Origin of the sequence: Pseudundibacterium arcticum (assembly GCF_042646465.1) — a bacterium.
In the GTDB taxonomy this organism is placed as follows: Bacteria; Pseudomonadota; Gammaproteobacteria; order Burkholderiales; family Burkholderiaceae_D; genus Undibacterium_A; species Undibacterium_A arcticum.
In genome coordinates this window covers 57672-115342 of sequence record NZ_JBHRTP010000072.1, presented here as the reverse complement: position 1 = coordinate 115342, position 57671 = coordinate 57672, and the positions used below count along the sequence as shown (strand labels likewise).

Below are 57671 nucleotides of genomic sequence, written 5' to 3'. Positions count from 1 at the left end.
CAGCGATGTTGCCGAGGCATTTGCCCGCGCTGTTGATTACGATGGAGCAAAGTCAGTCTTCAATATCAGTTCGGGCGTTGGCACCAGTCTCAACGAATTGATAGATATCCTTGAGCGGGTTCTCGGTCACGAGGTGGTTCGTCATTACCGGCCCGGTCGACCTTTTGATGTGCCGGTAAGCGTTCTGGACAATTCTTTGGCGCGGCAGGAATTGCGATGGGTGCCGCAGGTCACGCTGGAGGAAGGGATCGTAAAAACGGTCGACTGGATGCGCAAGGTATCAAATAAATGACCAAAGCGGCAGGGGATGCCAGCCTCAATCAAGCGATGGCCGAACGCGACGGGCAGATCGCTGCCCCGCAAAAATCAATTAGTTGGCGAATTACGTCGCCATTGAGTATCGTCGGACACCCGATCCAACGTGTCCGCCTTGCAGAATTGGTTATGCCTGTCATCAAGCGTCGCGGCGGGTTGAAAAACACATTTATAAAAGCAATCCATTCATGATTCATGTCGTTGCGAGGTCAAAGGAGCATGGTGACGCTTTTATGCGCAGCCATCCAACACTCGCGGCCGAGATAACAATTTGGACGGGGCAACGCTCGTATTTCGAGCTCCTTAACGATCTGATTCAAATGAACGCACAACCATATGTTTGCGTAGTGCACGACGATGTCTTACTTTGTGCTGACTTCGGATCCAGCATAAAAAATCTCGTTCATCAATTGGATCGAGATTGGCCAAACTGGGGGCTTGCAGGGAACGCCGCGCTGCTTTCGATGCGCGTGGGATACTCCGCGACTGATGTCGTGCGCTATGTTAGCGATCCTCACGGCGGCCCCAACCTCGCTGGATATATTCTGCCGGCACAGAGCATTGACGGAAACGTTATGCTCCTCAACCTGCGCGCTATGCGCGAAGCGCGGATTAATCTCCCATCGTTCGATGGCTTTCAGCTGTACGACATCATTTTAAGCATCGAGACCATTGCGGCAGGACTCGGAGTCTACGCGGCACCCCAACTCGCCTGCTGGCACGGTAGCAAAGGAAATCAGGGCGAATTCGACCGAGAGAAGTCTACTGACGCGTTCAATGAGTACCTGCTGATTCGATTGAGAAACAGAAGCATTAATACACTAAATGGACCGATTAGTATCCAGTTGGGAAAAGCGAACCCGCTAGCGCGAGCAGGCATCGATCTCGATATGGACAGTCTGCGCACCGCAACGCGCGGTCGATATAAGAAGAAGGTAGCAATAGTCACTCGCACCCAGTTCGCACGCCTTAGCCTGCTAAGTCATACACTAGATTCAGTCGGTGCATTTATTGCAGCTGCGGGCTCAAGTACAGAATTTCGTAGTTATGTTGTCACCGACAACGATTTAATTGCGCCGGAATGGGTTAGTCGTCGTTCGACGGTACTGCGAGCCGACTTGCAGCATGGCGGAGACTCTCGGTATCAATTAGTACGCTTTGCAGCGGAAAACATCGAGGCCGAGTATTTCTGGTTCGTGGATGATGACGACTGGATACTACCTAATGAGGCAGAGCGATTGGGCTTAGTCGTAAGTGCGTCGTCACGATCAAGCATCATTTTCGTGGACTGCCAGCGTTTCGACGAGAAGCCTTTCCCTTCTAAAGCCGCCGAGGATGTATCGAGCTATCGCTCGGTAGAAGGCCACTACTTTGGCGCGAAGCACTTCCTAGCCTCACTTTCCGGTCAGAATCACACGCCTTTTTGTGGTGTACTTTTAGACCGCTCCGTCTTGCTAGCTATCCCGCCACGCATTTACGATACGGTTACGTATTTTGAAGACTACATGACGACGCTCCATGCGCTTCTTGTCCAAAATTGTTTCCCTATCGTGATCGATAAGCTGTTCGTTGGAATGTCGCTTCGGGAATCCGGTAACACAGCGAACGAGACAGACCGGTCAATTTGGAACAAATCTATGAGCGAATTGGTATTCCATCTGGTTAACTCACCAGAATCATCGCACATGCTTTCCCTTCCCTCAAATGCACAGATTGAGGCGGAGGTGTCTTCGCTCAGGGCGCACCTCGCCGAACGCGACGGGCAGATCGCCGACATCAACCAAGCTGTGGTCGAACGTGAAGGGCAAATCGCCAGCCTCAATCAAGCCGTGGCTGGACGGGATGACCAGATTGCTGCTTTGCATAGCTCAATTGCTGCTTTGCATAGCTCAAATAGTTGGCGGATAACTAAACCCCTACGGTTCGTATCTCGCCTGTTTAATGGGAAAGGTAAGAAATGAGCTGTTTCAGAACAAGAGGGTTGAAGCGGCTAGTCACGCTAAAGCGCGTTCATCCGCATTCAACACAGGACCTAGATGAGATTTCAAATGGTTTCGATCGGGATGCGCATCCCAAACTGAACCCAAACGTGGCTGAGCGCGCCGGACAGATCGCTGCTCTGTACAAATCAACCAGTTGGCGGGTGACCCGCCCGCTGCGCGACGTTGGCCGCATCTGGCGGAAGATTAGAGATGTGCGAGTTGTGGTAGCCCGACTGCTTCAGCACGTACCTTTGTCGGTGCTGGCGAAGAGCGTGCTAAGAGTTCTGCGCAATGAGGGCTTGAGGGGATTGAAGGCGCGGGTCCGCCAGCAACATTATCTGGCAACTCAAGCGCTGGCGATCGACGCACCGGACACGTTCGACGGCGCCGAGCTTGTAGGGCCGCTGCCTTCAGCCGAAGTAGCTCGTTCACTGGAAATCGACTATAGCGTTTCCGTGCCCTTTAGTTTCGCTGAAATACCAAGTTTTAAGTGTGGCAAGGTCGCGGCGATCATTCACCTTTATTACGAAGACCTCGCTAGCGAATTTCGATCTTACCTCAGCAACGTACCGGTCGATCTCGACGTCTATATTTCCACGACTGACGCTTTCAAGGCGACTGCCATCGAATGCGCCTTTGCTGGATGGAATAAGGGCAGTGTCGAAGTCCGCGTCGTCCCGAACCGCGGCCGCGACATCGCACCGAAACTTGTTTCGTTCAGCGACGTCTACGGCCGATACGACTATGTCCTCCACATGCATGGAAAACGATCCGATCATGCGAACGTTCTATCGCCATGGAGGCACTTCCTCTTGGAGAGCTTGCTTGGAACGCCGCAAGTGGTGACAAGCGTTCTCTATGCGTTCGAGCAAAACCCGAATCTCGGGATGATCGCGGCTCAGCATTTTGAACCGATGCGTCACTGGATGATCTGGGGGGGCAATTTCCCGACTGCACAAAAACTCGCGGCAAAAATGGGGTTCACGCTGAACGAGCGCGATCCCCTGGATTTCCCGTCTGGCTCCATGTTCTGGGCTCGAACTTTAGCTCTAAAGCCCTTGCTCGATATAGCACTGAAGACCGAAGATTTCGATGCCGAATCGAACCAGATCGATGCGACACTCGCGCATGCTATTGAGCGAATATTCTTCCATGCTTGTGAACACGAGGGCTTCGACTGGATCAAAATTGCTCGCCCCGAACTGTATGAGCACACGCCGAAGATTATCGATGTTCCGCGCAGGGCGGATTTATCGACCTTCTTCAGTCGCTACATCTTCCGATTGCTCGATCCTCGCGGCGTGAAACCCCGTTCCGTCATGCCGAATGTGATCAGCAAGGCGGCGCCCCAGCTGCTTAACCATATTAGAAGCCGCGCACTGGGCATGCATATCAAGGTCAGCCCCGACACACGCGTAGCGATCGGTCTTGTGACCTATAACAACAGTGAAGACGAACTGGCTGGTTCGATTGCTGCTGCGGAAATCTCTTTAAAATCAGCCGGTCTCAGCACTGGAGGCGCGCTTTTCCTAATCGACAATGGAGCAAGCACAAAAAACCAAATCCTCGAAACGGGCTTCATTACCCGTTTGGAGTCCCGCGGCAATCTCGGTTTCGGAGGCGGACACAACACCCTAATGCGTGCTGCCTTTGAGGCAGGCTGCGAGATTTACATCGCAATCAATCCTGACGGCTTGCTGCATCCCGGCGCGGTGGAGGCTTTGGTTCAGACCGTCCAAGCGGCGCATGGGAAAGCGCTTGTGGAGGCATTGCAATTCCCGGTCGAACATCCCAAGCCATACGACACGCAGACGCTTGACACGCCGTGGGTATCGGGCGCTTGTGTCGCCATTTCAAGACAGGCGTTCGATGATTTGGGTGGGTTCGATGAAGACTTCTTCATGTATTGCGAAGATGTCGATCTTTCGTGGCGCGCACGCGCTCATGGTTATGCACTGAAGACGTGTCCGCGTGCGCTCTTCCTGCATGCCGTCACTAATAGGGAAATGACGCAGGCAACATTGCAGATGATCTTCGAGTCCGGCATCACATTGGCGCGCAAGTGGGGGTCGCTCGAATTCGAGAATTGGCTAAAGGGTGAGCTAACGGCACGGGGTATGCCAATCCCGTGCCTTTTTCCAAAGATTGTTCCCGAAGAGTGGCGCCATTTTGCTGACTTCTCTCATCAATTCAGTTTCGCGCAGACGCGCTGGTAATTCATGATAAAGAATCAAGTTGACTGCATCGTCCGGTTCCACGACGCAAAACGCCTTTACGAGTTGGAGCGATGCATTTTCTCTTTAGTGGGACAGAAGCACCGACCGCTACACATCATCATTGCGGTTCAGCGCTTTACCGACGCGCAGATAGCCGATACACGGGCCGCGCTGGTGCCCCTTCTGAGCCTGCCTAACCCGCCGGCGGTCACCATCAGAAACTGGGAGAGCGCCAGCCCAAATGACGCACGGACAGAACTTCTGAACATGGGGTTGGCGGCTGCCACCGGGCAGTATGTATCTTTCTTGGACTATGACGATGTTCTGTATCCGGAGGCATATGTCATCCTGATAGAGAGACTAAAGGTGTCCGGCAATGCAATTGCATTCGCAACAGTCCGCGTCGTCAATGCCGAGGTGTTTCCGGAGTTCATTCACGTGGCAGGACAAAAGGGCGAGCACTTTGTGGGAGAGGATCTGAGAGATCTGTTTCGGGGCAATTTCTGCCCGATCCACTCCTATCTCATCGACCGATCCATTGTTTCGCCCGACATTTTGTCATTCGACACCGCGATTACCTGGGAAGAGGATTACGATCTTTTGCTTAAAATTTGCGCCGCCTATCCCTCCGATTTCGCGAACGTGAAGAAGCCGATAGGCGACTATTATTACAAGAACGATGGAAGTAACTCGGTTCCGACGAACGGGATGCTGAGCGAAGAGCGCGCGCTTGAGTACAAGCGCATTCAGGCTTTTATTGAGGGTCGAAGAAGAACGACGTTGGTCGCCCCCGAGGTGCAGAAGCAATTGGGCATGCGCACGATCTCACGTTCCCTAACCATCCGCGACGCGTTAAGCGGCGGCAGTTGGGCGAAGTGGATTACACGATTTGCGTGGTGCAGGGAAAGGCGCAACGACACGGAATGATCATTCCATTCCAATGTATTGCAACGCCGCCCCAAGGAAGCGGTTGCGTGATTCAGTAATTTATGTCGCGGCAGTTCCCAGGTTTTTACCGAGTTTCCCAAGCTATTATCAGTACTGCCTGACCTACTCGCTCTAATTGGTCCGATAAGAACGTAGTCTCTGCCTTGGAGAGTCCGGAATGACACAATTGATGATGGCGACAGTCTGCATATTCGGATTTTTTTGACCCTTTGGTTAATTATGAATATTTCTGAGCGGTAAGTAGTTTTCAAACATCCGGCCTGTATAGCTGCATTGCAGACGCCACATCTAGCGCATTCATAGGACGATAATTGCAATCTTCGTTTTACTCCGAAGCAGGCGAAGGCTCCCTGACATGTGGCGTTGCCATGTGCACTTACAACGGTATTCAGTATCTGGCGCAGCAGTTAACCAGCCTGCTGATGCAGAACAGAATGCCCGATCAGGTGACTATTTTTGACGATTGTTCAGACGACGGGACATGGGAATACTTGCAGACTTGGGTGGCGGGTGTGTCTATACCCGTTGCCTTGCACCGAAACGTTACAAGGCAAGGCGTCGTAAAGAATTTTGAGTCCGCTACGCGCACACTCAATACGGATGTAATTTTTTTATGCGATCAAGATGATGTCTGGCTTGACAGCAAAATCGATCTAATTCTGAAGGTGTTTGAGTCCGACCCTAATGTTTTCCTAGTACATACTGACGCGCAGCTAATCGATGAAGGCGCCAATGACTTGGGAGTCTCGCTTTTTAATGCACTCGGGTTGACTCAAAGCGAGCGCAGGCGGATTCAGACAGGGGATGCATTTTCTGTCCTTTGTCGGCGAAATCTGGTGACTGGCGCAACCGCGGCTTTTCGTCGCGAACTTTTACACTTGGCGTTGCCATTTCCAAATTGTTGGTTGCATGATGAATGGCTTGCAATTCTAGCCGCTGCGACAGGGCGAGTGGTCATATTGGACGCGCCGACAATCCAATATCGACAACACGCCCGGAACGTCGTGGGCGTGGCTGTGCCGAGCTTTAAGCATAATATGCAACGATTTTTTCGCCTCTTCCGATTGTCGCCAGGAGATTTTCAGACCAAAAGTGTTGAGCGTGCGACAGTATTGCTGGAACGATTGCGGATACTGCCTACCGTACCTCCGGAATATATGACGGTAATGAACGAGGCGGTATCCCATGCGCGTTTTCGTTCCTCCTTGCCACTTAACCCGATTTGGCGACTTTGGGCTGTATTGTGTGAGTCGCGCACCGGACGCTATCGACAGTTCTCAAGGGGATATCGAGGCGTGTTACGCGACGTCCTGAACCGTTAGCCTCTGGTGCACATATGAAGACTATCCGGTTTAAAGTTCGGGATCGCATTTTGAGGCTTCGATATGCGCATTAGTTGTTCCGTCGTCTGCTACAACAATGCGCCGACACAAATTGCCCAGGTATTGCAAAGTGTCGCCACATCGTCGATCGCGGTGTTCGTGTATGTAATCGACAATTCCCACGATGATCGATTGGCAGCTGTCGCAAAAGAATTCGGTGCGGTCTATATCCATCTACCGCATAATCCAGGTTTTGGTGCTGCTCATAATGTGGCGATCCGGGGCGCCTTGGAAAATGGATCGACATATCATTTGGTGTTGAATCCCGATATCCATTTTTCGGCCGACGTTATACAGACCCTAGTCGATTATATGGAGCAGCATAGTGATGTTGGCTTGGTGATGCCCGGCATACGTTATCCAGATGGGAGGCAACAGCATTTATGCAAATTGTTGCCCAATCCTGGTGATCTTTTGATGCGGCGATTTGTCCCGGCCCTATACCGCCGCAGTGGCAGACTCGCGCGCTACGAATTGCACGCAAGCGGTTACGACAAAATAATGGAAGTTCCCTCGCTATCGGGTTGTTTTATGCTATTGCGAACAAGAATATTGGGCGAAACGGCGGGTTTTGATGAGCGTTTCTTTATGTATCTGGAAGACCTGGATTTATCGAGACGCATTGGGCAAGTCGCCAGAGTCGTGTTTTTCCCCTACGTTACTGTTGTGCATGACTATGCCAAAGGCTCTTATAAGAGTTCGAGGCTATTGTTTTATCACATAAAATCAGCGATATTGTATTTTAATAAATGGGGCTGGTTTTCGGATGTTGAGAGAGATGCAATAAATAAATCGACACTAAAAAAGATATCTCATCAAGAATGACAAAATCAATTCTCGACTCCTGATTTTTTCGATGTTGATGCCATAAATTTATTTGTATCACCTAAAAATTCCAATAGAGATCTATGTTTTCCTTCCTCGTTTCCTTTGTTGTTTCGGCATTGTTGTCACTGCTTTTTATTAAACAAGATAAATTGCATGGACCGGCATTGGATTCGGATTTGACGGGCGTACAAAAGGTACACGGGCACGCGGTGCCGCGAATCGGTGGGCTGGCGATTTTCTTGTCCGTGGTTGTTACGGGGGCGGGGACGATCTGGCGTGAACCGTTTATAGGTAAGCCGATCGTATTTTTACTGCTTTGTTCATCAGTGGCGTTCGCTGGCGGCATTGTTGAAGACTATACAAAGCGCGTTAGTCCCTGGCGTCGATTGGTTTTGACCATGATTGCCGCCGTGTTGGGCTATTTCTTTTTGGATGCGCGGATAGGTCGTATTGACTGGATTTTTTCCGAGTGGCCGTTGAAGTACGTCTGGATCATGTTGCCGTTTACGGTGCTTTGTGTATCCGGGATAGTGAATGCAATCAACCTGATCGACGGCTTTAACGGTTTGGCCAGCGTCGTGACAATTTGTATGCTGCTATCACTTGGCTACGTGGCGTTTCAGGTGGGCGATATGTTCGTATTAATCGCCGCTTTAATTGTGGCGGGCGCGACGGCAGGTTTTTTGATATGGAACTACCCCGCCGGGTTGATTTTTTTAGGGGACGGTGGCGCTTACTTTTTAGGCTTTGTGCTGGGAGAGTTGGCGATATTAATCGTCATGCGCAATCCGCAGGTGTCAACCTGGTATGCCGCCTTACTTTTGATTTATCCAGCGTTTGAGACGATCTTTTCAATTTATCGGCGCGTATTCCTGCGCGGCAAACCGGCAGGCATGCCGGATGGAATACATTTGCACAGTCTGATATTTCGCCGAATAGTGCAGTGGACAGTCGGCAAGAGAGATGCGCGAGCCCTGACACGTCGCAATTCATTAACTTCGCCATATTTATGGTTATTTTCGTTAATGGCGGTGATTCCGGCAACGCTATTTTGGCGCCAGACGTGGATCTTGATTCTGTTTTGCTTGATGTTTATTATTAGTTATGTATGGCTCTACGCCAGAATAGTAAAATTTAAATCGCCTCGTTGGATGGTATTAGGTAAAAAAAAGTAATATAACTTTATAATATCTAGATGGTTTGAATAAATGTTGTATTTCGACAATTAAAAAGAGGAGTCTCACTATGAACTTAACCGGTCTGTCTGTTTCCGAATTGCGCGCCTTGCAGGAACAGGTCAAACAGGAAATCAAAAAACGCGAGCATGAAGATGTAGCCAAGGCACGCGAGCAGATTTTGGCGATTGCACAAAGTGTCGGCCTTCCGCTTAAAGATTTGCTTGGTGGCAATCTGCGGGCCAAGAAGGTCGGCACCGTTGCTGTTCGCTATCGACACCCGTCCGACGCATCATTGCAATGGACCGGTCGTGGGCGCCACCCAGTATGGGTGAGGGATTGGGTTGCTTCCGGGAAATCGTTGGATGCATTGCGCGTATAAGCACGGATTCTCACAATCGCACCTGTAATTTTCTCGGCAGAATCTCGGCATGTTGCGTCACGTCTTCCATCACCTGGCGGCTTTCAGCCGGCAAACATTGATTCAGACAAGTGCGGACAAGTTGATTTAGGCGTCCGCACGGCTCAACCACATTAAAAATGTTAAATCTCTCAAAAAACATCTTCAAAGCGTACGACATCCGCGGCATCGTCGGCCAAACCCTGGATGCCGACATCGCACGCCAGATTGGTCATGCCTTCGGTTCCGCAGTCCGCGCCAAAGGCGAGCAGACGGTTGTGATCGGCCGCGATGGCCGCCTGTCCGGTCCCGAGTTGAGCGCGGCGTTGGCGCAGGGCCTGCAAGCTGCCGGCGTCGATGTGATCGATCTGGGGGTGGTGGTGACGCCGATGGTGTATTTCGGCACCGAGGTACTGGCGGCCAAGTCCGGCGTGATGGTGACCGGCAGCCACAACCCGCCCGATTACAACGGCTTCAAGATGGTGCTGGCAGGGGAGGCGATTTATGGCGATGCGATCCTGGCCTTGTATGACGCCATTCAAGGCAATGCATTGAGTCATGGCGCGGGCGCTTACTCGACGCATGACATCAAGGCAAGCTACCTGCAGCGCATCGTCGGCGGTATCAAGTTGGCGCGGCCGATGAAGATTGCTATCGATTGCGGGAATGGTGTGGCCGGGGCTTTTGCCGGAGAGTTGTACCGGGCACTGGGTTGCGAAGTGACCGAGCTGTTTTGCGAGGTCGACGGGACGTTTCCGAACCATCATCCCGATCCGGCGCACATCGAGAATTTGCAGGACCTGATTGTCTGTCTGCAGCAAAATGATGTCGAAATCGGCCTGGCTTTCGATGGCGATGGCGATCGTCTGGGTGTGGTTACCAAGGACGGACAGGTGATCTATCCCGACCGGCAGCTGATGCTGTTTGCACAGGACGTGCTGACGCGCCATCCGGGGCGCGAGATCCTGTACGACGTCAAATGCACTGCGCATCTGGCGCCGTGGATTAAATCACACGGCGGGGTCCCGCTGATGTGGAAGACCGGGCATTCGCTGGTCAAGGCCAAGATGCGTGAAACCGGTGCACCGCTGGGCGGCGAGATGAGCGGCCATATTTTCTTCAAGGACCGCTGGTATGGTTTCGATGACGGCCTGTATGCCGGCGCCCGGCTGCTGGAATTGCTGAGCCGTCATGCCGATCCGTCGGCGATCCTGAATGCGCTGCCGCAATCGATCAGTACGCCTGAATTGCAGCTGAAGCTGGCCGAGGGCGAAAACTTTGCGCTGATCGACCAATTGCAGCGCGAGGCGAGCTTCGCGGGAGCGGATCAGATCATCAAGATCGACGGTTTGCGGGTCGAATACCCTGACGGCTTTGGGCTCGCGCGGTCGTCGAATACGACCCCGGTGGTGGTGATGCGTTTCGAGGCAGACTCGCAGCAGGCGTTGGACCGGATCCAGGCCGAATTCAAACGGGTGATCGTGGCGGCCAAGCCGGATGCAAGCTTGCCTTATTGATTATTTTGGGCGGGGCTGTTAATTTTTCGTCTCCTTCATTATCCGTTCGGGCTGAAAAGCGCTCCCTTCGATACGCTCCCTTCGATACGCTTCGCTACTCAGGGCGAACGGACCTACTCAGGGCGAACGGACCTACTCAGGGCGAACGGATCTACACAGGGCGGGCGGATCTTAGTGCGAACGACTCTTGGAGAAATTGTCGACTCTTTGGGCAGGGCTGTTAATTTTTCATCTCCTTTACTATCCGTTCGGGCTGAGTGGCCGCAAAGCGGCGTATCGAAGCCTGCCTTGGGGTGAAGAACGCTCCCTTCGATACGCTTCGCTACTCAGGGCGAACGGACCTACTCAGAGCGAGCGGATCTACACAGGGCGGGCGGATCTACTCAGGGCGAACGGAGCTCAGCGCGAACGGCTCTTGGAGAAATGATCGACTCTGTCACTTCTGGTAAATCCGCTTGCATAAATGTTTGAATAAATTTGAATAATCGTTTGAATATTCTGATCGTTCGCGTCTCTTCGATGGGCGACGTCGTGCATAACATGCCGATGGTTGCCGACATCCTGCGCCATCATCCGGATGCCAATATCGACTGGGTGGTCGAGGAGGGCTATACCAGCCTGGTGCGGTTGAATCTCGGCGTGCGCCGGGTGATTCCGTTTGCGCTGCGACGCTGGCGCAAGTCCTTGTGGTCGCCCGCTACGCGCGCAGAAATGCGCGCTTTTTATGCGTCGCTGCAGGAGGACGCCTACGATTATGTATTCGATACCCAGGGCTTGTTCAAGACCGGACTGGTGATGCGGCTGGCACGCCTGGCGCCAGGTGGCAAACGGATCGGGCTCGGCAATGCGACCGCAGGGTCGGGTTACGAAGCGATCTCGCGCATCTTTCATTCGGTCAGTGTACCGGTCGGCCTGCACGCACATGCAGTTACGCGCGCACGTTTGCTGGGCGTGGCCGCATTCGGCTATCCGATCGACAGCGCGGTAGATTTTGCGATGCAGCCACCTGCAGAACGGTACTCCTGGCTGCCGGAGATCCCGTACGCGGTATTTTTTCATGGCACCGCGCGCGCGTCGAAGCAGTGGCGCTCCGCCGACTGGGTGCAGGTCGCCCTGATGCTGGCGGACTACGGTTTACCGGTCCTGCTGCCATGGGGCAGCCAGCAGGAGCTGCAGCAGGCACAGGCGCTGGCGGCGCAGATGCCGAACGCCCGCGTGTTGCCGAAGTTATCGATGATGGAAGCAGTAACGCTGGCCCAGCGCGCCGCTCTGGTAGTCGGCGTCGATACCGGTTTGACCCACATTGCGGCGGCCTATAGCCGGCCGACAATAGAACTGTATTGCGACTCGCCGCGCTGGAAAACCCAGGGCGACTGGTCCGATAAAATTATCAATTTGGGGGATGTCGGTAACCGCCCGGACCTGGTTGAGGTAAAGGCGGCCGTCACGCGCTTGCTCGGGCAGAACGGTGCATAATTGCGCACCCAAGTAGCAATGCCACCGCCACCCGCAAGGCGGCAGCAAGAACGCAGCAAGTAGCAGGGCAGTCGCATGAAGATCAGCATGAATATTGGTGCTGCCGAGTTGAGTTCCCTGCCCCTTGCAGGGGGAGGGTTAGGGGGCTGTCGATGAATGATTCATGTTACCTATCGACCATCCTACCCCCATCCCAACCTTCCCCCTGCAAGGGGGAAGGGGCGAGAAACCTTAACCAGCCACGATCTTCATACAATCGCCCTGCAGCAAGTACCTTCCGGAACCGGCAATGACACAGCAAATCATAGAAATCGATCACAGCGATTGGCAATTCGAGCATGCTGATCCGGCCTGGATCGCGGCGCTGGAAGCGGGCAAGGTACTGTACTTTCCGCATCTTGCGTTCCGGTTGCAGGCGGATGAACTGCAGTTTCTGAATCCTGATATCCGTGATCCCAAGGTCCGCAACATCAGCCTCGACGCGCACGGTCAGCTGAAGGGCGCGCTGGGCGACGCCGCAAGGCAGGTGGCAATGACCGCCATGATCGGTCGTTTCCGCACGCAGGCACAGTCACTGATCCGTTCGCTGGTGCCGCGGTATACCGACGCATTGCGCCTGGCGCCGACCAGTTACCGTCCGGCGCAAGTCGAATCACGGGCGCAATCCTGGCGCGCCGACGACCGTCGCCTGCACGTTGACGCGTTTCCGTCGCGGCCCAATTATGGCGAACGGATCCTGCGCGTGTTCGCCAACGTCAATCCCGAAGGCGTGCCGCGCGTGTGGCGCGTCGGTGAACCTTTCGAGCAAATGGCGCGGCACTTCCTGCCGCGCACGAAAGCCTATTCCCGCTGGCAGGCCAAGGCGCTGCACAGCTTGCATGTGACTAAATCGCTGCGCAGCGAATACGATCACCTGATGCTGCAGCTGCATGACGCAATGAAGGCCGATCCCGATTATCAACGCGAGGCGCCGCAGGTAACGATGCCGTTCGCTGCCGGCAGCGTGTGGGTCTGTTTTTCCGATCAGGCTTTGCATGCGGTGATGTCAGGCCAGTACATGCTGGAGCAGACCTTGCATCTGCCCGCGGCGGCGCAATACGACACCGACGCCAGCCCGTTGGCGATCCTGACGCGCCTGACCGGCCGCGCGTTGGTCTGAGGTGGCATCGATCGTGTGACCCTAGATACGGTAGTTGGACAGGTGCGAGTGTGCGCTTTTCCGGCTTTCTGGCTAGACGCGACGACGCGGCAGACTCCATTCTGCAAGGAGGAGCAACGACGCCAGGGAGCCGGAATGCCGGCCACCGGAAAAGTGTGCAATCGCACCTGTAGCGCTCTCACCTAAATGGTGAGCTGTTTAATAGTGAAAATTTTCAATGAATTCATGCGTTTATCGAAGTCAATAAGCGGTCAACTGCCGTTTCTAGGATTATGCCTGTATTCGCTGGCGTGGTGGCTGGCGTTGCCACTGGTGCTGGCGCGCCTGTGGTGGCGCGGGCGCAAGGAGCCCGGTTACCGGCAGCATCTGGCCGAGCGCCTGGGTTTCTATGGCAATCCACGCTTTGCGCAGCCGGCGCGACCGTTGATCTGGCTGCATGCGGTCTCGGTCGGCGAGACGCGCGCCGCCGAGCCACTGGTCGATGCGCTGCTGGCCGACTACCCCGATCACAACATCCTGCTCACCCATATGACGCCGACCGGGCGCGCCACCGGCCGCACGCTGTTCGCACGGCACGCGCCGCGGCTGCAACAAAGTTATTTGCCGTATGACACCGGCTGGCTGGTAGCACGGTTTATCCGGCATTTTGCGCCGCACATCTGCATCCTGATGGAAACCGAAGTGTGGCCGAATCTGGTGGCGCAATGCCGGCGACATGGCGTGCCTGTGGTGCTCGCGAACGCGCGCTTGTCGGCCCGTTCGCTGGCCAAGGGGCAGCGGCTGTCGCTCCTGATGCAGGGCGCAGCGCGCGGATTCTCGTGCGTCGCGGCGCAAACGGTGGCCGATGCCGACCGCTTGCGGCAATTCGGTGCGAACAATGTTCAGGTCACCGGGAGCATCAAGTTTGATGTCACGCCACCGAGCGCGATGCTGGAACGCGGCGCGGCATTGCGCGCAGCGATCGGTGCGCGCCCGGTACTGCTGTGTGCCGTCACGCGGGATGGCGAAGAGGCGCTGATTCTGGACGCGTTGGCCGCACACGATCTGCGAGAGTCGCTCATTGTGATCGTGCCGCGTCATCCACAGCGTTTTGACGACGTGGCGCGCCTGGTCGAGCAACGCGGCCTGACCTTGCAGCGTCGCTCGGCGCTGGACCACGCCGCACAAGTGCCGGCCAAGGTGCGGGTGTTGCTTGGCGATTCGATGGGTGAAATGTATGCCTACTACGCGGCATCAGACGTCGCTTTCATCGGCGGCAGTCTGCTGCCGCTGGGCGGGCAGAATTTGATCGAGGCCTGCGCACTGGGCATTCCGGTACTGATCGGTCCGCACACCTTCAATTTTGCCGTGATCAGCGCGGACGCGATCGACGCGGGGGCCGCGGTGCGGGTGTCGGACGCGGTCGACATGCTGCGTCAGGCTGCCGATCTGCTGCGTGACCAGGCGCGGCGAAGTGCGATGGGACGCAATGCGCAGTCGTTCGCGCTGCAGCACCGGGGCGCCACGGCGCGCACCATGGCGTTGCTGCGACCATTGCTGGCCCGGACGGATGCGTAGGTGCGGTGGATATACTCCGTTGTATTCAATGCGCTTGCGTAAAGGGCGTCTCCATTAAGGCCGTTGTCGGGGGGAGACGTCCATACCATCTGTATAAATTGGTTTGTCGTCAATGAGTCAAATTTGCAGACAACCCAAGCCGAGCACTTGCCGCAAGCAAACGCTTGTCACGCGTCCATAGCGACGCGCCGGGTGAAAGCCGCATAGCGGCCAACAAGTGGGCGTCGATATAACCAATTCCGGTACCGAAAAGTGCATGCTGGGCGATGAATCGCATAACTTCCTCATCGGTGGCAACACAGGCTTGCGGCAAGTCTTGCAAGGCACCCAGGACCATATCGCGATTCTGCAAGCTGCCCAGTGCCAGTTCGCCCGTCACAAACCGATGAGACAACACTTGGCCCGCGTTCAAAAGTCTCGTTAATTCAGCGTCACCATGGCGCAAATGGTCTATCCATACCGACGTATCAACCAGAATCACTATAGTTCCGACTGGCGCCGCGGCACGTCGTCAAGCAAAGGTTCCGAGCCGCCCAGTAAGGCCAATCGTTTGGCGCTCTCGCGCTGGATTAATGCCTTGAGAGCTTCGCGCACCAAAGCAGTCTTTTCCATCTGGCCGGTAAGAGCCTGGGCCTTTTCAAGCAATTCGTCATCAAGTGCAAGGGTGGTGCGCATATCGCTCTCCGTTAATTTATGCACTCAATATAGCATCAAATGATGCCTAAATAAATGTATAGAAACGAGGGCGGTGCACGGCTCTCGGCCATGCCTTTTAGATAAGGGAGGGATTTCGGCCCATATGCGTAGTCACACCCATTTTGAAAGAAAGCCCAAGCGGAGAGCTCCTCAACGTGGGTTCGAATCACAAAAACGCCAGATTTTCAACGCGATACCTTAGCGCCTAGGAGCCTCTCGGACTTTGGGAATCGAAGCGAGAAATTCGCTGAGCGAGGGCAGATTTTGCCGCTTCTGCAGCGTCAATAGCGAGCTACTGAGAGCTCCTGACCAAAAAAGCGGTGACACTGAACCGTTCAGAGTGTTTGTAGCCGATTCTCCGGGGGCGCCAGCCCTAAGTCCGACAGTCTCCTAGACTCACGATTCAGCGGCTTTTTTGCAGGGGCTGGCGTCGTGCCGTGTTACTGCAGCAGTGTATTTACCTGCACCACATCTTGCTCTTTCAAGGTGCCGGCCGCCGACTTGAGGCGCAAGCCGTTCATGATCGTGTCGTAGCGTGCCTTGGCTAGCGCCTGGCGAGTCGAATATAGCTGCTGCTGCGCATTCAGCACGTCGATATTGATGCGCACGCCGACTTGATAGCCGAGCTTGTTGGAATCAAGCGACGACTGGCTGGAGATTTCCGCCGCTTCCAGTGCCTTCACTTGCGACAGACCACTGCTGACGCCGAGGTAGGATTGACGCGCACTCTGTATCGCGCTGCGACGCACGCTTTCCAGATCGTTGCGGGCCTTGTCCTCCAGCGCGATCGACTGGCGCACCTTGCTGGTGACCGCGAACCCCGAAAACAGCGGGATGCTCCATTGCACGCCGATCGAATTGGTATTGGTCGTGACATTGTTGGCGCTGAAGGTGGTTGGCTGGTTGCTATGATTGCGGGACGCCACCAGATCCAGCGTGGGCAGGTGGCCGGCGCGGCTTTTTGAAATATCGCGTTTCGCGATTTCGAGTGCGAGCTGCTGTCCGATTACGCCGTAATTTTGCTGCTCGGCGCTGCTGACCCAGGGTTCGATCTGGGCCGGTTCCGGCAAATTCAATGTCAGGCCGGGACGCAGGCTGGCGAGCGATGTTGTTGGTTTGCCGACGATTTGTTCCAGCGTGGTGCGCTTGATTTCCAGATCGTTTTCGGCGGCAAATTCCTGCGCTACCGCCAGATCGTAACGTGATTGCGCTTCATTGGTGTCGGTGATGGTCGAGGTGCCGACTTCGAAATTGCGCTTGGCCGAGGCCAGCTGTTCAGAAATTGCTATCTTTTGCGCCTGCACGAAGGTCAATACGTCCTGCGCCGTCAGCACATCGAAATAGGCCTGACCCATGCGGACAATCAGGTCCTGCTGGGCCTGCGCGAATTGCGCTTCGCTGGCGGCCACCGACAGTTTGCTTTGTTCGTATTGTTGCCAGTTGGCCCAGCGGAACAGCGGCTGCGTCAGCGCCAGCGTGTAGCTACTGGAGTTGAAACTACCGGCGTTTTCTACTTCATTGCGGCTGTAATCGCCGGACACCCCGATATTTGGCAACAGGCCGGCACGCGCTTGCGGCATCGCTTCCTGTCCGGCGGACAAGGCGGCGCGAGCGCTGGCGTATACCGGATCGTTGGCCAGCGCATCCTTATAGGTTTGCAGCAGATCGGTCGCTTGTGCGTCCAGTGACAAAAAGGCACTGGCAATCAGGGAAGCGATCAGGATATTGCGCATGTAGTTCTCCGGGGGAGTCGGATCAAAGGTGGATAAAGTAAGCGATCAGGATGCGATGGCCTGGCACAACAACGCTCAATAAGTCGGCATGCTGCTGTCGACTTGCTGCGCCCAGGCGTGTACGCCGCCGGTCAGGTTGATGGCCTGCGTAAAGCCGTGCCGCTCAAGAAAATTGGCGACCTGCATGCTGCGCCCGCCGTGGTGGCAGATGCAGACGATCTGGGCGTCGTCGTCCAGTTCATTGATCCGTGCCGGCACTGTTTGCATTGGCATCAGCATCGCACCTTCGATATGGCAGGTTTCAAACTCCCATGGTTCGCGCACATCGAGTAGGACAGGTTTGCTGCGGGACGGATCGGCCTGGCAATCGGCGATCCAGGCGGCCAGTTCGCGGGCGGTCAGATGTTGCATTGCGGTCTCAGAACGTAAAGTGAGAAGGGACGCTGGCTTCACGCAGCGGTGTCACACAGGTTTCAAACAGCGTGACGGTGTCGTAGGCGGTCTCCGATACGCGTGTGATCAGACGCGCCGTCATCATCGGCGCTTCGCCGATGATCGTGACGATGCGGCCGCCGACCTTCAGTTGCTTGTAAAACGCGTCCGGCAAATACGGCAATGCGCCCGAGATGGCGATCACGTCGTATTGCGCGTTGCCGCTGGCTGGCCATCCTTGGGCGCCGTTGCCGGCGACCACCTCCACATTGTCAACACGGTTGCTGGCCAGGTTGTGCTGGGCCAGCGCCTTCAATTCAGGTGCGATTTCGACCGTCGTCACATGCCGTCCCTTGTATGCCAGCAGCGCCGCCATGTAACCGGAGCCGGCGCCGATTTCGAGCACCTGCTCATGCTTCTTGACCGCCAGCTCCTGCAGGATGCGCGCCTCCAACTTCGGGGTAAACATATTTTCGCCGCCCGGCAGCGGGATTTCGGTATCCATGAAGGCCAGGCTCTTATAAGCGGGGGGCACGAACAGTTCACGCTTGACGATTAGCAGCAAGTCGAGCACATCCTGGTCCAGCACGTCCCAAGGTCGGATTTGCTGTTCAATCATATTGAAGCGGGCTAGTTCGATAGTCATGTTGGGAGCTCTACGGCGGAAAAATTGGAATCTGGCATTTTATCGTTGAATTGCACTTAGATTTTATTGATATGGCAACGGATTTGGCAAAAAATGCGACAGCCTGCGGAAACTTGGAGCTAAAGCTTCAAAAGGCGGGGATAAAGTGCATCTCTATTAATTGGTTTGTCGTCCCAGCGAACGCTGGGACCCGTGCGAGGAGTCCTCGCACCTTATATTGCGCCAAGCAGCATCTTGCCCTTCGTTTAGCCTAAAACGGCGTGGTTCTTGTTCATATCAAACGCTAACGGTGCGTGACGAAAGACGCTGGGTTCCAGCGTCCGCTGGAACGACTCGGATTTTGAATTGATAGAGGCGCCCTCAATTCCGTCCTCGTCAGTTTGGCAGTCTTGTCCGGTTCCCGTGCGACCTTCGGGTTACCTGCGCCCCTGAAATCAGGCGCCGACCTCGTCGTTCAACACTCCGTGCAGGCAAAGGTCGATAAAACTGTTCAGGTAGTCCTTGGGCGAGATAGGCTCGATCTGGCAGGCGCCGAAGGAATGCTTCCACATCATCAGCATGATTATCGGCGCCACGATCACCTTGGTCAGATTCTGTATCTCGAGTTGGCGAAATTCGCCGCGTTCGATGCCACGCTGCAGCAGGCGGCCGATCATCGCATTGCCGCGCGAAATGACTTCGTCATGGTAAAACTTCGCCAGTTCGGGAAAATTACCGGATTCGGCCAGGATCAGCTTGGTGATGCCGGACAATGTGGTGTCGCCAACCCGTTCCCACCAGCCCAGCACGATGTCGCGAAACAGGTCGATGCTGTTGCCTTCAAAGCTGTCGATCATCGCTTCGGCCTCGCCCAGCACCGGTAGTATGTTCTCCCGTACCACCGCCTTGAACAATTCTTCCTTGTTGGCGAAATACAGGTACAAGGTGCCCTTCGAGACACCGGCGCGTTTGGCGACGTCTTCCAGCCGGGTCACCGCGAAACCCCGTTCGACGAACAGGTCGAGCGCGGCTGCCAGCAATTCTTGCGGCCGCGCTTCCTTGCGCCGCTCCCAGCGCGGCTTATTGAATGGACAGAGCATGGACATGGGTCAAATCGAATAACTTACTTGTGAGTCAGTAATGTAGTCTGCAAACTGGGCATCGTCAAGACGGACGCCTGTCACCGCAGGCGATTGCATGAAGATCGTTGCAGGCTAGGGCTTCTCGCCCCTTCCCCCTTGCAGGGGGAAGGTTGGGATGGGGGGTAGGACGGTCGATCGGCAACATGCGCCATTCATCAACGGCACTACCCGCACTTGCAGTGCGCATATCCGCTTGCAGGCGGATATCGCTTCCAACCCGGCAGCACCAATGTTCATGCGGCTCTTCGTGCGATTGCCCTGACCGGCCTGGCGACCTTATGGCGATCCCTGCCCAAGCATGACCGCCATCACATCCTCGACCGTAATGCTGTCGACCCAAGCGTCGGGTCTGGACACGTGGATGATCGTGCTATTGGCTTGGTCAATCGGGACCCATTCCAGACTGGTCAGCCGCATCAAGGCGACGACCGGGACATGCACCGCATTGGCCAGATGCATGACTGCGGTTTCGACCGAGATAATCAGATCGCACAAGCTCAGGATTGCCGGCAACTGGAAAAAATTGTCGACCGCGCTAAACAGATGTGCGTGCTCGATCGGATTCTGATCAAACAACCGCTGCGCCCGACCCATCTGTTCCGGTACGACATTGATCACGAAATAACTGTCGCGCCACCGGTCTTGCCGGCGCATGGCCTGGATCAGGGCCAATACCCGTTCCAGCGGCCAGTTGCGTTCGACCGACTTGGAAAACGCGTTGACAAAAAAAATCTTCCGGCCTTGCCGGTCGGCGCGGTCGATCGGGAACTGCCACTGCATCAGTTGATCGCGCGCATAGTCGCGCCACCGCTCGGGAATATCGACGAACGGAAAGCGGGCAGCCGCGGCAATCTGCAGCCCGAACAATAGCTCGAACCAGCCGGCATAAATATCGCTGATATGTTCTTTGCCGTCAGCCTTGGCGCCATAGTCGGGAATCCTGGCGTCGAGCTTGCGGTATGCCAGATGCTTGTGAATATCGAGCAACCTGGCGCGCTTGGTCTGGCCGGCGACGAAGCCTTGCGGACTGATCTTGCGCGCCAGTCCCGCATAGAAATTGCGCCGCAACAGGCCTAGCGAGATGACGATGGGATAGGCCTGTTGCTGCGCCTCGCGCATCGATTGCTTCAGGAGCGCCGGGCTGTACGTCTGGTTGTATACCTTGGCGATCGCGGGGCATTCTGCCAGCCAGTCGTATAGCGAATAGCTTTTCAGATGCTCCCAGTCGGCCGGGCGTGCGGTACGGCGCAGCTCGTCGACCCAAAGATGAATCCGGATATGCGGGTAGGCGTCCGCAAATGCGCGAAAGCAGTTTTGCAGGTAAGTGAAATCGCCCAGCGCGAGATGGGCAATGAACAGGATCTTGTCCGATTTTTGCAGTAACTCGTGGGGGACCAATGAAGACCTCATGCGGGACTTGGGCAGTAAATGGTATGGTTCACGTTGGTGCGCCGGATGGTTCATTGGAGCACGGCATAAAGTGGCAAAAACCGCGCGGCGCAAACGGCACGGCGACAAACTGAACGAAATTGCAGCATGCTTCAGGAAGGCTGGCACAGCCCCGAATATTTGTTCAGGATATATCTTGCATACCACCGCATGCCGTCGGCGAGCTGGCCGCGCCGGATCAGGAATTGTGCGTGCATATGCATTTCCTTGTAGTTCTTCGGTTGATCCAGCGGCAGGTCGGACCACGGTGACAAGGACTGGTATTTCAGGAACAGTTGTTTCGAGTAGTGTGGATTCCAGTCATGCCATGGCTTCAGACGGCCGGTGAAGTGCACGAACACGGCGTCCGGCGGTATCGCCATGCTGGCCTGATTTTCTTTCAATACATTGACCAGGTTATATTGATAATTCCATTTGCCATCAATGAACTTGACTCGTCCATCCAGCACGATATTGAGCGCGTCCTGGTCCGGAAAGGTGAATGTTTTGTCACTGGTCAGCATCTGGGTGATCGTCAGTGCGGTCACCTTGTTTGCAATCCAGTTTTGGATATTGATGTAGAGCACGCCGGAATTGAAATATTTATCGTGACGTAGTTCCAGCGTTGCGCACTGTGTCCTGGAGGTCTCGACGCTGTTGTCATGCACCAGCGCGACGATCGCATCGCTGATATCCATCGTCATCAATTCGGACAAACTACCAACGCAAAGAATATCCGAGTCGAGATACAGCAGCTTGTCGATATTGCCGAGCTTATTGAGTTCCGCCGGGATCAGCAGCCGGGTAAATATCGCCGGTGAATAATGCACCAGTCGCGGGAAATCGCTGAATTCATCGAACACGGAAGGGTCGATGATGTGAATCAGGATCTTGGTCCGGTATTGCAGTTCCAGTTGATGTATCCGACGCCGGCTGTCGTGCGTGACTTCAGACGAAAACACATGGAACACGAAATCGATATCAGGATTGTGCTCCAGGATGGACGTGATGGTGACGCCCATGCCGCGGAAATAGTGTGCGTCGACGCCGAACGCAATATGGAACGGCGCGGCGCTGGCCATGGTGTCAGCGCTGTGCATGATCGGCTTCAATGGTCTCTGGCAAGGCTGCGACCACTTGCGATACCGTGATCGATCGCACCCATTCGCGGCGATTGGCGGTCGTGATGACGGTACTGTGTTCCTGGTCGATCGGCGCCCATTCCGGATTTTTCTGGCGCATGAGCGCGATCACAGGAATGTGTACGGCGTTGGCCAGATGCATTACCGCGGTTTCAACCGATATCACCAGGTCGCACTTGCTCAGGATCGCAGGTAACTGGAAAAAATTGTCTTGCGCACTGAACAGCTGCACGCGATCGAGCGCATGTGCTTTGAAGAATTGTTTGGCATTCTCCATTTGTTCCGGCACCGCGTTCACGATAAAGCAGCTGTCGCTCCAGCCATTCTGCTGTTTGAGCGCGAGCACCAGCTCGACCACGCGTTCCAGCGGCCAGCAACGTTTCCCGGTTTTGGCAAACGGGTTGATGAAGACCAGCTTGCCGGCGGCACGGCTGGCCGAATCAAATTGCCAGTCGGTCAACTGCTGCTGCGCGTATTGATTCCATTGCGCCGGAATCTGCACGAACGGAAAGCGTGCCGATGCCGCCAGGTCGACGCCGAACAGGCGCCGAAACCACCCGGTATAGACGGCACTGATATGTTGACCGGGCAGCGACGTCGCATCGATATCGAGACCGGCATTGAGCTTGCGAAAAGCCAGTCGGCGTTGAAATGCGAAGAAATGAGTCCGCCGCCGCATGCCTGCGACAAAACCGTGGGGGCATATTTCCCTCGCCAGAGCGGCATACAGCGGCGGTCTCAGCGTCGACAGAGAGACCACCAATGGGTATCGCTGCTGCTGGGCGCTGCGGATCGATTGCTTGAACAGCGTCGGGCTGTAGGTCTCTTGATAAATCCGGGCGACGAACGGGCAAGCGGCCAGCCAGTCGTACAGCGCGTATTTTCGCAAATGCTCCCACTTTGCAGGCTGTGAAGTGCGGCGCACTTCATCGACCCAGATGTGAATCTGGATGTGCGGATACGCTTCGGCAAACGCCTTGAAGCAATTCTGCAGATAGGTGAAATCGCCCAATGCAAGATGCGCAATGAATAAAATCTTGTCTGATTTTTTGAGAAGCTCGGGCGGGACTAATTGTGGTGGCATAGTGTCGCGTCAGAAAAACGTAGTCGATTGCATGAAATAGGTGGGCCAAACGATGGCGCTCCATTACCGGGACTACAGCACCGGTGCGAGCGCTTCCCTGGAAAACTGCAGATGATACAGATTCGCGTATATCCCCTTCATTTGCAGCAACTCATCGTGGGTGCCGATTTCGACAATGCGGCCGCCCGAGAGCACGACGATGCGGCTGGCGCGTTCGATGGTCGATAGCCGGTGCGCAATGACGAACGTGGTTCGGCCCTGCATCAATTGATCCAGCGCGGCCTGCACTGCGCGTTCCGATTCAGTATCCAACGCCGATGTCGCCTCGTCCAGGATCAGCAGTGGCGCATTCTTGTAGATGGCCCGGGCGATGGCCAGCCGCTGGCGCTGGCCGCCGGACAGGCGTGAACCGTTGTCGCCGATGCCGGTTTCATACCCTTGCGGCAGCTGGTCGATCATGTCGCCCAGGTGGGCCGCCTTGGCCGCCGCAATGATCCGGCTGCGGTCGGGGGATGGATCGCCGTACGCGATATTCGCCGCTACCGTGTCGTCGAACAGCACAACGTGCTGGCTGACCATCGCAATCTGGCTGCGCAGGCTGGTGAGTGCGATGTCGTCGATCGGCTGACCGTCCAACAAGATCCGCCCACTGCTGGCCGAATAAAAACCGGGTACCAGATTGACCAGCGTCGACTTGCCGCCGCCGGACATGCCGACGAAGGCGATCGTTTCGCCCGGTTTGACGTGCAGATTGATGCCGCTGAGCGCCAGTTGCTGGTGGCCACGATAGGAAAACGCCACATCGATAAAGTCGATCTGCCCCTTCGACCGCCCGCTGAGCACCATACCGTTGGTGCGCTCGGCAGGTGCATCGATCAGGTTGAAGACCGCCTCGGCGGCAGCCATGCCGCGCTGCAGGGGACCGTTGACTTCGGCCAGTTGTTTTAACGGCGTCAGCAATAGCAGCATAGCCGTAGTGAAGGCGACAAAGGCGCCGACAGTGAGCTGACCGTGGCTCGATTGCACCAGCGCCATGACGACCACGATCGACAGCGCAAATGAAGTGAGCAGATGCGTGATGGGCACGGTCGCGGCAAAGGTGCACGTCATGCGCATGGTGTAGCGGCGCAGACTTTCGGCGCGTTGTTCGAGCCGGCGCTTTTCGTAGTTCTCGCCCCCGAAGATTTTGATGACCTGCTGCGCCCGCGTGGTTTCTTCGATCACCTGCGTCAACTGGCCATTGATTACCAGCGACTGCTGATTCAGTTTTTTCAGGCGCTTGCCGGTCAGATTGACCACCGCCGCGATGATGGGCATCAGGATCAGGGTGACGATGGTCAATCTCCAGTTCATGCTGAACAGTACGGCCAACAGGCCCAGCACCGTCAGGCTCGAGCGCACGATCGAGGTAAATACCTTGGTAATCATCTCGACGATTTGCTGCACTTCGAACATCGTCGTATTGATCAAGCGGCCAACCGGGTTGGCGGCGTAGAAACCGATCGGCGCTTCCAGCATGCGGTTGAACATCAGGCGACGCAACTCATTGAGCAGCCGGGTCGACACCCAGCTCATCGTGTACGTGCTGCTGAAGGTGGACGCGCCGCGCACTGCGAACAGACCGACCAGCACGGCCGGTACCATCCAGTACGAAAATGTCGGGGCCTTGGTAAATCCGACGTCAAACAAAAGTTTGAGCGTATAGGGCAGGATCGATTCCGTGGCAGCGGTCACGATCATTGCAAGAAAAGCGAGGGCCAGCCGTTTCTTGTATGGCCGGTGCATCGCGGCCAGGCGCTTGAGTTGCGGTGGGATGGTCATGCTGCGAACCGGAAAGTGGCTGGATTGAAGGAGAACGATGCAACTGTGATGTGCAGATGTTGCGCCGCATCGCTGCTATCGGATCGAACTGCCTGCTCCAGTTCGGCTTTGCGCTTGATCTGATGGGCCAACAGTCCGGCCAGCGTGACACTGTAAAAGGTATTGCTTGCTGACCAGAAAAACATGACATCGGACATGCCGAACACGAAAAAGCCGAGGCAGAGTGCTAGGCCCATCGACGCGATGGTCCTGGTTTCCTGGTCCGGATCGCGCATTCGTCGCAGGAAGTAGAAAGCCGGTACGAAATACACCGACAGTAGCGCCAGCACGCCAACCGTTCCAAAGGTTGCCATTTTATACATAATATCGTTGTGGGAATGCGGTTGTATGGCGGCCTCGGCAGTCATCACATGCTGCTCGGCCAATTTCTGGATCGCCGCCGGGAATCGGTCCTGACCGATGCCGACCACCGGGTGCTCCTTGAAGATCAGCCATGAAGCTTGCCAAATCTGCCAGCGCAGTCCCAGCGATGTATTGACATTCTTCCCTTCGATATAGCCGGCGATGTCCGTTTCCGCTGCCACGATGCGGTTTCGTACCATCGTGCTGTGGGTGCCGATTGCGAGGATCAGGGCCGCCAACAGGGTCATGGTCAGCAATTTGTAGCGCGTGCGCAGGTGGCTATATAGCGCGGCTGCAATGAATATGAACAACGGGATTGCAACCCAGCCGCCGCGCGCCTGGGATAAATAGGACGCATACAGTCCAGCGCAGCCGGCGATCACCTTGCCGGCAATGCTGATCTTGTCGCCGGGTTTGTTCCAGCCGATCGACAGCAAAGCGAGCGCACCCATCAGTAGTGCCAGATTCCCGAACGGGACGAGCGGTGTCGAAAAGGAATCCACCGGGCGCAGTTCTCCGGCGTGGGACTCGGCGTACAGCTTGATTGCGGCAATCACGGTACCGACCGCCAGGCCCCACTGGATTTGCCTGAATGCGGTGCCGGGCACCAGCAACAATGCCCAGAAGATCAATGCAAACAAGGCCAGCCGCGACGGCAGGTCATATGGCTTGAACGAAAATTGTCCGTCCGACAGCTGATGCAGAAAAATCGCAACGGCGGTGCCGGCCATGGCCAGCATGACCGGCCAATGCTCCCGCAAGATCAGGGTGAACGATTTGTCGAGCGGTTTGACGCGGCAAGCGAGGCCAACCAGGGCAAATAACACCAGCAAATAGAAACAGACATTGGCACCTTTTTGCAGGTTCAATGCGAACGCCGGATACAGCAGAAACGTAATAGCGACGGGCCACTTCAGATAACGCAAATCATTCTCCAGACTGGGAGCAATCGTGTTGTAGGACAAGGCAAGCACGGGGCGCCGGCTATATTTTGGCAACGAAGTAACTGTTCAGCCCGCAATGGTGGGCCGTGTCAGTTGTAGGCAGAAGACCGTTCGCCCTGAGTAGCCCGAAGGGCGTATCGAAGGGTCTGCTGACTCAAGCAACCCTTCGATACGCTTCGCTACTCAGGGCGAACGGCCTTTTGTGCATCATTCATTCAACCCTGCCCTGCGGACTGAACAGTTACGCGACGGATTGTATAACGCTGTTACCAGCTTGTTGCAGGCATCCGATCCCTGTTCGCTAATGGCCGCGACGCTGCATCACTGCAACATTGGCAGGGGCGACGGCCAGTGTGTACTTATTGGTAATTTTCGGGAAAAAACCGTCGCTCCACCATCTCGATCAAGATGTGCAGCACCTTGATATGCAATTCCTGCACGCGATCCGCATAGTCGCCTCCCGGCGCGCAGACGCAGACGTCGGCCAGCGCTTCCAAGGGCGACCCGGACCGCCCGGTTAGCGCAATGACGGTCATGCCGAGCGCTTTGGCCGCCTCGGCAGCCTTCAGAATATTGACGCTCTTGCCGCTGGTGCTCAGGGCGACCAGGCAATCACCTTGGCGCCCGTGGCTTTCGACATAACGCGAAAAAACGTAATCGTAGCCGAAGTCATTGGCCACGCAGCTGATATGGCTGGGATCATTGATCGCAATGGCGCCAATGCCGGCGCGGTTTTTGCGGTAACGGCCGGTCAGTTCTTCCGCAAAATGCGTCGCGTCGCACATCGAACCGCCATTGCCGCAGGAATAAACCTTGCCTTTGTTTTCAACGGTGGCGATCAACGCCGCGCTGGCCGCCTCGACGCTCAACAAAGATTGCCGATTCGATAAGAACGATTCCAGAGCGCTTTTTGATTCCAGCAGACTTGCCTTGATATTTTCAATCATGATGCTTCCTTCGCGCCGCACAGTGCCCTGACTTTTGGCACTTTCAAGCCCGCCAGTATCTCACAGCGTGGATAGGGAGGCCACTTTGCGGGGCGGCGCCTCGGGGCAATCGCACGAAGATCTGCACAAACATTGGTGATGCCGGGTTGAGTTCCCTCCCCCTTGCAGGGGGAGGGTTAGGGGCGCAGCAGGGAATTCAGGAGGCATGCCTCCTGCCTGCGAAGCGGTATCCGCCTGCAAGCGGATATGCGCACTGCAAGTGGGGGTAGTGCTGTCGATGAATGATGCATGTTGCCGATCGACCGTCCTACCCCCATCCCAACCTTCCCCCTGCATGGGGGAAGGGGCGAGAAGCCCTAGCCTGCAACGATCTTCATGCAATCGCGCTGGACGACGCCTATGGACCCATAGGCTCGCAAAAGACATGCATGCAGCCGCCTGCAACAAATTATTACAAATCAAAGGTGCCGGCTTGCAGTGGCGTACGCACTGACACCGCGTCTACCGATTCCATCCGGAAATGCCCATGGGCCGCATTATTCGGCGCGCCCGCCGGTGGCCAGGCTGTAAAATAGCCGCGCTGTATCAACGAGCCCGTACGGCAGCATCAACACGCGCACCATAGCGGGCTGAACAGTTACGAATTTAGATTTTTTAGTATCTTATAGGCAAACATGGATCTCATACTTGCGTTAAAAGCCATCATCATGGGCATCGTCGAAGGATTCACCGAATTCTTGCCGATTTCCTCCACCGGCCACCTGATTCTGGCCGGCAGCCTGCTCAACTTTACCGGTGAAAATATCAAGGTCTTTGAAATCGCGATTCAGGCCGGTGCGATTTTCGCCGTCTGCTGGGAGTACCGCGTCAAGATCGCCAGTGTGCTGGCCGGCCTGTTCAGTGACGCCAATGCACAGCGGCTGGTGCGCAATGTCGTTATCGCCTTCATGCCGGCCGCAGTGCTGGGGGTCTTGTTCAACGCGAAAATCAAGGCCGTCCTGTTCGCGCCGGTGCCGGTGGCACTGGCCTTCATCGTCGGCGGCCTGATCATCTTGTGGGTAGAACGCAAGCATCAACGATCCGATGTCCCGGTGACAGCGACCACCGCCGCCGCCTCGATCCATAGTATGGATGACCTGACCGCAGTCGACGCGCTGAAGATCGGGCTGGCCCAGGTATTTGCGCTGATACCCGGCACCAGCCGTTCCGGCTCGACCATCATCGGCGGCATGCTGTTTGGATTGCCGCGCCAGGTCGCCACCGAATTCTCGTTCTTCCTCGCGATCCCGACGCTGCTCGGCGCGACCGTGTATTCACTGTACAAGGCGCGCGACCTGCTGTCGGCCGCCGACATCCCGCTGTTCGGCCTCGGCACGCTGGCGGCTTTTGTTTCCGCGTTCCTGTGCGTGCGCTGGCTGCTGCGTTACATCAGCTCGCACGACTTCACGGTGTTTGCCTGGTATCGCATCGCGTTCGGCATCCTGATCCTGATCACCGCCCACTTCGACCTCGTCATGTGGGCGGATTGATCGGGTGCGGGAATTCAAGCGGCAACAAGTTAACGCGGCAACCCATGGCAAGCAGCAATGAACAACGCATCCGGTAATTTGACGAACGACAAAGCCTTGCATCTGTTGCAAAGCGTGTTCGGCTATCCATCCTTTCGCGGTCAGCAGGCCGAGATCGTCAATCATGTTGCCAGTGGCGGCGACGCACTGGTGCTGATGCCGACCGGCGGCGGCAAGTCGCTGTGCTATCAGATTCCGGCCTTGGTGCGCGCTGGCGTCGGCGTGGTGGTGTCGCCGCTGATTGCGCTGATGCAAGACCAGGTCGATGCGCTGGCGGAGGTCGGCGTGCGCGCCGCCTTTCTGAATTCGACCCAGACCTTCGAGGAAGCGAACCGGATCGAGCGCCAAGTCCGCAGCGGCGAACTCGATTTGCTCTACGTCGCGCCGGAGCGGCTGCTGACGCCACGCTGCCTCGAGCTGCTGCAAGCGTCCAACATTGCGCTGTTCGCGATCGACGAGGCGCATTGCGTGTCGCAATGGGGTCATGATTTCCGGCCCGAATATATCAAGCTGTCGGTGCTGCACGAGCGCTTTCCGGCGGTGCCGCGCATTGCGTTGACCGCCACCGCAGACCAGCAAACCCGCGACGAGATCGCGCACCGGCTGCAGTTGGACGATGCACGCAAGTTCGTGTCCTCGTTCGACCGACCCAATATTCGTTACCAGATCGTCGAGAAGGCCAACGGCCGCAAGCAGCTGCTCGATTTCATTCAGGGCGAGCACGCCGGCGACGCCGGCATCGTGTATTGCCTGTCGCGTAAAAAGGTCGAGGAAACTGCTGAACTGCTGAACCAGAATGGCATCACGGCGCTGCCGTATCACGCCGGCATGGACTATAAGCAGCGCAGTAATAACCAGTCCCGCTTCCTGCGCGAGGACGGTATCGTGATGACCGCCACTATCGCGTTCGGCATGGGGATCGACAAGCCCGACGTGCGCTTCGTCGCGCATCTGGATTTGCCGAAAAGCATCGAAGGCTATTACCAGGAAACCGGTCGCGCCGGCCGTGACGGCGCACCCGCCAACGCCTGGATGGCATACGGCTTGCAGGACGTGGTGCAGCAGCGCCGCATGATCGACGAGTCGGAAGCCGACGAAAGCTTCAAACGGGTGCTCGGCGTCAAGCTCGACGCGATGCTCGGCCTGTGCGAGACGCTGGCCTGCCGCCGGGTGCGGCTGCTCGATTATTTCGGGCAGGGATCCGAACCCTGCGGCAATTGCGACACCTGCATGCAGCCGCCCGTGTCGTTCGATGCCACGGTCGCGGTACAAAAGTTGCTCTCGACCATATACCGCGTCGATCAGCGCTTTGGCGCCGGCCACGTGATCGACGTGCTGCGCGGCAGCGAGACCGACAAGGTACGCCAATGGCGCCACGAACAGCTATCGACCTTCAGTGTCGGCGCCGACCGCAGCGAAGCGGAATGGCGCGCGATCCTGCGCCAGACCATCGCATTGGGTCTGGTGACGGTCGACTATGAAGCGTACAGCGCGCTGAAGCTGAGCGACGACGCGCGCCCGGTGCTGCGCGGCGCGCAGCCGGTGCAGCTGCGCCAGTATCAGAAGCCGGTCAAGGCCCGGCGCGAGTCGGCCAAGCCGAACGGTTATGTGGAATCGGATCTGTCAGCGGCGGAGCAGGCGATTTTCGACAAGCTGCGCTGGTGGCGCGTCGAGACTGCGCGCAAGCACAACGTCCCGGCCTACGTAATCTTCCACGATGCGACCATGCGGGAAATCGCGCGCGCGCAGCCGGCCTCGCTCGACGACCTGCGCGGCGTCACTGGGGTAGGGGAGAAGAAGCTGGAAACCTACGGCGCCGAAATCGTCGCGCTGATTGCCGGGCTGGCCTGATTGCTCGAACCGTCACCTGGCCTGGGTTCTCGGTTGTTGTAGTATGCGGAAAGTCATCGCATTATATCTACGGGATCACGATGATGATCTGGGAGTATTTGTCAATATCGGCGCCGCGCCCTCAGTAGACAAGCTTTTACGAGGGCAACATCATAGGCAATGGAACACCTCATTCGAAACCCCATGTCCGAGCCGCAAACCGCCTGGCACAGTACGAGCGGCCGTTTGCGATGTATTTTTGCAACAATTTGTAACTTTTCCTCCGCCCCCCAATGATACGAGCGCAATGCATGAAAATTTTCTGGTGAGATACTTTTTGAGATAATTTGAAACCGGGCATGGGACCTTTGCCTCTGGATACGGGGTCGGTCGCGAAGGTATACGGGACGCGCCTCGGGCTGAAGGCAAGGGGCATACCAAGAATTGCATTTCATCAACATCAGAGCGCAGCAGTGTTTCCGTCTAAATTTTTCCTTCATGCAAGTTTGCGATGGTATATTTGAAAAGAAGCAAAAAAATTTGAACTTTATCTAGAGCCGGCTGTGCTAGCGGGCGCTGAATCGATTAGCGTATTCAGGTCGATCCGGTCGCCGTCGGCGCGCCTTCGTTTGTGGTCCTGTCATGGCAGTGTCCCAAAACAATGCAACAAACTGAATCAGACATTCGCAGCCGTTTGCTGGTCGCCCGCTTGCCGGCGATGCCGCAGATTCTGCTGAAGTTGCTGGAACATTGTCAGAACGACGATGCCGGGTTGGTTGATTTGGCCGAACTGATTGCCCAGGACCCGGGGATTGCCAGCAAGATTCTTGCGGTTGCCAACAGTTCCGCCTACCATCGCAGCGGCCAGAAAGTCGGCATTGAACAATCGCTGACCGCGATCGGCACCGACATGGTTAAGACGCTGGTGATCAGCGAGTCGGTGTTCCAGATATTTGATAATTTTTCCCAAGCAAACACCACCGATCTGCGCAGCTTCTGGTCGCATTCGCTGGCCGCTGCCGTGATCGCGCGCGAGATCGCGACCCGGATGCGCTACCCGCATGTCGAGGAAGCCTATCTGGCCGGTCTGCTACACGACATCGGCCGACTGGCATTGCTGGCCGCCGCACCGAAAGAATACGCAACCAACTTTCTGGCCCAGGACGACGCCAAACTGTGCGCCGTTGAGCAGCGCACGCTGCAGGTCACGCACGCCGAAGCGGGTGCCTGGCTGATCGAAAGCTGGCAACTCGATTCGTTCCTTGCCGACAGCGTCCGGTATCATCATGAAAGCGCCGCGCGCTTGGGCAGCACCCATCCGCTGATTCGCATTGTGCTCCTTGCGCACCTGCTGTCGAATCATGAAAGCGACGATCCCGCTGTCGTCGATGCCGGTGTGCTGTGCGGAATCGATTCCCAAACTCTGTCCGATATCGGCGAGCGCGCTGTCGAACAAATCCGCAAGGCAACCGACTATCTCGGCATCGATTTGGCTGGCGCCGACGCTGTGCAGCCGCCGGTGACCGCAGCGCCGGCGGCGGCGCCGGACGCGACCCGCGAGCGGCTCTCCGAAGAAGTGCGCAACCTGGTGCTCGCTTCGAACGCCGGGCGCTCGTTCGCCCGCCGGCAGAGTGAAGCCGAATTGCTGGAAACCGTTACGCGTTCGGCGCGAATCCTGTTCGGTTTTGACGATGCCATCATGTTGCGGATGAATGCTACCGGTCATTCCCTGATCGGGTGCGCGGTTGGCCCGCACCGGCAGCGCCTGACCGAATTCGCAATACTGCTCAGCAGCGACAGCCCGATTGCCGGCGCCGCGGCGCAGATGCGTGTGGCCTACCTGCAGCGCACCGGGAAACTGTTCGGCGTTGGCGAAGAACAGTTGCTGCGTCTGCTTGGCACCGACAGCCTGGTCGCGCTGCCCTTGTTGACCGGCGGACGCTGCACCGGCGTGCTGATCGGCGGCATCGCGCAAGCGCAGCTGGCCGACCTGAAGCGGCGCGAGCGCTTCCTGCGCGCGTTTGCGGCGCAAGCCAGCACTGCGCTGGCAAGCGCCGACACCGAGCGGACCGACGGCGACCGGCGAGCGGCCAGCGTCGCCCAAAAATATCAAGAAGCGTCGCGCCGGGTCGCGCATGAAGTCAACAATCCGCTGTCGATCATCAAGAATTACCTCTCCATCCTCGACAGCAAACTGCTGCGGCATGAACCGGTGCTGGGCGAATTGTCAATCCTGAACGAAGAGATCGATCGGGTTGGTCAAATCGTCAATGGATTGACCGACCTGCAGCCGAAGACCCGGGTCGGCGCCACCGATGTCAACCGGGTTGCAAGTGATGTGGTCCGACTGTTTCAGGATACCGAATTCGTGCCGGCATCCGTGCGCATCATCACCCGCCTGCAGGACCAACCCGCCGATATTGCGGCGGCTCCCGACACCGTGAAGCAGATTCTGGTGAACCTGGTGAAGAATGCAATCGAAGCCTTGCCGCGCGGTGGCGAGATCGAAATCGCCAACAACGGTCATCTGAACCGCGATGGCCGGCTCTATCTGGAATTGTCGATCCGCGACTCTGGCCAGGGGATTCCGGCAGAGATACTCGCCAATCTGTTTACACCGGGGCGCAGTACCAAGGACGGTGACCATCGCGGGCTGGGCTTGAGTATCGTGCATAGCCTGGTACGGCAGATCGGCGGCATGATCATGTGCCGCAGCAGCAAGCAAGGCACCACATTCGAAGTCCTGCTGCCGCTTCCGGATCCGGACGACAGCACCGGTACCATCGGCACGGCAGGCTTTTCCCGATCGGCTGCCGCACAGTCGCAGATGATGGATTTGCCGTGAGAGGAGCAATAAACGTGACCACCGCCAGCGCCCCGATCGCCATCAAACTCAATTCGAACCGCCTGGTCGCCGTACCGGACCGGCAGTTGCGCCTTCTGCTGGTAGACGATGAACCGCGGCTCCTGTCGAGCCTGTGCGAACTGCTCAAGGATCGCGGCTATCACCTGGTGACGGCGACCTGCGGCAGCGAAGCGGTCGCGCAATTGAGCAAGCTGCAATTCGATCTGGTGTTGCTGGATTTGCGTCTGCCGGATTTTGGCGGGCATGAAATCATGGATTTCATGCTCATGCAGGGGATCAATGCGAGCATCATCGTGCTGTCCGGCGAATCCGGCATCGACGCCGCGATCGGCGCCTTGAAGCGCGGCGCCCACGATTATCTGCGTAAGCCATACAGCCGTGAGGAATTGCTGAAAACCGTGGACAACGTGTTGCGGCAGCGCCTGCTGGAAATCGAGAACCGCCGCATCGCGTCGCAGCTCGAATGTTCCGAACAACTCTATCGCTACCTGGTCGACAGCTCGCCCGACATCATCTATACGATCAATCAGGAAGGGCGTTTTTCGTTCGTCAACGACCGGGCGCAGCAACTGCTGGGCGTTTCACGCGATGAGTTGATTGGCAAGCATTATTCGACCCTGGTGCACGACGACGATCTGCAACGCGCCTATTATGTGTTCAACGAACGCCGCGCCGGCGAACGCGCCTCGCGCAACGTCGAGTTGCGCCTGAAGCCGCTGAACAGCGAGGGCAAGCAACGCACCTTCGACAATACCCTGATGACGCTGTCGTTCAATTCGATGGGCATGTACGCGACCGACCAGGGCGTGCGCAAACTCGATTTCCACGGCACCTATGGCGTGGCGCGCGACATCACCGACAGGAAGCGCGCCGAGGAACTGATTTCGTATCAGGCCTATCACGACATCCTCACCGATCTGCCGAACCGGATTCTGTTCAAGGATCGGCTTGGTCTGGCGATGATCCAGTCCAGACGCGACGAGACTGAACTGGCGGTGATGTTCGTTGACCTCGACCGCTTCAAGCTGGTCAACGATACGCTCGGCCATATCAAGGGTGACGAATTGCTGCAGCAGGTTGCCGGCCGCCTGAAAGCCAGCATGCGCCGGGGCGATACGCTGGCACGCCTGGGCGGCGATGAATTCACGATCTTCCTGCCGGAGTTGCAGAGTCGGGAAGATGCGCAAGTGGTGGCCGGGAAATTCCTGGAATGCCTGCAGCAGGCGTTCTTCCTCGATGGCCATGAAGTCTACATTTCCGCCAGTATCGGCATTGCCGTCTATCCGACCGACGGCGAGACGATGGACGACCTGCTGAGCCATGCCGATATCGCGATGTATCAGGTCAAGGCCGACGGCAAGAACGGCTACAGTTTTTATGACCCGTCGATGCTCGATGCATCGCACCAGAAAATCACGCTGGAGCAGAGCCTGCGCAAGGCGCTTGAGCAGGGCGAGCTGGAGATGTATTACCAGCCCCAGATCGATGTGCGAAGCGGCGAGATCGTCGGTGCTGAAGGGCTGATGCGCTGGAATCACCCGGTGCGCGGCTTGCTTACGGCGGGCGAATTCCTGCCGTTCGCCGAAGAAAACGGCTTGATGATTCCGATTTCCGACTGGATGCTCGATGCGCTGTGCCGCGATCTGGAGCATTGGAATGCGGTCGGTGGCGCACCGGTGCGGCTATCGCTGAACCTGTCGCCACAGTATCTGGACCGTGGCGACTTCGTCGAAAAGATGCGCCAGGCGCTGGCCCATTACGGGATTTCGCCGACCCAGATAGAAGTCGAGATTACTGAAAACATCTGTATCCGGAACCCGCAGTACGCAATCGACCAGTTGAACAAGCTGTGCGAGCTCGGGGTCAGCGTGGCCATCGACGACTTCGGCACCGGCTATTCATCGCTGGCCTATCTGCACCGGTTTCCGATCCACACCATCAAGATCGATCAGTCCTTCGTCAAGGAAATCCAGCGCGAGAACGGGCATTTCCCGGTGGTGCTGGCGATTATTTCGATCGCCAACGGACTGGGCCTGAATCTGGTGGCCGAAGGGGTCGAAACCGAGATTCAGTCACATTATCTGGAGCAGTCGGGTTGTACCACGATGCAAGGTTTTCTGTACCATAAGCCGCTGTCATGCCGCCAGTTCTTGCAGCTGCTGCGCGACAAGAAGGCAGGCACCGCGGGTGACGTCAACCGTGTCGCAATCGATGCATGCCTGAGCCCGGCCGTTGGGTAGTTGCCGCGGTTGGCTTATGTACTGATTGCACTGAATGCACTGATTGCACCGACTGCAACAACCAATAACCCGTCGCTGCGGCTTATTTCATGTCAACGCCAATGCGTTCTGGAAAGTATTTTTAACATGGAAGACAGAACCATCGAGCTGGCCCTGCGCGACGATGCGGTGCGCGGCGATGCCGAAGCGCAAAACCGCCTCGGCATGCTCTACAGCAGCGGTAAGGGCCTGCCGCCAGACTGGCAGCAGGCCACCGGCTGGTTCCGCCGAGCTGCCGAACAGGGCCATGCCAGTGCCCAGTTCAATCTCGGCCTCGTCTATGGTAACGGCCAGGGCGTGCGGCAGGATTTGCAACAGGCCCTGGTCTGGTACCGCAAGGCGGCGCACCAGGGACATGCTAAGGCCCAGTTCAATCTCGGCCTGATGTTCGACAATGGGCAAGGCGTGCCACAGGATTATGAACAGGCGCGTGCCTGGTACAACGAAGCCGCCGTGCAGGGACACGCAGGTGCGCAAAACAATCTGGGCCTGATGTTCGTCAACGGCCATGGGGTGCGCCGCGATTATCATACGGCGATGGACTGGTTTCGCAAGGCCGCCGAGCAGGGAGACGCGGCCGCGCAAAACAACCTCGGCATGATCTTCGGAAATCAGAATGACGTGCCGCAGGATTTTGGCAAGGCACTGTTCTGGTACCGCAAGGCTGCCGATCAGGGCTATGCGAATGCCCGGTTCAACCTCGCGACGCTGTATGAGAACGGCGAGGGCATCGCCCAGGATTATGTGCAGGCACTGTTCTGGTATCGGGCGGCCGCCGCACAGAATCACGCCAAGGCGCAATTCAACCTGGGCTTGCTGTACGACCTCGGCCGCGGGGTGCCGGCGGACGCCCAGCAGGCAATGTCGTGGTACCGGCAGGCCGCCGAGCGGGGGCATGCACGGGCGCAGTTCAACCTCGGCATGCGTTACGACAGCGGGCAGGGCGTAGCGCAGGATTACCAGCAGGCGCTGTCGTGGTATCGACGCGCCGCCGAACAGGGCCATGCGCGCGCGCAGTTCAATCTCGCCCTCATGTATCTGGTCGGCCATGGCGCCACGGCGGATCTGGTGCTGGCATACAAATGGTTCACGCTGGCCGAGAGCACGTCCGGCGCCGGCGAGCTTGGCGACAAGTCGGTGCGGTACCGGCATCTGGCGGAAGCGCGGATGACCGCGCAGCAATTGGAGCAGGGCGGTGCCATGGTGCAGGAGTGGCGCCAGAGGCAGGCATCATAGCGAGCACCGCCTGAATCGAGGCTAGCGGTTGTGGGCGCTCGCCGGTGCGCCGCTCCTGGCATCTTGGACCAGCGTGAAGATACTGACGTTCTTCGACAACGGTTCGGCCTGCTCGTGCAGGTTTTCGGTGGCGGCGGTTTGCTCGACCTGATTGCTTTGATGGTTTAGCGCGGTTAGCGCCGGATAAAAACCACATCCCAGACGCCGTGTCCGAGCCGCAAACCGCGGTTCTCGAACTTGGTCACCGGCCGATAATCAGGGCGCGCTGCAAAACCGTCCGCGGAATTTTTCAAGGCTGGCTCGGCCGACAGCACTTCCAGCATCTGCAGCGCATATTCTTCCCAGTCGGTCGCGCAATGCAGGTAACCGCCGGGCGCGATGCGCGAGGCCAGCAACTGCACGAACGGCGCCTGGATCAGCCGCCGCTTGTTGTGCCGCGCCTTATGCCATGGATCGGGGAAGAACACGTGGACACCGGCCAGCGAGGCTGGCGCGATCATGTTGGTGAGCACCTCAAACGCATCGTGCTGAATCAGGCGCAGATTCTGCAAGCCCTGTTCCCCGATTTGCTTCAACAGGCTGCCGACGCCGGGCGTATGCACCTCGACCCCGATGAAATTCTTGTCCGGCATGCTAGCCGCAATCTTCGCGGTAGTTTCGCCCATGCCAAAGCCGATTTCCAGGATGGTCGGCGCACTGCGTCCAAACGCCTGATCGCAGGCCAGCGGCGCCTTCGCATAGGGGATGCAGAACTGCGGCCCCAGTTCGTCGAGTGAGCGGGCCTGTGCGGTGGACAGCCGGCCGGCGCGCGTGACGAAGCTGCGGATACGGTGCTCGGTTGGGTCGTAAAACAAGGGCTTGCCGGCGTCGTTGGCGGGTTTGTGGTCTGACATGGCGATCTGCGTTTTGTTTGCTAAAAAGGCATTTTATTGGCACCAATAAAAAAGGCACCGGCGTCGGTGCCCTGATGGTCGCTGCAATGTGCTGGAGCGGGTGAAGGGAATCGAACCCTCGTCGTAAGCTTGGGAAGCTTCTGCTCTACCATTGAGCTACACCCGCGACCCCTGAATTCTACGCGGGTTTGCGACGGATTGGCAAACTTGCCAAGTGCCGGGTGTGTTGGGACATGACAGGAATGGAGCGTGGCGGTGGTTGGTATGGCGCGCTCCTAGTGCAATTAACTTGCCTGCAGAGGGGTAGCTGGCGCCGCTTCATGCGCGGTGCGATGGAACAGATGCGGCTTCTTTGCGCCTGCGATCTAGCCTGAACGGATGAGGGTAATCGTTCGCCGGCAAGCCAATCACCTGGTAAGCGCGCAGATAAGACTACGCAGTAAAGGGCCGCCTCACCTGCTGGTCTGGCCCGGTCTTAGCGTCATAAGCAATTGCGACTTATTGCTAACCGAAAGCTTTTCGTAACAAGATTTCACATACGAGCGTACGGTAGCCGGGCTGAGGTTCAAGGTTTTCGCGATCTCCTTATAGGAGAGTCCCGTAGCGTAACGCTCGGCTACCGCGCGTTCACGATTTGACAGCGCACCGCGCGGGCCCGCGCTGATCGACACCCGCACGGTGCCCGGCGCACTGCCGCGTACAGGGTCGATCGCGATCTTCGCTGTGGCTGCATGCGGCCCGCTAAATCCAGCGCCTTGTGACGGCGTCAGCGCAATCTGTTTGCCGTTCCAGTTTGGCCACGCGGCGTACATCGTGCTTAGAAAATGGTCGTCGGCGCAAATCAGTCGGCCGTCGGCAGCCAGCAGTGCGCTCGGCTGCCCGCTGTCCGCAGGAGCCTCGCGCCAGCTAGTGTTCCATGCCTGCATCAGGTGCGGCATGATCAACTCTTTCAGGTCACGCTCGCGTTGACTAAAAGGCGGCGCCGATTCTGGCCTGAACAGCGAGATGAATTGCACCAGCGTGCCAGTCTTGTCGTTGACGACGGTGGACAGCGCCGAGTGTAGCCCGTGACGCGCATCGAAGCGGCGCAGATCGCGGTCCGGACTATGGCCTGACTTGAGCGCAGTCACGCCGGGGTGGCCGACCACACTCTCGCGCAGATCGTCGCGCGGACAAATCGCTTCCCATTCCTGGACGAAGCTGTTTTTCAAGCCGTAGCATGCGCTGTGCAGCACCGTCGCCGCGCCGTCTTCCATTGTCGCCACGCCCCACCACGCGGCTGCAAATGGAATCTCGTCTCGCAAGCGCGTGACGGCCCAATCCTGGAAGCGTGCAGCCTGCAGTGCTTGCGATGCATCGTGCAACTCGAACACTAGCCGACCAAAACTGTTCAGATTCATTGCAAACCTCATTGCAGCACACATTGATTGCTGGTCGACCGGAGCGCGTCGGCTAGCTCCATTCGCCGCCTACCCGCAACTGCGGGGTACCGCCGCCGATTGTGCCAGAACATAATTGGTGCGGCAAATAGTTCAATTCCGGATAGATCGCCCTCAGGCAAAACAATCGGAATCAACTTGCGCGCTGCCGCCAGTGTCAGATACAGCGAAACCTGGTTTTCGCGGTTTTATGAGAGCTGTCTGATGGTCGGCACGCGTATCGCGCTGTGCAGTGCTTATCCCCGGAGACGCTGGGCTGGTGTGGCTTATGCTGCGCTGGCGCAGGGGGTTTTAAAAAAATAAGGAGCAACACCATGACACTCTCGCAGTTATCACGATGCATGATCAAGAACCCTGTGCGCATGCTGCAAGCCATTGCCCATCGGGCCGCGGTGCCGTTGATCGCGTTCGGGTTGGCGGGATGTACCAATTCGTCCGGCCCCGATGTGGCGGATGCGGTCTACCGCAACGGCTACGTGTATACGGTGGACGCCGACGATTCCGTGCAGCAGGCATTGGCCGTGCGCGACGGCCGAATCATTTACGTTGGAACCAATGAGGGCGCCAGCCAATTGATCGGCACCAATACCAAGGTCACCGATCTTGGCGGGCGCATGCTGATGCCGGGCCTGATCGACGCACATATGCATCCAATGTTTGGGGGCGCTGCATTGCGCATGTGCAATCTCGAATTTGCGGCGCTGACCATTGCCGAGTTTCAGGCACGGATTCAAGCGTGTCTGGATGCGTCTGCCGAGAATGAACCCGACGGCTGGCTCAATGTAACGGGCTGGTACCGGCAAGCGATGTTGCCGAAGGGAACGGACCCCACGCGCGCGACGCTCGACGCGTTGCGTACCAAGCGTCCGATCATGGTCCAGTCCAGCGACGGTCATACCGTGCTGGCGAACTCGCGAGCGATCCAGTTGGCCGGAGTCACCGAGGCAACGCCGAATCCGGCGGGCGGGAGCATCATTCATGACGCGACTGGCGCCCCATCCGGGATCTTTGAGGATGAGGCCGGACCGCTGATCAAAGGTGCCCAACCTCCACCCTCTGCCAAGGATGACATTGCTAGTGTCAATGCAGCGATGGACGCGTTGCGCAAACAAGGTGTCACGACGTTTTTCAACGCGCTCACCGATGAGCCTCAGCTCACCGCGTTTGCCGCGGTTCAGCGCAATGGCATGCTTACTGCGCGCGGTTACTTCGCCCCGCTCATTAACGCCGAGCTGGCGACCAAACCTGCGGACGCGGTGGCATGGCTGAAAGACTTGGCGGCACGGTTCGACCAAGGCCCGCCCGATGTGAAGCCGGCCATCGCCGTGCGCCATGCCAAGCTGTTCATGGATGGTGTGGCGCAGGCTCCGGCGCAGACCGCCGGGCTGCTTGAACCCTATCTCGTGAATCAGGGCACCGATACGCATCCCGATTTTGTGTCCGGGACCAATAGCGGGCAAATCTATCTGCCGCCCGACGTACTGAAGCCGATGGTGGTTGCGCTGGCAAAAGCAGGATTCGATCCGCACATCCATGCGATCGGTGATCGGGCAGTGCGCCAGACCTTGGATGCGATCAGCGCAATGCGAGCGCAGGTACCGAACCCGAATATTCGGCCCGCCGTGGCGCACGTCGAGATCACCGATCCCGCCGAATATCCGCGCTTCGCCCAGTTGAACGCGACTCCCGTGATGTCTTTTCAGTGGGCCAAGCCGGGCCCCGATTCGATCGACGCCACCAAGGACTTCCTGGGCCCGGTCCGTTTCGGACGGATGGAACCGGAAGGGAGCTTGTATGCTGCCGGAGCCCGCATCGCCTTTGGCAGCGACTGGCCGGTTGATCCGCTCAATGAGTGGTTTGCGCTGAAGGTCGGCGTCACGCGGACCAACGATCCGGCCTTGGCAGATAAGTACCCGGGTCGGCTGAACGATGAAATGGGGCTATTGCGCAAGGCCGCACTGCGCGCCATCACCATGAACTCGGCCTACACGTTACACCTTGAGCAGGATGCCGGCTCGCTGGAAGTGGGCAAGTTAGCCGACCTGATCATCCTGGACAGCAACTTCTTCACCATCGCGGAAGAACAGATTGCCAACATCAAGGTCCTGATGACCGCCGTGGGCGGCAAGGTGGTGTACCAAGCTGACGGTTTTCACTGAGGAATGGTCAAGGAATGGTTAAGGAATGAATGGTCCGTCGTCACAGCTGATTCATCGCGGCTCCGATAACCATCCCTGCTCCCGATCCTGCCTCGGAAATCGCCCTGGTTGCCCCGGCATGCGTGCCGGGGTGGGGGCAATCCATGGGGCAATTCATGCTTGATGCCCGCGAGAAGCAAGGGTCCAGGCTTCCCGCGAGACATGGCGGCATCACCAAATCCGCTACCGATCCCTATAATTCGGTAGTCTTGTTTCAGCGGCCGCCTGGCCCCTAGCTCTCCGATTTCGGCGCCCTGTTTTTCCACAACGCAATTGTCGCGCCGGTCGGATCGGTAATGACGCTCATCCAGCCATGCTCGCCGACCTCCATCACGTCTTGACACACCGTTGCGCCCAGGGACTTGGCCTTTTCGGTGCTGGCCTTGATATCGTCCACGCCGACGTACGCCATCCAGTGGGGCGGTGTGCCAGGCGCCTCGCTGGTCATCATGCCGCCGCCGGTGCCCTCGCCGACACTGATCATCGTGTACGAACTTCCGCCCGGCATGGGCACATCTTCCAGCTTCCAGTCGAATAGCGCCGCATAAAATTGCTTTGCCTTGGCCAGATCACCGGTATGCAATTCAACGTGGACGAATGGGTTTGCCATGGTCTGTTTCCTTAGGTCAATTGTTAAATGAAGGGAATGCTCATTTCCGTTTTTTCTTGAATCGGGTGATCGCACCCAGCAGGCGCGACACATGACCGACGTAGGAATTTATTCGCCGCAAAAAGAACTGCGCGGCAAATTCGTCATCGCGATGGTGACGATCGGTGAAGTGTACGGAGCGCACGGGGTCCAGTCTAATCCCGCAGCGAATGATGTTGACCTGGATCAATCGGCAACATCGGAACTTACAGCGAGAAATCTTCGGCTAGCGGACTGGCTTCACAGCCCACAACTGAGTTTGATCGATCGGAAGGTTTGGCTCGGGCGCAAGGCTGACCTTATGATTGCGGTTGAGATATCGCAGCGGGCATAGTATTGGATGCCGCGACATTGAAGCTTGCCATTTCCAAAATGCCAACTAAGCTTGTAAAAACTGCGCTCACGTCTTGTTGCTGCGGATCAAGAAAGGCCTGCACGGTTCGCCTATGATCAACAATCATGTCTGGTTGACGCAATCAATACATGCTTGAATTCGGCGGCGCCGACAACGCATCACCAGTTGCAGAATGATTCGTTTTAGATGGCGCATACTAGTCGTTAGCATGAGCGCCTGTTCAACCGACAAGGTGCGAGGGGAGGTAAGGCATGCAGATGATGTCACGTCAAATGGGTGCGAACACCCGAAAAAATCCGGCGGTGCTGTCGCTCATCGGCAATACGCCCTTGATCGAGGTCACCCGCCTCGATACCGGCCTATGCCAGCTGTTTCTGAAGCTGGAGTCGCAAAATCCCGGCGGCTCGATCAAGGACCGCATTGGGCTGGCGATGATCGAGGCCGCCGAAAGCGATGGACGCTTGCAGCCGGGCGGTACGGTGGTGGAGGCGACTGCCGGCAACACCGGACTCGGGCTGGCGCTGGTCGCGCGTGCCAAGGGCTACCGCGTGGTGCTGGTGGTACCCGACAAGATGTCGACCGAGAAAATCCTGCATCTGAAAGCGATGGGCGCGGAGGTGCATTTGACGCGCTCCGACGTCGCCAAGGGCCACCCGGAGTATTACCAGGATTACGCGGCAAGACTCGCGAAGGAAATCCCGGGCGCCTTCTTCACCGATCAATTCAACAATCCGAGCAATCCGCTGGCGCATCAGCGCACCACCGCGCCGGAGATCTGGGAGCAGACCGGGCACCGGCTCGACGCCATCGTGTGCGGCGTCGGCTCGGCCGGCACCATCACCGGATTGACGCGCTTTTTTCGTGAACAACAACCTGCGCTGGAATTCGTGCTGGCCGACCCCAAAGGCTCGATCCTCGCGGATTATGTTGCGACCGGCAAGGTATCGGACACCAGCGGCTCGTGGGCGGTAGAAGGCATTGGTGAAGACTTCGTGCCGGCGATTGCGGACTTGTCGGCGGTCAAACATGCGTACACCATCGACGATGCCGAAAGCTTCGGCACCGCGCGCGAGTTGCTGCGCGCCGAAGGTATCCTGGGTGGCTCGTCGACCGGTACCTTGCTGGCGGCGGCGCTGCGCTATTGCCGCGCGCAGACCACGCCCAAGCGCGTCGTGACTTTTGTGTGCGACACCGGCACCCGTTACCTGTCGAAGCTCTACAACGACAACTGGATGTTCGATCAGGGATTGCTGAAGCGTGAAACTTTCGGCGACCTGCGCGATATCATCGGCCGCCGCTTCGATGAGGGTGCAGTCATCAGCGTCACCGCCGGCGATACCTTGATGACCGCGTTCAATCGCATGCGCAATGCCGAGATATCGCAATTGCCGGTGATGCATGACGACGAGATCGTCGGCATCATCGACGAGTCCGATTTGCTGCTCAAGGTCGAGTCCGACGCCGGCCTGTTCCGCAGCCCGGTCGCTGACACGATGACGCGCCAGATCGAGACCCTGGCGCCTACGGCCGGTCTGGAAACCTTGCGCGCCACGCTGGACCGCGGCCTGGTAGCGATCATTGAAGATGACCACCATTTTTACGGCCTGATCACCCGCTTCGACCTACTCAATCATTTGCGCAGGACCATATCGTGACCACCCGTTCAGAAACGCCCGATCAGCCGGAATCCACGTCGGCAACAAAATCCGCAACAAATTCGCCGACTAAATCCGCGATTAAATCCGTGACTGAGTCCGCCAGGCACTTTGCCACACGCGTGATCCACGCCGGTCAATCGCCGGACCCGTCGACCGGTGCGATCATGCCGCCGATCTATGCGACCTCCACTTTTGTGCAGGACAGTCCGGGTGTGCACAAGGGGCTGGACTACGGCCGCTCGCACAATCCGACGCGCTGGGCGCTGGAGCGTTGCGTGGCGAACCTCGAAGGCGGCGCGCAGGGGTTTGCGTTCGCGTCGGGCCTGGCGGCGATTGCGACCGTGCTCGAGATCGCCGACGCCGGCGCGCATATCATTGCCGGCGACGACATGTATGGCGGCAGTTATCGACTGTTCGAACGGGTGCGCAAACGCAGCGCCGGGCTGCGTTTCAGCTACGTGGACCTGACCAATCCCGACAACCTGCTGGCCGCGATCCGGCCCGACACCCGTATGGTATGGGTCGAAACGCCGACCAATCCGATGCTGAAGCTGGCCGACCTGCAGGCGATTGCAACCATCTGCCGCGAGCGCGGCATCATCGCCGTGGCTGACAACACTTTCGCTAGCCCACGGATACAACGCCCGCTGGAATTGGGATTCGATATCGTGGTCCATTCGACCACCAAGTACCTGAACGGGCACTCCGACATCATCGGCGGCATCGCGATCGTCGGTGGCGAGCCGCATCAGGCGGCGTGGCGCGAGCAACTGGCATTCCTGCAAAATTCGGTCGGTGCGATCGCCGGCCCGTTCGATAGTTTCCTGGCGCTGCGCGGCGTCAAGACGCTGGCCTTGCGCATGGAACGGCACTGCCAGAGCGCGCTGGCACTGGCTACCTGGCTGGAGACCGAACCGAAAGTCGCGCGGGTCTACTACCCGGGGCTGGCGTCGCATCCGCAGCATGCGCTCGCAAGACGCCAGATGGATGGCTTTGGCGGAATTATCTCGATCGAACTGAAAACCGATCTGGCCGGGGCACGGCGCTTTCTGGAACGATGCGAGGTGTTTGCATTGGCGGAAAGTCTCGGCGGCGTGGAGAGCCTGATCGAACACCCGGCCATCATGACCCATGCCACCATCCCGGCAGAGCAACGCGGCGTGTTGGGCATTAGCGATTCGCTGATCAGGTTATCGGTGGGCATCGAAGATCTCGACGATTTGCGTGCCGATTTGCGTAGCGCACTGGATGCGATATAGCGCTAGTCGGAGTGCCACCGCTATCGATTATTTCTGAGGCATAAGGATGCGCAAGACGGCGCTGCTCCTGTGACACGTACTAGGGAGTAATCACATTCAATTCGCACACCAAAATTAAATGTCAACACGCGCTAGACCATTCTTGAAAAAAACTGCCACGCGGCAATCATCCGGTTCGGCCGCACAGTCTCTTGCGCGATGTCACGTCGGCCGCATTGGTGCGGCGTAAAGTCGAATTCGTCATCAATTTTCTGTGTTGCGCCGGGCGATTTGAATCTCCTGAAGCTGCGCTTGTTGGTGTGAAATCTATCCGAGCCGGCACAGAGTAAATCCCGAATCGAGGTGTCTCATGGTTACACGAGGATTGTTGGTCCGCTTGGAAGCGCGCCATGGCAAGGATGCGGAGGTAGAAGATTTTCTGCGCTCGGCGTTACCGCTGGCACGGCAGGAAGTGACCACGGTCGCGTGGTTCGCGATCCGTTTCGGGCGCTCCGAGTATGGCATTTTCGATGTCTTTCTCGATGATGCAGGCAGGGACGCACATCTTGCAGGCCCGATTGCACAGGCCCTGATGGCGCAGGCAGACGCGCTGTTCGCCAAGCCGCCGCAAATCCACAAGCTCACCGTGTTGGCCGATAAGCTGCCGGTCGGCGCGGCGCCATCGGCGACCAAGGCATTGTTGCTGACCTTCAAGGCCAAGGGCGGCCACACGTCAGAGGTGGAGCAGTTTCTGCGCGATGCAAAAGCCCACGTGCAGTCGGAGGAGGGCACCACGTCGTGGTTCGCGATTCATCTCGATGATGGCGACTACGGCATCTTCGACGTGTTTCCCGATAATGGTGCCCGCTTCACGCATCTGATCGGGCATGTGCCGAGGGAACTGGCCAAGCATGCGCTGTCGCTGCTGGGCAGCATGCCGGAGCTGGAGCTGATCAATGTCATCGCAGAAAAAACCTGATGCCACTGACGTATGAAGCCAAGGTACAGCTGCGGCAACCTGGCGCCTGGAAGGGCTTATTTGGCCACTCAAAAGCTTTTTGAACGTTAACCTGACAAAGCCATAAAATCGCCTAAACTTAATATCCCGGCGCTGGAGGGTGCGCGCGGCAATCTTGGTATTGCCTGAAGCAACTTGGCGTTGCCTTTTGTGCTCGAGGAAGGCATAGACAACAAGGAGAACGAGATGGCACTACGTATCAATGACGAAGCACCGGATTTCACCGCGGAGACGACAGAGGGAAAAATTCGCCTCCATGAATGGATAGGCGACGGCTGGGCGATTCTGTTTTCCCATCCCAAGGATTTCACCCCGGTATGCACCACTGAGCTGGGCTATATGGCTAGCTTGAAGCCGCAGTTCGACAAGCGCAACTGCAAGATCATCGGCCTCTCCGTCGATCCGGTGGACGATCACGCCAAATGGGTCAAGGACATCGAGGAAACGCAGGGCCACGCGGTCAATTATCCGCTGATCGGCGATCCCGAACTCAAGATCGCGAAACTCTACGACATGTTGCCCGCAGATAGCGGCGACAGCGCGAAGGGCCGCACCCCCGCCAACAATGCGACCGTGCGCTCGGTTTTCGTCATCGGGCCGGACAAGAAAATCAAGCTGATGCTGACCTATCCCATGAGCACCGGCCGCAATTTCGACGAGGTGCTGCGGGTGCTGGATTCGATTCAGTTGACTGCAACGCACAAGGTCGCCACGCCGGTCAATTGGAAGCAGGGCGAGGACGTCATCATCATCCCGTCAGTTTCCGACGAGGAGGCGAAGCAGAAATTCCCTCAAGGCTGGAAGGCGCCCAAGCCCTATCTGCGCATCGTGCCGCAGCCCAAGTAGCGTTCGATATTTTGGGCTTCCCCTAACCCGTATTGGGCGCTACCAGCGCCCAATACGGGTTACTCATAACTTGCTTTTCATTTAATTCCCACTAGTGCAGTGCTTCGTTTCATCTTCGACGTCTTTCCGGACAATGGCGGCCGCTTCGCCCATCTGGCCGGCCACGGTCCGCGGGAACTGGCGAAGCACGCGCTGTCATTGCTGGGCAGCATGCCGGACCTCGAGATACTGAACGTGCTGGCAGAAAAGCGTTAGGAACTACCGCAGCCGCCGTCAACCGCGCAATGGTGGCCGGACGGCCGCGCCGGGGCGTTGCGTTACACCAGTGGCATGCGCGGATCGTACTTGACTTCGCGCAGCACGATCGACGACCGCACATGGGCCACGCCCGGTAACCGGAACAGTACGCTGTTGAGCATCGCATCGTAGGACTTGATGTCGGTGGTGATCACTTTCAGTACGTAATCGGCGGTGCCGGTGGTGCTGTAGCACTCGGTGATCTGGGGGCAGGCAGCAACCCCCCGCTCAAAATCGGCGACGGTTTTTTCACTGTGGCCGGTCAGGTTGATTTCCACCAATACGCAATTCATCAGGCCGACCTTGTCGCGGTCCACCAGCGCGGTGTAGCCCTTGATCACACCTGTGTTTTCCATGTCCTTGACCCGTTTCCAGCACGGCGTGCTGGTGAGGCCGATATGTTGCGCAATCTGCTGAATGGTTTGGCGGGCGTCGCGCTGCAGTTCGGAAAGAATACGGATGCTGAAGGCGTCTAAGGAGGACATGAGGGGCTCTGTTCGGTGCGCGAAAAGAAAATTATCCTCCAATACCCCAATTCATGGGGAAAATAAGAAATTATTTCTCTGTCGACGAGCATAGACTTTGTCCATATAAACAGAATATAGATTGCGTGTTATGGATCAGAGACAGATGGATGAGACACAGATGGAAGAGACCCAGTTTCGCGCCGATTACAAATTGTCGGACAACCTGCAGGCCAGCAGCGGCCAGGTATTCCTGACCGGTACCCAGGCGCTGGTGCGGCTGCCGCTGATGCAAAAGGCGCTGGACGTGGCTCAGGGCTGGAATACTGCCGGCTTTATCAGCGGCTATCGCGGTTCGCCGCTGGGCATGGTCGATCAGGCCCTGTGGAAGGCGAAGAAAGCGCTCGGTGAGCAGAAAATCGAGTTTCTTCCGGCCATTAATGAGGAACTGGGCGCCACCGCCGTGCTCGGTTCGCAACAGATTGAATCCGATCCGGATCGCACCGTCGATGGCGTGTTCGCCTACTGGTATGGCAAGGGCCCCGGCGTCGATCGTGCCGGCGACGCGCTGAAACATGGCAACGCCTATGGCTCGTCGCCCAAGGGCGGGGTGCTGATCGTGGCCGGTGACGACCACGGCTGCGTGTCGTCATCGATGCCGCATCAGAGCGATCGCGCATTCCAGGCCTGGAGCGTGCCGACGGTGACGCCGGCCAGCGTCGCCGAATATCTTGAATTCGGCCTGTACGGCTGGGCCCTGTCGCGCTTTTCCGGCGCGTGGGTTGGCTTGACCGCATTGTCGGAGGTGGTCGAGAGCGGCATGACGGTCGACCTGGATGACACCAATGCCCGCGTCGCAGAGTGGAAGTCGGCCGACGAAGTGCGCGCTGTCAGCGGTTACGCCGAACCGGCCGACGGCCTGCATTACCGCTGGCCGGATCTGCCGTCGCTAAAGATCGAGGCGCGCCTGGAACACAAGCTCGACGCGGTCAGGGCGTTTGCGCGCGTCAACAGCATCGACCGCCACATCATCACCGCGCCGCACGCCACCCGCGGCATCATCACCTGCGGCAAGGTGCATTACGACCTGATCGAAGTATTGCGCCGGCTCGGCCTGTCGCTCGACGAGCTGGCCGCGGCCGGCATCCGGCTGTACAAGGTCGGCCTGTCGTATCCGCTCGAAGCGGGCCGCATGCTCGACTTCGCGCGCGGTCTGGAACAGATTCTGGTGATCGAAGAAAAAGCGCCGATCGTCGAAGGCCAGTTGCGCGAGCTGTTCTACAACGGCATCGACGGGGTGCGTCCGGTCATCAGCGGCAAGCAGGACGCGCATGGCAAGACGCAGATTTCATCGCTCGGCGAGTTGCGCCCGTCGCGCCTGATCGAGCTGGTCGCCAACTGGCTGGCCGAGCACAGTGCGGCGCTGGACCGGCGCCAGAATGTGACCGATTTCATGCTGCCGTCGCTGCTGTCGAACGCCGGCGATGCGGTCAAGCGGGTGCCGTACTTCTGCTCCGGCTGTCCGCACAACACCTCGACCAAGGTGCCGGAAGGCTCGCGCGCGCAGGCCGGTATCGGCTGCCACTTCATGGCGAGCTGGATGGACCGCGAAACGACCGGCCTGATCCAGATGGGCGGCGAGGGCGTCGACTGGGCCGCGCACGGCCGCTTCACCAAGGTGCCGCACGTGTTCCAGAATCTGGGCGACGGCACCTATTACCACTCCGGCTATCTGGCGATCCGACAATCGGTCGCCGCCAAGTCGAATATCACCTACAAGATCCTGTACAACGACGCCGTCGCGATGACCGGCGGCCAACCGATCGATGGCAGCATTTCGGTCGACCAGATGGCGCGCCAGGTCGAGGCTGAAGGCGTCAAGGCGCTGGCGATCGTGTCCGACGACATCAGCAAATACGCTGCGATCAAGCATAAGTTTCCGGCCTACACCAGCTTCCACGAGCGCGGCGAGCTGGATCAAGTGCAACGCACCATGCGCGAGATCGCCGGTGTCACGGTGCTGATCTACGAGCAGACCTGCGCCGCCGAAAAGCGCCGCCGCCGCAAGAAAGGCGAGCTGGTCGATCCGCAAAAACGCCTGTTCATCAACCAGTCGGTGTGCGAAGGCTGCGGCGATTGCGGCACGCAATCGAACTGCCTGTCGGTGCTGCCGCTGGAAACCGAATTCGGCCGCAAGCGCACCATCGATCAATCGAGCTGCAACAAGGATTACTCGTGCGTCAATGGTTTCTGCCCGAGCTTCGTCAGCGTACTCGGCGGCAAGCTGCGCCAGCGCAGCGGTGCCTTGCGCGACGCCGGCAGCGCCGGTAGCGACGCCCTGGCGCAATACATCGACCAGCTGCCGCAACCGGCTGCCCATGTCTGGACCGGCCCCTACGACATGCTGGTGACCGGTGTCGGCGGCACCGGTATCGTTACGGTCGGCGCGCTGATCACGATGGCGGCCCATCTGGAGCATAAGCACGCCAGCGTGCTCGACTTCATGGGCTTCGCGCAGAAGGGCGGCTCGGTGCTGTCGTTCGTGCGTTTCGCGCAGGACCGCGTGCATCTGAACCAGGTCCGCATCGATACCCAACAGGCGGACGCCTTGCTCGCGTGCGATCTGGTGGTCGGCGCCTCGAATGACGCACTGCAGACCGTGCGCCACGGTCGCACCCGCGTGCTGGCCAATATGCACGAGATCCCGGTATCGGAATCGATCCATAATCCGGACGCCGAACTGCACGTCGACGCGTTGCTGGAGAAGATCACCCACGCGGCCGGCGAACAGCAGATCGAGACGCTCGATGCCCAGGCACTGGCCACCCAATTTCTGGGCGACTCGATCGGCGCCAATATCCTGGCGATGGGTTTCGCATGGCAGTGCGGCATGATCCCGCTGGGATTGAAAGCCATGCTGCGTGCGATCGAGCTCAACAATGTGGCGGTCGACATGAATAAGATGGCATTCAACCTCGGTCGCCTGGCCGCCGCCAACCCGCAGGCGCTGGACCAACTGGCCGGAATCGATGCCCAGCAACAGCCGGTCAGCATGACGCTCGACCAACTGATTGTGCATCGTGTCGCCCATCTGACGGCCTACCAGAACGCCGCCTATGCGCAGCGCTATGTGGCGCTGGTCGAGCAGGTGCGCCGCGCCGAGCAGCAGGCGGTCGGCCAGGACGGCGAACTGGGACTGACGCGCAAGGTCGCGCACAATTTCTCGAAACTGATGTCCTACAAGGACGAGTATGAGGTCGCGCGGCTGTACACCGACGGCAGTTTCCGCAAGCAGCTCGAGAGTCAGTTTGAAGGCGACTTCACGCTGGAATTCCACATGGCGCCGCCGGTGGTCGCCAAATCCGGCGCCAACGGCGGCGCACCGCGCAAACGCCGCTTCGGCCCGTGGATGATGTCGGCGCTGCGCGTGATGGCCAAGGCCAAGGGTTTGCGCGGTAGCTGGCTCGACGTGTTCGGCAAGACCGAAGAGCGTCGCATGGAGCGCGCGCTGATTGGCGCCTACCAAAGCCGGATACAGGAATTGCTGCCGCAGATCACGCCAGACAATCTGTCGCTGGCAGTCGATATCGCGGCGATCCCTGAACGGATCCGCGGTTACGGCCATATCAAGCTCGATAATGTGAGCCTGGCCAAGGAACGCGAGGCGGCACTGCTGCATCGCTTCGACCCGAAGCGCTATGCGCGCCCGAAGGCTGGCAAGAGCGTGATTGCCGGCCAGTTCAAGGGGATCCCGGTGACCAGTGGCGATGCCAGATAAGCTGTGTGGGCGCCGTAGTGCGGTGGCTTCGACCCCATGAAAAAGGCGCTCGATCGAGCGCCTTTTTCAATCCACTGGTTAAGTTCGTTGGAATTATTGGTGTCGTCGTCCCAGCGAACGCTGGGACCCAGCGTCGTACCTGCCGCATGTATATCGGCCTCACCTCTCAATCAAATCGATAAAGAGTCGTGCATGAAATGAAGGTTTACGATGTGTTACCGACGCCACTGGGTCCCAGCGTGGCCGCAGGCCAGTTTATCCTGAGCTTGTCGAAGGGCTGGGACGACCGCAAGGTTTTGACCGGTACCAAATGAACGAACTCCGGTGACGTAGTCGTAGGAGCCTGTCGGACTTACGGAGAATCGGCTGCAAAATTACCTGAACGGTCCATATTTCACCGGCCTTTTGGTCAATAGCTCGCTATTGACGCTGCAAACCCGGCAAAATCTGTCCTCGTTCAGCTAATTTTTCGCTTCGATTCCGTAAGTCCGACAGGCTCCTAGGTCTCTTCCACCGACTCCCACGCATTGCCGCTGCGCCTGTTTAGCATGTTCCGGTACGAGCGCCCGGCCAGCCAGCAGCCCAGACCGCACAGCCCAAAGCCGAGCTGACCGGCCGCCAGCCACAGCACCGAGTGCGACAGAAAGGGCGCGAACAGGCCCGACACCAGCGCGGCCAGCAGCGTCACTGCGAACGACTGGCAGGACGCGACGATGCCGCGGATGGTCGGAAACAGGTCGAGCACCAACAGCGTCGCGCCGGGTGCGACCATCGACATGCCGAAGGTATAAAAGAACAGTGGCATGACCGACCAGGGCAGTGCTGGCGGCAGGAAAGCGTGATAGATCACATTACATGAGGCCGCACCGATCAGAAACATGAAACCGATCAGCACCTGTTGCGGAATCCTGATCCTGCCGGCCAGCCGGTTGGCTGCCAGCGCACCACAAAAGATCCCGCTCACGGCCGGAATGAATTGCCAGCCGAACTGGTCGGCGCCCAGTCCGAGATGCTTGGTGATGAAGGTCGGCGCGGCCGCGACATACAGGAAAAGCCCGGCAAAATTGAAGGCGACGGTACCCGATTTCAGATGAAACAGCGGCGAACGAAACACGCGCTGGTAACTCTGGGCCAGCACGCGGGGGTTGAACGGCTGGCGCTTCACCGGTGGCAGCGTCTCCGGCAAATGCCGGTAGCAGTACCATAGCAAGATCACCGTGTAGCCAAACAGGAACAGGAAGATCGCGCGCCAGTCCAGCAGCTTGACGATCCAGCCGCCCAGGATCGGCGCAATCGCCGGCGCAATCGAAAAAATCATGGTCACCAGCGACAGCAGCCGGGCCGCTGCCGCGCCCGCATACAGGTCGCGGATGATGGCGCGCCCGATCACCGCGCCGGCGCCGGCTGACACGCCCTGCACCACGCGAAACACCCAGAGGTATTCGATGCTGTGCGAGGCGGCGCAGCCGAAAGTCGCAAGCGCAAAAACGGCCAGCGAACCGAGAATGATGTTGCGGCGTCCGAACGAATCCGACAAGGCGCCATGCCACAGCATCATCACCGCGAACGACAGCATGTAAGCCGTCAGCGTTTGCTGCACCTGCAGCGCATCGGTATGCAGCGACGCCTGAATATTGGGAAATGCCGGCAGGTAGGTGTCGACCGAAAACGGGCCAAGCATGGCCAAGCCGGCCAGCATCAGCGCCAGGGCGCTATTGCTGAGCAGGATCGCGGTACTTGGTCCGGTCGACAGCTGTTTATCTGAGTTCGAGGACACTGTGGCGGGTACTTTCAATGATTTTTCGGTTGAATATGAAGGAGGATGCTGCAGGCAATTCTTACCGCTCGCAAAGGATCAAGGATAGCGCAATCGCGCCGATGCCATCGTCGGGGGCCACCCGAATCAACGCGTATCAACGAGATTCACGACTCTTTTTGACGGCGCGGACGAAGTCCGGCAGACGTCGCCCACTGTGGTCGGGATAGGGAGCGCCATGGCCCATCGCGCGCAGTCGGTCGAGCCGGAACGAACGAAAATCGGAGCGCGTCTCGCACCATGCCGCGATCGACCAGCCGCCGCCCCAGAAATACAGGGCCAGCGGCCAGATGGTGCGCTGCGTATCGCGGTTCTGCGCATCGGTATAGTCGAGCTGTAGCTTGCGCCGCTGCGCAATCGCCTGACGGATCGCTTCCAGCCGTTCGCCATGCAACGGTTCGATATGAAAGCTCGGCGCAAACAGCGGGGTAGCCTCGACAAAATCGCGTTTGTCTTGCGGCAGGGCCAGCGTGATCTTGGCCAGCGCGGCCGCACCTGACGCCGCCAATTGCGGGCCGGCCCAGGCCTGCACCATGCGCATGCCAATGACCAGCGCGTCAATCTCGTCGGGCGAGAACATTAACGGTTGCAGATCGAAGCCGGCCTTGATCCGGTAGCCGACACCGGCCTCGCCTTCGACCGGCACGCCGGACAAGGAAAGGTCGCGCACGTCGCGGTAAATGGTGCGCTCGGATACGCTTAACCAGTCGGCCAGCTGCCTGGCCGTGGTCAGTCGGCGGCCACGCAGATACTGCGCGATCTGGAACAGGCGGTCGGCGCGGCGCATCGGTTCGTTGGCTTACGAAAAGAGCCGTTGAGGCGCAGCCGTTGTTTTAATAAAGCGTCCATCCACCGGCACGATCGTCAATGTCGATGGCGTGACACCTTCCAGGCAACGCACGTTGACCGCGGCCGTGGCAGCGCCGGCAGGGCTAGCGCCGACGCCGAACGGCGCGCAGCCACAGTCCGGGCAATAGTGATGCTTGATTGCGTGCTTGTTGAAGGTATAGGTCGCCAGCGCGTCTGCGGGGCTGGACAGCCGCAACTGCGCGCGCGCCAGGAACCACAGCAGATAACCTTTTTTGCTGCAATGTGAACAATTGCATTCGATCGCCTGGGTCAACTCACCTTCGACTTCAAACGCAATTTTCCCGCAATGGCATCCGCCTTGGTAAATCATGTGCGCTCCGTGGTATTGGTGATTGTGCCGCATTCGACCTGCCATTCTGGCAAATGGACCGGTCGCCGTCCAGTCCATTTGCCCTCGATGATTTAGGCCATCGCGTGCAGGGCCAGCCGGTTGCCTTCGGTATCGATGAAGTGGGCGATGTAACCGAGTTCGCGCGGCAATTCGGTTTTGCCCATCTGGATGCTGCCGCCGGCCGGCTCGATGCGGGCCAGTACCCGGTCGATCGATGGGCCGGCATCGAGGTAGATCACGGGGCCGTTGGCGCTCGGCCGGTAATGCTCGAACTGCGCGACGCAGCCGCAACCATCGCCGGTGGCATCGTGAAAAATGGCCATCTTGACCGGGCCGGTATCTTCCACTTTGAGCTCGGTTGCGAACAGGGTTTCGTAAAATGTGGTGGCGCGTTGGAAGTCGGCAGACGGGATTTCGAACCAGTTGATTCTTGTGTGCATGATGGTCTCCTGACGGTAGGCGTTGTGCATGCCGGATGGCATGCACGCATCATGCGCCGGCCCTCCTGACAGCGTTATGTCAGGAGGCTTGTCAGGATGGTGTGTGCGAATGGCTCAGATGGCCGGTCGGGATGGCGACCGAAGGCTGCGGTCTATACCGGTTTCGGCTTGGCTTCTTCGCGCCGGTTGAAGCCGGCCACCATGTCGAAGCGGAACAGCCGGCACTCCAGCGCGCCGTTGAAGAACGGCGTCTTGCGCGCTTCTTTCAGACGCAGCAGTTTCGGCAGACCGAGATCGGCGGTAAACAGGAATACCTGCCAGCCGGCGAAGCGCTGCTTGAGCGTGGTGCTGAAGGCGCTGTAGAATGCGGCGGCCATGTCGTCGGCCGGGACGGTACTATCGCCGCGCACGCCGATCCGCTCACCGTAGGGCGGGTTGGTCAGCATGATGCCGGCCGGTGCGCCTTCGGGAAGGTCGATCGCTTCGCGCGGCGGCTTGACTTCCTGCGCCTCGATCTGTTTCAGCGGCAGCTCGAACATGATGCCGGCGTTGCGCAAGTTGTCGCGCGCGATCGCGATCATGTCGCCCGAAATGTCACTGCCGAAAATGGTGGGCGTGGTCGGCAGCGGATTCGGCTTGAAACCGGTTTTAATGGCCAGCCATTGCGCGCTGTCAAAGTCGTGGAATTTTTCGAAGGCGAAACGGCGGCGCGCACCGGCCGGGATGCCGGCCAGCATCTGCGCCGCTTCCGCGAGAATGGTTCCGGAGCCGCACATCGGATCGAACAGCGTCATGCCCGGCTTCCAGCCCGATACGCGCAGCAGTCCCGCTGCCAGATTCTCGCGCAGCGGCGCGTCACCGGTCTCGTCGCGCCAGCCGCGCTTGAACAGCGCCTCGCCGGAGGTATCGAGATAGAGTGTGAAGTTGCGTGCATCGAGAAAGCCGACGATGCGCATGTCGGGTGCGCCGGTGTCGACTGAGGGCCGCTTGCCGAACTGATCGCGGAAGCGGTCGCAGATCGCATCCTTGATTTTCAGCGTGATGAATTCCAGGCTTTTGACCGGCGATTTGACGGCCGTGACATCGACCCGGATCGTGTGGTCGACGCCGAACCAGTCTTCCCATGGCTGCGCCAGGGTCAGGTCGTAGATGTCGTTCTCGTTGAGATAGCCGGCATGCGCCATGCGCATCAGCACGCGCGAGGCGATGCGCGAATGCAGGTTGAGCAGGTAGGCATCGGTCAACTGGCCCGAGCAATGCACGCCACCCGGCACCTGGTTGTGGACTTTCAGCGTCTTGCTGTGCAGCGCGATTTCGCCGATCTCTTCGGCCAGCGCCGCTTCCAGCCCGCGCGGGCAGGGACAAAAATAGGAATGTGAAATGTTGGCGGGAGAATGTGCTTGAGAATTGGCTTGAGACATGGGGGAACCTTTTATCCGTAGTAAATCGTATTGCGTGATGTTGCGTCTGCTTGTCTTGCTCGGTCCAGACCACAACATGGTATGCGGTCTTTTGGAACGAGAATTTCTGTAAATAATATACTGCGGCGTGTATTTTAAGAGGGCCAATAAAATCGCGGCCATGGCTCCTATTTTTGCCAATACTCCCCAAGATGGTGGATCGTAGTTTCAGCGGGCCGCTCGGGGCACTCTGCTATTTGGCAAACGCCCGTTCGACGAAATCGAGCCGGTCCTGGCCCCAGAATCCTTGGCCATCGACCACATACCAAGGCGAGCCGAACACATTGGCGGTCAGTGCATCGTCGGTGTAGCGCTCGTATTCTGCCTGCACGCTGGCGGTCTCCGAAGATTTCAGCAGCATCTTGCCGTCCAGTTCGCAGTCAAAGGCAATCCCGGCCAGCGTATCGGCGTCGGCAATATTTTTTTGCTCGACCCAGACCGCGCGCATGATGGCGCCACTGATGGTCAGCGCCATCTCGCCACCGTGCGCCAGCCGTATCGCAACGATCAGGCGGGCGGCGGCGTCGCCGGACACCGGAAAGAATTGCGGCTGCAGGTTCAGCGGCAACTGGAGATACTCGCTCCAGCGCTGCAATTCCTGCAGTCGGTGCGCCTGCCGTTGCGGCGCGCGTTGCGCCAGCGGCAAACCGCCGGACGCTGAAAATATCTTGCCGAGGTCGCAGGGTTTCGGCTCGACCTGCACAGCATGCGTTTTCGCCATCGCGACCAGTCGCGCGTGGCCGAGGTAGGCCCACGGTGATTGCGGCGCGAAATAATATTCACAAAGCTTG

At 58.1% G+C, this 57671-nt stretch carries 48 protein-coding genes and 1 tRNA gene (2 of these 49 cut by a window edge); 26 read left to right on the top strand and 23 right to left on the bottom strand.

Annotated elements, in window-relative coordinates:
* From ACFOFO_RS20615 to waaA, 13 genes are all read left to right on the top strand, one after another.
* A protein-coding gene (locus ACFOFO_RS20615) for an NAD-dependent epimerase/dehydratase family protein (RefSeq protein ID WP_390332662.1) crosses the window boundary here: on the top strand, window positions 1-292 show its end. 641 nt of this gene lie to the left of the window's left edge; only the last 292 of its 933 coding nucleotides appear in the window; its start codon lies off the left edge, out of view; the stop codon is at window positions 290-292.
* On the top strand, window positions 289-507 hold the full coding sequence (locus ACFOFO_RS20610) for a hypothetical protein (protein WP_390326920.1): 219 nt from the start codon (window positions 289-291) through the stop codon (window positions 505-507). The genes ACFOFO_RS20615 and ACFOFO_RS20610 overlap by 4 nt, the downstream gene beginning before the upstream one ends.
* A complete protein-coding gene (locus tag ACFOFO_RS20605) occupies window positions 504-2276 on the top strand; it encodes a hypothetical protein (protein ID WP_390332660.1) in 1773 nt (590 codons plus the stop codon). Before ACFOFO_RS20610 ends, ACFOFO_RS20605 begins: the two co-directional genes overlap by 4 nt.
* Window positions 2273-4513, top strand: coding sequence for a rhamnan synthesis F family protein (locus ACFOFO_RS20600; protein WP_390332657.1), 2241 nt, complete (start codon window positions 2273-2275; stop codon window positions 4511-4513). The genes ACFOFO_RS20605 and ACFOFO_RS20600 overlap by 4 nt, the downstream gene beginning before the upstream one ends.
* 3 nt (window positions 4514-4516) lie before the next feature.
* A complete protein-coding gene (locus tag ACFOFO_RS20595; RefSeq protein ID WP_390326908.1) occupies window positions 4517-5440 on the top strand; it encodes a glycosyltransferase in 924 nt (307 codons plus the stop codon).
* Window positions 5441-5829: 389 nt separating this feature from the next.
* Window positions 5830-6783 carry a glycosyltransferase family 2 protein gene (locus ACFOFO_RS20590; RefSeq protein WP_390332655.1) on the top strand — a complete coding sequence of 318 codons (954 nt, stop codon included), beginning with the start codon at window positions 5830-5832 and terminating at the stop codon, window positions 6781-6783.
* A gap of 63 nt (window positions 6784-6846) precedes the next feature.
* Window positions 6847-7668: a glycosyltransferase gene (locus ACFOFO_RS20585; RefSeq protein WP_390326905.1), complete on the top strand. Its 822-nt coding sequence runs from the start codon at window positions 6847-6849 to the stop codon at window positions 7666-7668.
* 83 nt (window positions 7669-7751) lie between these two features.
* The gene (locus ACFOFO_RS20580; RefSeq protein ID WP_390326903.1) at window positions 7752-8846 is read left to right on the top strand and encodes an MraY family glycosyltransferase; all 1095 of its coding nucleotides are present in this window, start codon (window positions 7752-7754) and stop codon (window positions 8844-8846) included.
* Window positions 8847-8916: 70 nt separating this feature from the next.
* On the top strand, window positions 8917-9228 hold the full coding sequence (locus ACFOFO_RS20575) for an H-NS histone family protein (protein WP_390332652.1): 312 nt from the start codon (window positions 8917-8919) through the stop codon (window positions 9226-9228).
* A 158-nt stretch (window positions 9229-9386) separates the two neighbouring features.
* Window positions 9387-10763, top strand: a complete 1377-nt coding sequence (locus tag ACFOFO_RS20570; RefSeq protein WP_390332649.1) for a phosphomannomutase/phosphoglucomutase — start codon at window positions 9387-9389, stop codon at window positions 10761-10763.
* 489 nt (window positions 10764-11252) lie between these two features.
* The gene (gene waaC / locus ACFOFO_RS20565; protein WP_390326898.1) at window positions 11253-12239 is read left to right on the top strand and encodes a lipopolysaccharide heptosyltransferase I; all 987 of its coding nucleotides are present in this window, start codon (window positions 11253-11255) and stop codon (window positions 12237-12239) included.
* Between the two features lie 289 nt (window positions 12240-12528).
* On the top strand, window positions 12529-13398 hold the full coding sequence (locus tag ACFOFO_RS20560; RefSeq protein ID WP_390326896.1) for a Kdo hydroxylase family protein: 870 nt from the start codon (window positions 12529-12531) through the stop codon (window positions 13396-13398).
* 225 nt (window positions 13399-13623) lie between these two features.
* Window positions 13624-14955 carry a lipid IV(A) 3-deoxy-D-manno-octulosonic acid transferase gene (gene waaA, locus ACFOFO_RS20555; protein WP_390326895.1) on the top strand — a complete coding sequence of 444 codons (1332 nt, stop codon included), beginning with the start codon at window positions 13624-13626 and terminating at the stop codon, window positions 14953-14955.
* A gap of 109 nt (window positions 14956-15064) precedes the next feature.
* Here waaA and ACFOFO_RS20550 read toward each other — a convergent pair whose 3' ends face one another.
* The 12 genes from ACFOFO_RS20550 to gmhA all read right to left on the bottom strand — a co-directional run bounded on the left by ACFOFO_RS20550 (window position 15065) and on the right by gmhA (window position 27351).
* A complete protein-coding gene (locus tag ACFOFO_RS20550) occupies window positions 15065-15436 on the bottom strand; it encodes a type II toxin-antitoxin system VapC family toxin (protein ID WP_390326893.1) in 372 nt (123 codons plus the stop codon).
* Window positions 15436-15630, bottom strand: coding sequence for a type II toxin-antitoxin system VapB family antitoxin (locus tag ACFOFO_RS20545; RefSeq protein ID WP_390326890.1), 195 nt, complete (start codon window positions 15628-15630; stop codon window positions 15436-15438). The genes ACFOFO_RS20550 and ACFOFO_RS20545 overlap by 1 nt, the downstream gene beginning before the upstream one ends.
* 461 nt (window positions 15631-16091) lie before the next feature.
* On the bottom strand, window positions 16092-17384 hold the full coding sequence (locus ACFOFO_RS20540; protein ID WP_390332646.1) for a TolC family outer membrane protein: 1293 nt from the start codon (window positions 17382-17384) through the stop codon (window positions 16092-16094).
* 75 nt (window positions 17385-17459) lie between these two features.
* The gene (locus ACFOFO_RS20535; protein ID WP_390332644.1) at window positions 17460-17795 is read right to left on the bottom strand and encodes a rhodanese-like domain-containing protein; all 336 of its coding nucleotides are present in this window, start codon (window positions 17793-17795) and stop codon (window positions 17460-17462) included.
* Window positions 17796-17802: 7 nt separating this feature from the next.
* Entirely contained in the window at window positions 17803-18462 is a 660-nt protein-coding gene (locus tag ACFOFO_RS20530) for a protein-L-isoaspartate O-methyltransferase family protein (protein WP_390326889.1), read from the bottom strand.
* 434 nt (window positions 18463-18896) lie between these two features.
* Entirely contained in the window at window positions 18897-19541 is a 645-nt protein-coding gene (locus ACFOFO_RS20525) for a TetR/AcrR family transcriptional regulator (RefSeq protein ID WP_390328246.1), read from the bottom strand.
* A 318-nt stretch (window positions 19542-19859) separates the two neighbouring features.
* A complete protein-coding gene (locus ACFOFO_RS20520) occupies window positions 19860-20993 on the bottom strand; it encodes a glycosyltransferase family 9 protein (RefSeq protein WP_390332641.1) in 1134 nt (377 codons plus the stop codon).
* Window positions 20994-21124: 131 nt separating this feature from the next.
* Entirely contained in the window at window positions 21125-22111 is a 987-nt protein-coding gene (locus ACFOFO_RS20515; protein WP_390326886.1) for a glycosyltransferase family 8 protein, read from the bottom strand.
* Window positions 22098-23237 (bottom strand): glycosyltransferase family 9 protein, encoded by a 1140-nt coding sequence (locus tag ACFOFO_RS20510; protein WP_390332638.1) that lies wholly within the window; start codon window positions 23235-23237, stop codon window positions 22098-22100. Before ACFOFO_RS20510 ends, ACFOFO_RS20515 begins: the two co-directional genes overlap by 14 nt.
* 72 nt (window positions 23238-23309) lie before the next feature.
* Window positions 23310-25058 carry a lipid A export permease/ATP-binding protein MsbA gene (msbA, locus tag ACFOFO_RS20505; RefSeq protein WP_390332635.1) on the bottom strand — a complete coding sequence of 583 codons (1749 nt, stop codon included), beginning with the start codon at window positions 25056-25058 and terminating at the stop codon, window positions 23310-23312.
* On the bottom strand, window positions 25055-26434 hold the full coding sequence (locus ACFOFO_RS20500; protein ID WP_390332633.1) for an O-antigen ligase family protein: 1380 nt from the start codon (window positions 26432-26434) through the stop codon (window positions 25055-25057). Before ACFOFO_RS20500 ends, msbA begins: the two co-directional genes overlap by 4 nt.
* Before the next feature lie 329 nt (window positions 26435-26763).
* Window positions 26764-27351, bottom strand: a complete 588-nt coding sequence (gene gmhA, locus ACFOFO_RS20495) for a D-sedoheptulose 7-phosphate isomerase (RefSeq protein WP_390326876.1) — start codon at window positions 27349-27351, stop codon at window positions 26764-26766.
* A 674-nt stretch (window positions 27352-28025) separates the two neighbouring features.
* Between gmhA and ACFOFO_RS20490 the strand changes: the two genes are divergently transcribed.
* The 5 genes from ACFOFO_RS20490 to ACFOFO_RS20470 all read left to right on the top strand — a co-directional run bounded on the left by ACFOFO_RS20490 (window position 28026) and on the right by ACFOFO_RS20470 (window position 37130).
* Window positions 28026-28880 (top strand): undecaprenyl-diphosphate phosphatase, encoded by an 855-nt coding sequence (locus ACFOFO_RS20490; protein ID WP_390326874.1) that lies wholly within the window; start codon window positions 28026-28028, stop codon window positions 28878-28880.
* Window positions 28881-28937: 57 nt separating this feature from the next.
* Complete coding sequence (gene recQ, locus ACFOFO_RS20485) at window positions 28938-30770, top strand: DNA helicase RecQ (protein WP_390326872.1); 1833 nt, start codon at window positions 28938-28940, stop codon at window positions 30768-30770.
* A gap of 640 nt (window positions 30771-31410) precedes the next feature.
* Window positions 31411-33594, top strand: a complete 2184-nt coding sequence (locus tag ACFOFO_RS20480) for an HDOD domain-containing protein (protein WP_390332630.1) — start codon at window positions 31411-31413, stop codon at window positions 33592-33594.
* 41 nt (window positions 33595-33635) lie between these two features.
* Entirely contained in the window at window positions 33636-35855 is a 2220-nt protein-coding gene (locus ACFOFO_RS20475; protein WP_390332673.1) for a putative bifunctional diguanylate cyclase/phosphodiesterase, read from the top strand.
* Between the two features lie 126 nt (window positions 35856-35981).
* Window positions 35982-37130 (top strand): SEL1-like repeat protein, encoded by a 1149-nt coding sequence (locus ACFOFO_RS20470; protein WP_390326868.1) that lies wholly within the window; start codon window positions 35982-35984, stop codon window positions 37128-37130.
* Between the two features lie 173 nt (window positions 37131-37303).
* On the opposite strand, the gene trmB is transcribed toward ACFOFO_RS20470, so the two are convergent.
* The 3 genes from trmB to ACFOFO_RS20455 form a co-directional block, all read right to left on the bottom strand.
* The gene (gene trmB / locus ACFOFO_RS20465) at window positions 37304-38023 is read right to left on the bottom strand and encodes a tRNA (guanosine(46)-N7)-methyltransferase TrmB (RefSeq protein ID WP_390332628.1); all 720 of its coding nucleotides are present in this window, start codon (window positions 38021-38023) and stop codon (window positions 37304-37306) included.
* 92 nt (window positions 38024-38115) lie between these two features.
* Window positions 38116-38189, bottom strand: a tRNA-Gly gene (locus tag ACFOFO_RS20460).
* 286 nt (window positions 38190-38475) lie between these two features.
* A complete protein-coding gene (locus tag ACFOFO_RS20455) occupies window positions 38476-39423 on the bottom strand; it encodes a response regulator transcription factor (protein WP_390326865.1) in 948 nt (315 codons plus the stop codon).
* A gap of 353 nt (window positions 39424-39776) precedes the next feature.
* On the opposite strand from ACFOFO_RS20455, the gene ACFOFO_RS20450 reads away from it, so the two are divergent.
* Window positions 39777-41621 (top strand): amidohydrolase, encoded by a 1845-nt coding sequence (locus ACFOFO_RS20450; RefSeq protein ID WP_390326864.1) that lies wholly within the window; start codon window positions 39777-39779, stop codon window positions 41619-41621.
* A 271-nt stretch (window positions 41622-41892) separates the two neighbouring features.
* Here the strand turns inward: ACFOFO_RS20450 and ACFOFO_RS20445 are convergent, their stop codons facing one another.
* The gene (locus ACFOFO_RS20445; protein WP_390326862.1) at window positions 41893-42270 is read right to left on the bottom strand and encodes a VOC family protein; all 378 of its coding nucleotides are present in this window, start codon (window positions 42268-42270) and stop codon (window positions 41893-41895) included.
* 91 nt (window positions 42271-42361) lie between these two features.
* Here ACFOFO_RS20445 and ACFOFO_RS20440 point away from each other — a divergent pair, with 91 nt between their 5' ends.
* The 6 genes from ACFOFO_RS20440 (at window position 42362) to ACFOFO_RS20415 (ending at window position 47679) form a co-directional block, all read left to right on the top strand.
* A complete protein-coding gene (locus ACFOFO_RS20440; protein ID WP_390326861.1) occupies window positions 42362-42643 on the top strand; it encodes a hypothetical protein in 282 nt (93 codons plus the stop codon).
* 278 nt (window positions 42644-42921) lie between these two features.
* Window positions 42922-44319, top strand: a complete 1398-nt coding sequence (locus ACFOFO_RS20435; RefSeq protein ID WP_390332626.1) for a pyridoxal-phosphate dependent enzyme — start codon at window positions 42922-42924, stop codon at window positions 44317-44319.
* An 89-nt stretch (window positions 44320-44408) separates the two neighbouring features.
* On the top strand, window positions 44409-45581 hold the full coding sequence (locus ACFOFO_RS20430; RefSeq protein ID WP_390326857.1) for a trans-sulfuration enzyme family protein: 1173 nt from the start codon (window positions 44409-44411) through the stop codon (window positions 45579-45581).
* Window positions 45582-45930: 349 nt separating this feature from the next.
* Complete coding sequence (locus tag ACFOFO_RS20425) at window positions 45931-46539, top strand: putative quinol monooxygenase (RefSeq protein WP_390326856.1); 609 nt, start codon at window positions 45931-45933, stop codon at window positions 46537-46539.
* A gap of 225 nt (window positions 46540-46764) precedes the next feature.
* Complete coding sequence (locus ACFOFO_RS20420; RefSeq protein WP_390332670.1) at window positions 46765-47424, top strand: peroxiredoxin; 660 nt, start codon at window positions 46765-46767, stop codon at window positions 47422-47424.
* 99 nt (window positions 47425-47523) lie between these two features.
* Window positions 47524-47679, top strand: coding sequence for a hypothetical protein (locus ACFOFO_RS20415; RefSeq protein WP_390326853.1), 156 nt, complete (start codon window positions 47524-47526; stop codon window positions 47677-47679).
* Window positions 47680-47741: 62 nt separating this feature from the next.
* On the opposite strand, the gene ACFOFO_RS20410 is transcribed toward ACFOFO_RS20415, so the two are convergent.
* Window positions 47742-48206 carry an Lrp/AsnC family transcriptional regulator gene (locus tag ACFOFO_RS20410; RefSeq protein ID WP_390326851.1) on the bottom strand — a complete coding sequence of 155 codons (465 nt, stop codon included), beginning with the start codon at window positions 48204-48206 and terminating at the stop codon, window positions 47742-47744.
* A gap of 145 nt (window positions 48207-48351) precedes the next feature.
* On the opposite strand from ACFOFO_RS20410, the gene ACFOFO_RS20405 reads away from it, so the two are divergent.
* Window positions 48352-51963, top strand: a complete 3612-nt coding sequence (locus tag ACFOFO_RS20405) for an indolepyruvate ferredoxin oxidoreductase family protein (protein ID WP_390326849.1) — start codon at window positions 48352-48354, stop codon at window positions 51961-51963.
* Between the two features lie 499 nt (window positions 51964-52462).
* Here the strand turns inward: ACFOFO_RS20405 and ACFOFO_RS20400 are convergent, their stop codons facing one another.
* From ACFOFO_RS20400 to ACFOFO_RS20375, 6 genes are all read right to left on the bottom strand, one after another.
* Window positions 52463-53758, bottom strand: coding sequence for a multidrug effflux MFS transporter (locus tag ACFOFO_RS20400; protein ID WP_390332623.1), 1296 nt, complete (start codon window positions 53756-53758; stop codon window positions 52463-52465).
* Window positions 53759-53876: 118 nt separating this feature from the next.
* Entirely contained in the window at window positions 53877-54566 is a 690-nt protein-coding gene (locus ACFOFO_RS20395) for a helix-turn-helix transcriptional regulator (RefSeq protein WP_390332620.1), read from the bottom strand.
* A 12-nt stretch (window positions 54567-54578) separates the two neighbouring features.
* On the bottom strand, window positions 54579-54959 hold the full coding sequence (locus ACFOFO_RS20390) for a GFA family protein (RefSeq protein WP_390326844.1): 381 nt from the start codon (window positions 54957-54959) through the stop codon (window positions 54579-54581).
* 92 nt (window positions 54960-55051) lie between these two features.
* On the bottom strand, window positions 55052-55420 hold the full coding sequence (locus ACFOFO_RS20385) for a VOC family protein (RefSeq protein WP_390326842.1): 369 nt from the start codon (window positions 55418-55420) through the stop codon (window positions 55052-55054).
* Between the two features lie 152 nt (window positions 55421-55572).
* Entirely contained in the window at window positions 55573-56841 is a 1269-nt protein-coding gene (locus ACFOFO_RS20380) for a THUMP domain-containing class I SAM-dependent RNA methyltransferase (protein ID WP_390326840.1), read from the bottom strand.
* Window positions 56842-57073: 232 nt separating this feature from the next.
* Window positions 57074-57671, bottom strand: the 3' portion of a protein-coding gene (locus tag ACFOFO_RS20375) for a 2-hydroxychromene-2-carboxylate isomerase (protein WP_390326837.1). Its footprint extends 5 nt past the window's final position; 598 of the gene's 603 nt are visible here — the last part of the coding sequence; the start codon falls outside the window, past its right edge; its stop codon occupies window positions 57074-57076.

Coding starts and splice junctions, on each gene's coding strand:
- ACFOFO_RS20610 (WP_390326920.1), top strand. CDS start 289: ATGACCAAAGCGGCAGGGGATGCCAGCCTCAATCAAGCGATGGCCGAA.
- ACFOFO_RS20605 (WP_390332660.1), top strand. CDS start 504: ATGATTCATGTCGTTGCGAGGTCAAAGGAGCATGGTGACGCTTTTATG.
- ACFOFO_RS20600 (WP_390332657.1), top strand. CDS start 2,273: ATGAGCTGTTTCAGAACAAGAGGGTTGAAGCGGCTAGTCACGCTAAAG.
- ACFOFO_RS20595 (WP_390326908.1), top strand. CDS start 4,517: ATGATAAAGAATCAAGTTGACTGCATCGTCCGGTTCCACGACGCAAAA.
- ACFOFO_RS20590 (WP_390332655.1), top strand. CDS start 5,830: ATGTGCACTTACAACGGTATTCAGTATCTGGCGCAGCAGTTAACCAGC.
- ACFOFO_RS20585 (WP_390326905.1), top strand. CDS start 6,847: ATGCGCATTAGTTGTTCCGTCGTCTGCTACAACAATGCGCCGACACAA.
- ACFOFO_RS20580 (WP_390326903.1), top strand. CDS start 7,752: ATGTTTTCCTTCCTCGTTTCCTTTGTTGTTTCGGCATTGTTGTCACTG.
- ACFOFO_RS20575 (WP_390332652.1), top strand. CDS start 8,917: ATGAACTTAACCGGTCTGTCTGTTTCCGAATTGCGCGCCTTGCAGGAA.
- ACFOFO_RS20570 (WP_390332649.1), top strand. CDS start 9,387: ATGTTAAATCTCTCAAAAAACATCTTCAAAGCGTACGACATCCGCGGC.
- ACFOFO_RS20560 (WP_390326896.1), top strand. CDS start 12,529: ATGACACAGCAAATCATAGAAATCGATCACAGCGATTGGCAATTCGAG.
- waaA (WP_390326895.1), top strand. CDS start 13,624: ATGCGTTTATCGAAGTCAATAAGCGGTCAACTGCCGTTTCTAGGATTA.
- ACFOFO_RS20545 (WP_390326890.1), bottom strand. CDS start 15,630: ATGCGCACCACCCTTGCACTTGATGACGAATTGCTTGAAAAGGCCCAG.
- ACFOFO_RS20540 (WP_390332646.1), bottom strand. CDS start 17,384: ATGCGCAATATCCTGATCGCTTCCCTGATTGCCAGTGCCTTTTTGTCA.
- ACFOFO_RS20535 (WP_390332644.1), bottom strand. CDS start 17,795: ATGCAACATCTGACCGCCCGCGAACTGGCCGCCTGGATCGCCGATTGC.
- ACFOFO_RS20530 (WP_390326889.1), bottom strand. CDS start 18,462: ATGACTATCGAACTAGCCCGCTTCAATATGATTGAACAGCAAATCCGA.
- ACFOFO_RS20525 (WP_390328246.1), bottom strand. CDS start 19,541: ATGCTCTGTCCATTCAATAAGCCGCGCTGGGAGCGGCGCAAGGAAGCG.
- ACFOFO_RS20520 (WP_390332641.1), bottom strand. CDS start 20,993: ATGAGGTCTTCATTGGTCCCCCACGAGTTACTGCAAAAATCGGACAAG.
- ACFOFO_RS20515 (WP_390326886.1), bottom strand. CDS start 22,111: ATGCACAGCGCTGACACCATGGCCAGCGCCGCGCCGTTCCATATTGCG.
- ACFOFO_RS20510 (WP_390332638.1), bottom strand. CDS start 23,237: ATGCCACCACAATTAGTCCCGCCCGAGCTTCTCAAAAAATCAGACAAG.
- msbA (WP_390332635.1), bottom strand. CDS start 25,058: ATGACCATCCCACCGCAACTCAAGCGCCTGGCCGCGATGCACCGGCCA.
- gmhA (WP_390326876.1), bottom strand. CDS start 27,351: ATGATTGAAAATATCAAGGCAAGTCTGCTGGAATCAAAAAGCGCTCTG.
- ACFOFO_RS20490 (WP_390326874.1), top strand. CDS start 28,026: ATGGATCTCATACTTGCGTTAAAAGCCATCATCATGGGCATCGTCGAA.
- recQ (WP_390326872.1), top strand. CDS start 28,938: ATGAACAACGCATCCGGTAATTTGACGAACGACAAAGCCTTGCATCTG.
- ACFOFO_RS20480 (WP_390332630.1), top strand. CDS start 31,411: ATGCAACAAACTGAATCAGACATTCGCAGCCGTTTGCTGGTCGCCCGC.
- ACFOFO_RS20470 (WP_390326868.1), top strand. CDS start 35,982: ATGGAAGACAGAACCATCGAGCTGGCCCTGCGCGACGATGCGGTGCGC.
- trmB (WP_390332628.1), bottom strand. CDS start 38,023: ATGTCAGACCACAAACCCGCCAACGACGCCGGCAAGCCCTTGTTTTAC.
- ACFOFO_RS20455 (WP_390326865.1), bottom strand. CDS start 39,423: ATGAATCTGAACAGTTTTGGTCGGCTAGTGTTCGAGTTGCACGATGCA.
- ACFOFO_RS20450 (WP_390326864.1), top strand. CDS start 39,777: ATGACACTCTCGCAGTTATCACGATGCATGATCAAGAACCCTGTGCGC.
- ACFOFO_RS20445 (WP_390326862.1), bottom strand. CDS start 42,270: ATGGCAAACCCATTCGTCCACGTTGAATTGCATACCGGTGATCTGGCC.
- ACFOFO_RS20440 (WP_390326861.1), top strand. CDS start 42,362: ATGACCGACGTAGGAATTTATTCGCCGCAAAAAGAACTGCGCGGCAAA.
- ACFOFO_RS20435 (WP_390332626.1), top strand. CDS start 42,922: ATGATGTCACGTCAAATGGGTGCGAACACCCGAAAAAATCCGGCGGTG.
- ACFOFO_RS20425 (WP_390326856.1), top strand. CDS start 45,931: ATGGTTACACGAGGATTGTTGGTCCGCTTGGAAGCGCGCCATGGCAAG.
- ACFOFO_RS20420 (WP_390332670.1), top strand. CDS start 46,765: ATGGCACTACGTATCAATGACGAAGCACCGGATTTCACCGCGGAGACG.
- ACFOFO_RS20410 (WP_390326851.1), bottom strand. CDS start 48,206: ATGTCCTCCTTAGACGCCTTCAGCATCCGTATTCTTTCCGAACTGCAG.
- ACFOFO_RS20405 (WP_390326849.1), top strand. CDS start 48,352: ATGGATGAGACACAGATGGAAGAGACCCAGTTTCGCGCCGATTACAAA.
- ACFOFO_RS20395 (WP_390332620.1), bottom strand. CDS start 54,566: ATGCGCCGCGCCGACCGCCTGTTCCAGATCGCGCAGTATCTGCGTGGC.
- ACFOFO_RS20390 (WP_390326844.1), bottom strand. CDS start 54,959: ATGATTTACCAAGGCGGATGCCATTGCGGGAAAATTGCGTTTGAAGTC.
- ACFOFO_RS20385 (WP_390326842.1), bottom strand. CDS start 55,420: ATGCACACAAGAATCAACTGGTTCGAAATCCCGTCTGCCGACTTCCAA.
- ACFOFO_RS20380 (WP_390326840.1), bottom strand. CDS start 56,841: ATGTCTCAAGCCAATTCTCAAGCACATTCTCCCGCCAACATTTCACAT.